Source organism: Streptomyces sp. NPDC017943, from assembly GCF_044328425.1.
Taxonomy (GTDB): domain Bacteria; phylum Actinomycetota; class Actinomycetes; order Streptomycetales; family Streptomycetaceae; genus Streptomyces; species Streptomyces djakartensis_A.
The window spans coordinates 230,687-286,876 of sequence record NZ_JBIRHH010000002.1; the positions used below are offsets into that span (position 1 = coordinate 230,687).

At 72.2% G+C, this 56,190-nt stretch carries 53 protein-coding genes (2 of these 53 only partly in view); 26 read left to right on the forward strand and 27 right to left on the reverse strand.

Annotated features, from left to right (window positions below):
- The 7 genes from ACH4C6_RS05880 to ACH4C6_RS05910 all read right to left on the reverse strand — a co-directional run.
- Positions 1–393, reverse strand: partial view of an SRPBCC family protein gene (locus ACH4C6_RS05880; protein WP_398107273.1) — the 5' portion only. It extends 78 nt beyond the left edge of the window; 393 of the gene's 471 nt are visible here — the first part of the coding sequence; its start codon is at positions 391–393; its stop codon lies off the left edge, out of view.
- Position 394: 1 nt separating this feature from the next.
- Positions 395–649 (reverse strand): acyl carrier protein, encoded by a 255-nt coding sequence (locus tag ACH4C6_RS05885; protein ID WP_398107274.1) that lies wholly within the window; start codon positions 647–649, stop codon positions 395–397.
- Positions 650–682: 33 nt separating this feature from the next.
- A complete protein-coding gene (locus ACH4C6_RS05890) occupies positions 683–1,936 on the reverse strand; it encodes a ketosynthase chain-length factor (protein ID WP_398107275.1) in 1,254 nt (417 codons plus the stop codon).
- Entirely contained in the window at positions 1,933–3,198 is a 1,266-nt protein-coding gene (locus tag ACH4C6_RS05895) for a beta-ketoacyl-[acyl-carrier-protein] synthase family protein (RefSeq protein WP_398107276.1), read from the reverse strand. Before ACH4C6_RS05895 ends, ACH4C6_RS05890 begins: the two co-directional genes overlap by 4 nt.
- Positions 3,195–3,638 (reverse strand): cupin domain-containing protein, encoded by a 444-nt coding sequence (locus tag ACH4C6_RS05900; RefSeq protein WP_398107277.1) that lies wholly within the window; start codon positions 3,636–3,638, stop codon positions 3,195–3,197. The genes ACH4C6_RS05895 and ACH4C6_RS05900 overlap by 4 nt, the downstream gene beginning before the upstream one ends.
- Positions 3,639–3,707: 69 nt before the next feature.
- Positions 3,708–4,853 (reverse strand): SchA/CurD-like domain-containing protein, encoded by a 1,146-nt coding sequence (locus ACH4C6_RS05905; RefSeq protein WP_398107278.1) that lies wholly within the window; start codon positions 4,851–4,853, stop codon positions 3,708–3,710.
- A 336-nt stretch (positions 4,854–5,189) separates the two neighbouring features.
- A complete protein-coding gene (locus ACH4C6_RS05910) occupies positions 5,190–6,848 on the reverse strand; it encodes an FAD-dependent oxidoreductase (RefSeq protein WP_398107279.1) in 1,659 nt (552 codons plus the stop codon).
- A gap of 200 nt (positions 6,849–7,048) precedes the next feature.
- Here ACH4C6_RS05910 and ACH4C6_RS05915 point away from each other — a divergent pair, with 200 nt between their 5' ends.
- The 4 genes from ACH4C6_RS05915 (at position 7,049) to ACH4C6_RS05930 (ending at position 11,830) form a co-directional block, all read left to right on the forward strand.
- Positions 7,049–7,993 carry an RNA polymerase sigma-70 factor gene (locus tag ACH4C6_RS05915; RefSeq protein ID WP_398107280.1) on the forward strand — a complete coding sequence of 315 codons (945 nt, stop codon included), beginning with the start codon at positions 7,049–7,051 and terminating at the stop codon, positions 7,991–7,993.
- A gap of 99 nt (positions 7,994–8,092) precedes the next feature.
- The gene (locus ACH4C6_RS05920) at positions 8,093–9,301 is read left to right on the forward strand and encodes an NAD(P)/FAD-dependent oxidoreductase (protein WP_398107281.1); all 1,209 of its coding nucleotides are present in this window, start codon (positions 8,093–8,095) and stop codon (positions 9,299–9,301) included.
- A gap of 331 nt (positions 9,302–9,632) precedes the next feature.
- The gene (gene uppS / locus ACH4C6_RS05925; RefSeq protein WP_398107921.1) at positions 9,633–10,322 is read left to right on the forward strand and encodes a polyprenyl diphosphate synthase; all 690 of its coding nucleotides are present in this window, start codon (positions 9,633–9,635) and stop codon (positions 10,320–10,322) included.
- A gap of 86 nt (positions 10,323–10,408) precedes the next feature.
- Positions 10,409–11,830 carry an oxygenase MpaB family protein gene (locus ACH4C6_RS05930; RefSeq protein WP_398107922.1) on the forward strand — a complete coding sequence of 474 codons (1,422 nt, stop codon included), beginning with the start codon at positions 10,409–10,411 and terminating at the stop codon, positions 11,828–11,830.
- Positions 11,831–11,839: 9 nt separating this feature from the next.
- On the opposite strand, the gene ACH4C6_RS05935 is transcribed toward ACH4C6_RS05930, so the two are convergent.
- A complete protein-coding gene (locus ACH4C6_RS05935) occupies positions 11,840–11,992 on the reverse strand; it encodes a hypothetical protein (protein ID WP_398107282.1) in 153 nt (50 codons plus the stop codon).
- 387 nt (positions 11,993–12,379) lie between these two features.
- Between ACH4C6_RS05935 and ACH4C6_RS05940 the strand changes: the two genes are divergently transcribed.
- On the forward strand, positions 12,380–12,754 hold the full coding sequence (locus ACH4C6_RS05940) for a response regulator (RefSeq protein ID WP_398107283.1): 375 nt from the start codon (positions 12,380–12,382) through the stop codon (positions 12,752–12,754).
- Between the two features lie 18 nt (positions 12,755–12,772).
- On the opposite strand, the gene ACH4C6_RS05945 is transcribed toward ACH4C6_RS05940, so the two are convergent.
- Positions 12,773–14,002, reverse strand: a complete 1,230-nt coding sequence (locus tag ACH4C6_RS05945) for an ATP-binding protein (RefSeq protein ID WP_398107284.1) — start codon at positions 14,000–14,002, stop codon at positions 12,773–12,775.
- Positions 14,003–14,264: 262 nt separating this feature from the next.
- Between ACH4C6_RS05945 and ACH4C6_RS05950 the strand changes: the two genes are divergently transcribed.
- The 3 genes from ACH4C6_RS05950 (at position 14,265) to ACH4C6_RS05960 (ending at position 17,368) form a co-directional block, all read left to right on the forward strand.
- On the forward strand, positions 14,265–15,338 hold the full coding sequence (locus ACH4C6_RS05950) for a HEAT repeat domain-containing protein (protein ID WP_398107285.1): 1,074 nt from the start codon (positions 14,265–14,267) through the stop codon (positions 15,336–15,338).
- On the forward strand, positions 15,335–16,864 hold the full coding sequence (locus ACH4C6_RS05955; protein ID WP_398107286.1) for a glycosyltransferase family 2 protein: 1,530 nt from the start codon (positions 15,335–15,337) through the stop codon (positions 16,862–16,864). The genes ACH4C6_RS05950 and ACH4C6_RS05955 overlap by 4 nt, the downstream gene beginning before the upstream one ends.
- A 69-nt stretch (positions 16,865–16,933) precedes the next feature.
- Positions 16,934–17,368, forward strand: coding sequence for a VOC family protein (locus tag ACH4C6_RS05960; protein WP_398107287.1), 435 nt, complete (start codon positions 16,934–16,936; stop codon positions 17,366–17,368).
- Positions 17,369–17,442: 74 nt separating this feature from the next.
- Here ACH4C6_RS05960 and ACH4C6_RS05965 read toward each other — a convergent pair whose 3' ends face one another.
- From ACH4C6_RS05965 to ACH4C6_RS05985, 5 genes are all read right to left on the reverse strand, one after another.
- Positions 17,443–18,867: a cellulose binding domain-containing protein gene (locus ACH4C6_RS05965; RefSeq protein ID WP_398107288.1), complete on the reverse strand. Its 1,425-nt coding sequence runs from the start codon at positions 18,865–18,867 to the stop codon at positions 17,443–17,445.
- A 94-nt stretch (positions 18,868–18,961) separates the two neighbouring features.
- The gene (locus ACH4C6_RS05970) at positions 18,962–20,536 is read right to left on the reverse strand and encodes a beta-N-acetylhexosaminidase (protein ID WP_398107289.1); all 1,575 of its coding nucleotides are present in this window, start codon (positions 20,534–20,536) and stop codon (positions 18,962–18,964) included.
- Positions 20,533–21,420, reverse strand: a complete 888-nt coding sequence (locus ACH4C6_RS05975; RefSeq protein ID WP_398107290.1) for a carbohydrate ABC transporter permease — start codon at positions 21,418–21,420, stop codon at positions 20,533–20,535. Before ACH4C6_RS05975 ends, ACH4C6_RS05970 begins: the two co-directional genes overlap by 4 nt.
- On the reverse strand, positions 21,417–22,403 hold the full coding sequence (locus tag ACH4C6_RS05980; protein ID WP_398107291.1) for a carbohydrate ABC transporter permease: 987 nt from the start codon (positions 22,401–22,403) through the stop codon (positions 21,417–21,419). The genes ACH4C6_RS05975 and ACH4C6_RS05980 overlap by 4 nt, the downstream gene beginning before the upstream one ends.
- Positions 22,404–22,494: 91 nt before the next feature.
- The gene (locus ACH4C6_RS05985) at positions 22,495–23,760 is read right to left on the reverse strand and encodes an extracellular solute-binding protein (protein WP_398107292.1); all 1,266 of its coding nucleotides are present in this window, start codon (positions 23,758–23,760) and stop codon (positions 22,495–22,497) included.
- A 258-nt stretch (positions 23,761–24,018) separates the two neighbouring features.
- On the opposite strand from ACH4C6_RS05985, the gene ACH4C6_RS05990 reads away from it, so the two are divergent.
- On the forward strand, positions 24,019–24,861 hold the full coding sequence (locus tag ACH4C6_RS05990) for a GntR family transcriptional regulator (RefSeq protein WP_398107293.1): 843 nt from the start codon (positions 24,019–24,021) through the stop codon (positions 24,859–24,861).
- 211 nt (positions 24,862–25,072) lie between these two features.
- Complete coding sequence (locus tag ACH4C6_RS05995; protein WP_398107923.1) at positions 25,073–25,846, forward strand: polysaccharide deacetylase family protein; 774 nt, start codon at positions 25,073–25,075, stop codon at positions 25,844–25,846.
- A 13-nt stretch (positions 25,847–25,859) separates the two neighbouring features.
- On the opposite strand, the gene ACH4C6_RS06000 is transcribed toward ACH4C6_RS05995, so the two are convergent.
- A complete protein-coding gene (locus tag ACH4C6_RS06000; RefSeq protein WP_398107294.1) occupies positions 25,860–26,456 on the reverse strand; it encodes a hypothetical protein in 597 nt (198 codons plus the stop codon).
- A 416-nt stretch (positions 26,457–26,872) separates the two neighbouring features.
- On the opposite strand from ACH4C6_RS06000, the gene ACH4C6_RS06005 reads away from it, so the two are divergent.
- On the forward strand, positions 26,873–27,871 hold the full coding sequence (locus ACH4C6_RS06005; protein WP_398107295.1) for a glycosyl hydrolase: 999 nt from the start codon (positions 26,873–26,875) through the stop codon (positions 27,869–27,871).
- A gap of 37 nt (positions 27,872–27,908) precedes the next feature.
- Here ACH4C6_RS06005 and ACH4C6_RS06010 read toward each other — a convergent pair whose 3' ends face one another.
- From ACH4C6_RS06010 to ACH4C6_RS06050, 9 genes are all read right to left on the reverse strand, one after another.
- Entirely contained in the window at positions 27,909–28,586 is a 678-nt protein-coding gene (locus ACH4C6_RS06010; protein WP_398107296.1) for an alpha/beta fold hydrolase, read from the reverse strand.
- 133 nt (positions 28,587–28,719) lie between these two features.
- Entirely contained in the window at positions 28,720–29,778 is a 1,059-nt protein-coding gene (locus ACH4C6_RS06015) for a LacI family DNA-binding transcriptional regulator (RefSeq protein WP_398107297.1), read from the reverse strand.
- A complete protein-coding gene (locus ACH4C6_RS06020) occupies positions 29,771–32,272 on the reverse strand; it encodes a glycoside hydrolase family 2 protein (RefSeq protein WP_398107298.1) in 2,502 nt (833 codons plus the stop codon). The genes ACH4C6_RS06015 and ACH4C6_RS06020 overlap by 8 nt, the downstream gene beginning before the upstream one ends.
- 47 nt (positions 32,273–32,319) lie before the next feature.
- Positions 32,320–33,186: a carbohydrate ABC transporter permease gene (locus ACH4C6_RS06025; RefSeq protein WP_398107299.1), complete on the reverse strand. Its 867-nt coding sequence runs from the start codon at positions 33,184–33,186 to the stop codon at positions 32,320–32,322.
- The gene (locus tag ACH4C6_RS06030) at positions 33,183–34,148 is read right to left on the reverse strand and encodes a carbohydrate ABC transporter permease (RefSeq protein ID WP_398107300.1); all 966 of its coding nucleotides are present in this window, start codon (positions 34,146–34,148) and stop codon (positions 33,183–33,185) included. Before ACH4C6_RS06030 ends, ACH4C6_RS06025 begins: the two co-directional genes overlap by 4 nt.
- Before the next feature lie 192 nt (positions 34,149–34,340).
- Positions 34,341–35,654, reverse strand: a complete 1,314-nt coding sequence (locus ACH4C6_RS06035; RefSeq protein WP_398107301.1) for an extracellular solute-binding protein — start codon at positions 35,652–35,654, stop codon at positions 34,341–34,343.
- Positions 35,655–36,068: 414 nt separating this feature from the next.
- A complete protein-coding gene (locus ACH4C6_RS06040; protein WP_398107302.1) occupies positions 36,069–36,422 on the reverse strand; it encodes a hypothetical protein in 354 nt (117 codons plus the stop codon).
- Between the two features lie 98 nt (positions 36,423–36,520).
- Positions 36,521–37,039, reverse strand: coding sequence for a GNAT family N-acetyltransferase (locus ACH4C6_RS06045; protein WP_398107303.1), 519 nt, complete (start codon positions 37,037–37,039; stop codon positions 36,521–36,523).
- 100 nt (positions 37,040–37,139) lie between these two features.
- Positions 37,140–37,790: a winged helix-turn-helix transcriptional regulator gene (locus ACH4C6_RS06050; RefSeq protein ID WP_398107304.1), complete on the reverse strand. Its 651-nt coding sequence runs from the start codon at positions 37,788–37,790 to the stop codon at positions 37,140–37,142.
- Between the two features lie 71 nt (positions 37,791–37,861).
- Here ACH4C6_RS06050 and ACH4C6_RS06055 point away from each other — a divergent pair, with 71 nt between their 5' ends.
- Positions 37,862–38,344, forward strand: coding sequence for a PaaI family thioesterase (locus ACH4C6_RS06055; RefSeq protein ID WP_398107305.1), 483 nt, complete (start codon positions 37,862–37,864; stop codon positions 38,342–38,344).
- A 76-nt stretch (positions 38,345–38,420) separates the two neighbouring features.
- On the opposite strand, the gene ACH4C6_RS06060 is transcribed toward ACH4C6_RS06055, so the two are convergent.
- Entirely contained in the window at positions 38,421–39,191 is a 771-nt protein-coding gene (locus ACH4C6_RS06060) for an FAD binding domain-containing protein (RefSeq protein WP_398107306.1), read from the reverse strand.
- A 429-nt stretch (positions 39,192–39,620) separates the two neighbouring features.
- On the opposite strand from ACH4C6_RS06060, the gene ACH4C6_RS06065 reads away from it, so the two are divergent.
- The 13 genes from ACH4C6_RS06065 (at position 39,621) to ACH4C6_RS06125 (ending at position 53,464) form a co-directional block, all read left to right on the forward strand.
- Positions 39,621–40,331, forward strand: a complete 711-nt coding sequence (locus tag ACH4C6_RS06065; RefSeq protein ID WP_398107307.1) for a FadR/GntR family transcriptional regulator — start codon at positions 39,621–39,623, stop codon at positions 40,329–40,331.
- Positions 40,332–40,488: 157 nt separating this feature from the next.
- The gene (locus ACH4C6_RS06070) at positions 40,489–42,018 is read left to right on the forward strand and encodes a hypothetical protein (RefSeq protein WP_398107308.1); all 1,530 of its coding nucleotides are present in this window, start codon (positions 40,489–40,491) and stop codon (positions 42,016–42,018) included.
- On the forward strand, positions 42,015–43,880 hold the full coding sequence (locus tag ACH4C6_RS06075; RefSeq protein ID WP_398107309.1) for a GMC family oxidoreductase N-terminal domain-containing protein: 1,866 nt from the start codon (positions 42,015–42,017) through the stop codon (positions 43,878–43,880). Before ACH4C6_RS06070 ends, ACH4C6_RS06075 begins: the two co-directional genes overlap by 4 nt.
- A 150-nt stretch (positions 43,881–44,030) precedes the next feature.
- The gene (locus tag ACH4C6_RS06080) at positions 44,031–44,303 is read left to right on the forward strand and encodes an SHOCT domain-containing protein (protein ID WP_398107310.1); all 273 of its coding nucleotides are present in this window, start codon (positions 44,031–44,033) and stop codon (positions 44,301–44,303) included.
- Positions 44,304–44,380: 77 nt separating this feature from the next.
- On the forward strand, positions 44,381–45,211 hold the full coding sequence (locus tag ACH4C6_RS06085; RefSeq protein ID WP_398107311.1) for a hypothetical protein: 831 nt from the start codon (positions 44,381–44,383) through the stop codon (positions 45,209–45,211).
- 370 nt (positions 45,212–45,581) lie between these two features.
- The gene (locus ACH4C6_RS06090) at positions 45,582–46,682 is read left to right on the forward strand and encodes an ATP-binding protein (protein WP_398107312.1); all 1,101 of its coding nucleotides are present in this window, start codon (positions 45,582–45,584) and stop codon (positions 46,680–46,682) included.
- 20 nt (positions 46,683–46,702) lie between these two features.
- Entirely contained in the window at positions 46,703–47,530 is an 828-nt protein-coding gene (locus ACH4C6_RS06095) for a roadblock/LC7 domain-containing protein (protein WP_398107924.1), read from the forward strand.
- Positions 47,523–47,909, forward strand: a complete 387-nt coding sequence (locus tag ACH4C6_RS06100) for a DUF742 domain-containing protein (protein WP_333933033.1) — start codon at positions 47,523–47,525, stop codon at positions 47,907–47,909. Before ACH4C6_RS06095 ends, ACH4C6_RS06100 begins: the two co-directional genes overlap by 8 nt.
- A 5-nt stretch (positions 47,910–47,914) precedes the next feature.
- On the forward strand, positions 47,915–48,475 hold the full coding sequence (locus ACH4C6_RS06105) for a GTP-binding protein (RefSeq protein WP_398107313.1): 561 nt from the start codon (positions 47,915–47,917) through the stop codon (positions 48,473–48,475).
- Between the two features lie 10 nt (positions 48,476–48,485).
- Entirely contained in the window at positions 48,486–49,859 is a 1,374-nt protein-coding gene (locus ACH4C6_RS06110; RefSeq protein ID WP_398107314.1) for a cytochrome P450, read from the forward strand.
- A gap of 89 nt (positions 49,860–49,948) precedes the next feature.
- Positions 49,949–51,196 (forward strand): cytochrome P450, encoded by a 1,248-nt coding sequence (locus ACH4C6_RS06115; RefSeq protein ID WP_398107315.1) that lies wholly within the window; start codon positions 49,949–49,951, stop codon positions 51,194–51,196.
- Positions 51,193–52,008, forward strand: coding sequence for an enoyl-CoA hydratase/isomerase family protein (locus tag ACH4C6_RS06120; RefSeq protein WP_398107316.1), 816 nt, complete (start codon positions 51,193–51,195; stop codon positions 52,006–52,008). The genes ACH4C6_RS06115 and ACH4C6_RS06120 overlap by 4 nt, the downstream gene beginning before the upstream one ends.
- Positions 52,009–52,228: 220 nt before the next feature.
- Positions 52,229–53,464, forward strand: a complete 1,236-nt coding sequence (locus ACH4C6_RS06125) for a serine hydrolase domain-containing protein (protein WP_398107317.1) — start codon at positions 52,229–52,231, stop codon at positions 53,462–53,464.
- 36 nt (positions 53,465–53,500) lie between these two features.
- Here ACH4C6_RS06125 and ACH4C6_RS06130 read toward each other — a convergent pair whose 3' ends face one another.
- Entirely contained in the window at positions 53,501–53,713 is a 213-nt protein-coding gene (locus tag ACH4C6_RS06130) for a hypothetical protein (protein ID WP_398107318.1), read from the reverse strand.
- A gap of 292 nt (positions 53,714–54,005) precedes the next feature.
- On the opposite strand from ACH4C6_RS06130, the gene ACH4C6_RS06135 reads away from it, so the two are divergent.
- The gene (locus ACH4C6_RS06135) at positions 54,006–54,233 is read left to right on the forward strand and encodes a hypothetical protein (protein ID WP_398107319.1); all 228 of its coding nucleotides are present in this window, start codon (positions 54,006–54,008) and stop codon (positions 54,231–54,233) included.
- Between the two features lie 228 nt (positions 54,234–54,461).
- Here the strand turns inward: ACH4C6_RS06135 and ACH4C6_RS06140 are convergent, their stop codons facing one another.
- Positions 54,462–56,190, reverse strand: partial view of an RICIN domain-containing protein gene (locus ACH4C6_RS06140; RefSeq protein WP_398107320.1) — the 3' portion only. 188 nt of this gene lie beyond the right edge of the window; 1,729 of the gene's 1,917 nt are visible here — the last part of the coding sequence; the start codon falls outside the window, past its right edge; its stop codon occupies positions 54,462–54,464.

Consider the following 56,190-nt stretch of genomic DNA (forward strand, 5'->3'; position numbering starts at 1 on the left):
GCGGTTGATGTTGTCCGTCATCCAGGCGTCGTCGACCGGTGCGTCCGGCTTCATCGCGAAGTCCTGCGTCCACACCATCCGCGTGCCGCCCGGGACCTCCTCGTACCGCCAGTGGATGTCCATGTGGGCGAAGGGGCCGGTCTCGACCCGGCGGGCGTCGACCGTGAGGGTGTCGCGGTCCGGCTCGCGTTCGGAGACCCAGCTCCACACGGTGCCGTTCTCGTCGGGGTGCATCGTGAGGCGGAAGGTCGTCCTGCGGCCCTCCCGGGACAGGATCTCGACGGAGGCGTACTCACTGAACAACTGCGGCCAGTTCTCCAGGTCGTTGGTCACCTCCCACACCAGGTCCACGGGCGCGGCGATGGTGATCTCGTTCTGCGTGTGTCCGGCCATGTCACGCTCCTGCCAGAAGGGCGCCGTTGACGAGGTCGAGGAACTGCCGGGGCGACTTGGAGCGCTCGGCGTCGGTCGGCATCGGCGTGCCGTACCGGTTCTCCAGCTCGCCCACGATGCCCAGCAGGCCCAGCGAGTCGACGCCCATGGACTCGAACAGCGCGCCCTCCTGGCGCAGTTCGGCCGGGCTGACGGTGGCACCGGCGCACTTCTTCATGAGTTCGGACAGCTCTTCCACGGTGATGCGGTCACTCATGGCGTTTTCCTTCCTCTCCTGTTCCGAGGCGCCTCACGACGAGGCGCCGGTGGCGCCGTGCCGCAGCACCAGCGCCGAGTTGGACCCCATGAGTCCCCGGCTGAGGACCAGGGCCGTGCGCACCTCGGCGGTGCGGGCCTGCCCCGTCACGAGGTCGAGGTCGTGGCAGACGTCGAAGACGTTCGGCGTTGGCGGGATCACGCCGTGCTCCATGGCGAGCACCGCCGCCGCGACGTCCATCAGCGGTCCCGCGCAGTAGCCGCGGCCGATGCCGGTCTTCGGCGCGGTGACGGGCACCCGGGTGCCGTGGGCTCCCAGGGCGTCGGCGAGGGCGAGGGCCTCGGCACGGTCGGCCAGCGGCACGCCGAGCGCGTCGGCGAAGACCACGTCGATCTCCTCGGGGGCGCACTCGGCCTCGGCCAGGGCGCCGCGCACGGCCTGCGCGAGCCCTTCGGCGGACTCCTCCCACCGGGAGGCGCCGGTGAAGGTCGCCGCGTGCCCGGCCAGGTGCGCCCGCACCCGCGCGTCCCGCGCCCGGGCCGTCTCCTCCGCCTCGACGACGAGCATGGCGCCGCCCTCCGCGGGCACGAACCCGCAGGCCGAGGAGGTGAACGGGCGGTAGGCCCGGGCCGGGTCGTCGACCGTGCTGAGCTCTTCGTAGCCGAGTTGGCAGACCACCGAGTAGGGCGCGATCGGTGCCTCGGTCGACCCGGCCACGATCACGTCGGTGCCGCGGCGCACGGCCCGGGCGGCGTGCGCGAGGGCGTCCAGGCCACCCGCCTCGTCGGCGGCGACCACCGAGCAGGGGCCCTTGAAGCCGCGGCGGATGGAGATCTGGCCGGTGCTGGCGGCGTAGAACCAGGCGATGGACTGGTACGGGCCGACGTAGCGGCTGCCCTTGCCCCACAGTTGCTGCAGTTCGCGCTGGCCGAACTCGCCGCCGCCGGAGCCGGCCGCGGTGACCACGCCGACGGAGAACGGCGCGTTGTCGGTCTCCGACCGGGGCAACCGGGCGTCGTCCAGGGCGAGATCGGCAGCGCCCATCGCGAAGTGGGTGAACCGGTCGGTCTGGACGAGGAAGCGCTCCTCGATCGCCGCCGACGGGTCGAAGTCGCGCACCTGGCCCGCCACGCGCAGCGGCAGGTGCTCGCAGCCCTCGCGGGTCACCCGGTCCAGGACGCTGATGCCCTCCCGGGTGGACTTCCAGAAGGTGTCGGTGCTGGATCCGTTGGGCGCGATCACACCGACTCCCGTGACGGCCGCGCGCCGTGGGCGGGATGCGTTCATCGTGTCTCCCTCGGCCGGCTCATGACCACCGCGGACTGGAAGCCGCCGAAGCCGCTGCCCACCGAGAGCACGCTGTCGAGCCTGCGCTCACGGGCCACACGCGGCACGTAGTCCAGGTCGCACTCGGGGTCGGGCGTCTCGTAGTTGGCGGTCGGCGGCACCACCTGGTTCGCCAGGGCCAGGACGCATGCGACGAGTTCGATCGCCCCGATGGCGCCCAGGGAGTGGCCCACCATCGACTTGATGGAGCTCATGGGGGTCTCGTAGGCGTGCGGGCCCAGCACCCGCTTCACCGCCGCGGTCTCGTGGCGGTCGTTCTGCTTGGTGCCCGAGCCGTGCGCGTTGACGTAGTCGACGGCGGTGGGGTCGAGCCGGGCGTGTTCGAGGGCCTCCTCGATGGCACGGGCCATCTCCACGCCCTCACTGGTCAGGCCGGTCATGTGGTAGGCGTTGCCGAAGGTGGCGTAGCCGCCGAGCTCGCAGTACACGTGGGCGCCGCGGGCCCGGGCGTGCTCCAGCTCCTCCAGGACGAGGACGGCGCCGCCCTCGCCCATGACGAACCCGTCCCGGTCGGCGTCGAAGGGCCGTGAGGCGTGGGCCGGGTCGTCGTTGTTGGGCGAGGTGGCCTTGATGGCGTCGAAGCAGGCCATGGTGATCGGGGAGATCGGCGAGTCCGAGGCGCCGGCGATGCAGACGTCGGCCCGGCCCTCCTCGACGGTGTGGAAGGCGTAGCCCACCGCGTCCAGTCCGGAGGTGCAGCCCGTGGAGACGGTCTGCACCGGGCCGCGCGCCCCGAACCGCTCCGCGACCGTCGAGGCCAGGGTGCTGGGCGAGAACGCGCGGTGCAGGTCCGGGCGCGCCCGGCGGTGGTCCACGTCCCAGCGCTCACCGCCGTGGCTGACCAGGACGTAGTCGTTCTCCAGCCGGGTGGTGCCGCCGACCGCCGTGCCCAGCGAGACGCCGACCCGCCACGGGTTCTCGGCGTCCACGTCGAGACCGGCGTCCCGGACCGCCTCGTCCGCCGCCACCATGGCGAACTGGATGTAGCGGTCCGAGCGTTCCGCCTCGCTCGCCGCCAGTCCGTGCGCGGCGGGGTCGAAGTCGCACTCGGCGGCGATCCGCGACCGCAGGCCCGCCGGGTCGAAGAACGTGATGCCGCGGGTCGCCGTGCGCCCGGCCGACAGCAGATCCCAGAAGGCGGGGACGCCGATGCCGCCGGGCGCGACGATGCCTATACCGGTGACCGCCACACGTCGGGTCATGACGGGACCTGGTCTCGTCCGGCCGCCTCCGCCCCCACCACCGCGGACTCGGCGTCGGTCTCCTCGGTGTCCACGTGGCCCAGCGGCGGGCTCGGGGCGAGGGGGCCGAGGTGGAACACCAGGCGCGCCTCCACGTTGCCGACGTTGCGGAAGCGGTGGCGCACGTTGAGCGGGATCAGCAGGCCCTGCTCGGGCAGGAGCGGGTGCGGCTCCCCGTCGAGGTCGACCTCCAGCTGCCCGCACACCACGTACACGAACTCCTCGGAGTAGGGGTGGTAGTGCTCGCCGATGCGGTCGCCGGGCTCGATGAGCGCCACGCCCATGAAGCCGCTGGTGGCGCCCACCGCCGCCGGGGTGAGCATGGCGCGCAGGTCACCGCCTCGCCGGCGGTTGGGCTCGACGTCGTTCAGGCTCACGATCTTGGGACGGGATGTGATCACGCGTTCCTCCGTTGATGTGCTGCACCGGCGTGGGAGAGGCGGGCTCCGCCTCTCCCCGGGGGTGGACGGTCAGGCGTCGGGCGCCCGGCGGTCGGTGACGAAGTCCATGCGCGCCAGTTCCAGCAGGCGCGCCGGGCCGGCGTCCCCGGACGCGTCCGCGGCGTCGTCGAGGAGCGTCGTCAGTTCGGCCGTCCGCGCCGGGTCGGACAGTCCGAGGATGTGGGCCGGGTCGCCGTCCTCCAGCGCGCCGCGCACGTCGACCAGCCGGACGACGACGTCGTCGCGCTGGAAGATCGTGCTGCGCAGGACCGGGCTGCGCGGGTCGTCCGCGGCCGCCTCGTCCTGGTGCGCCAGGAGCTCGGCCAGCCGCATCCCGCACTCCGGCCGGGCCGGGTAGTACAGGGCGTGCCGCTCGGCCCGCTCGTCCTGGTCCCGGGCCGTCACGTGGTGGACGGCCGGCAGCGCGGCACGGGTGAAGAAGACCCGGGCGGACTCGGGGTCGTTGAGGTCCCGGTCCTGCTCCAGGTACGGGTTGATGGCCTCCTCGACGGCCCGTACCTCGGGCTGGCGGGCGACGTGGCGCAGGGCCGCCAGCAGGTCGCCGCGCACCTCCACGGCCCGCACGACGCGGTTGCCGTGCATGAACAGCGAGGTGCGGCACAGCCGGGTGGAGTCGTCGACCTTCGGCTCGGGCGAGGCGTACTCGGCGAGGATCTTGGCGACGACGTCCTCGCTGCCCGGCTTGACGGTGAAGGTCAGCGCGTGCCGGATGACGCCGTCACCGATCCGGGGCGCGGCCTGGAGGCGGCGCTGTGCCGCGTCGGGGCCGTCCGCCGGGCCGCCGGTCTCGCGCACGACGTGGAAGCGCAGCGAACGGGTGTCGCGCACGCAGTTGTGCAGCGGCCGCACCATCTGCACGTGTTCCTCGCTGTTGACCCACGCGAGGAACGGCGGGGCGCTCTCCCACTCGCTGGTGATGAGCCACTGGGAGGGGTTCTCGATCGACTGGCACAACTGGTCGCTGACGTGCCCGGGGACGGACGCGACCTGGTTGCACAGCTGCTCGTAGGCTTCGAGGAACTCCTGCTGCGCACCGTCGTTCACGTCGACCAGGAGGACGACGCGCAGCCGGGAGCCGTCGAAGACGGACTGGGAGACATGGTGCGACGCCTGCCGCACCCGCGAACCTGCGGCCCGTTCGGACGTGGTGGTCATCCTGCGCACAGCTCCTTCGCGGAGGGGAAAGTGGGCGCCGGTCGCAGAGGGGCGACGTCAGCGTTCCTCGATCCTGTGGCCGATTCCACGCATCGCGCGACTCGGATGTAGTGCAGGAGTGATGCGGCGGGTGCGGCCGGGGGGCATATGCCGGGGCGGACCTGCCGAAGCGCGATGCCGCTGCTCCGCCGCCCGTACTCCCCCGCACAGGTGACGGCCCGTGCCGGGCGCGGGTGGTTTCCGTCTACACACGTCGGGAGGGGGCCCGTGGGCGGCTTCCCGCCGCACGGCCGCGGCCCGGCGCTCGACGTGCCGGGCCGCGAGGGGGTGCGGACGTCAGCCCACGGCCAGCGCGGTCCGCAGGACGTCGCGGAGCGTCGCCTCGGCGTCCGCCTCCGCCCCGCGGGAACGCCAGGCCACGAACCCGTCCGGCCGGACGAGCACGGCGCCGCCGGGACCGGTGCCGTGGCGCTCCGCCCAGTCGGCGGAGTCCTCCGGGACCAGATCCGCCCGGTCCCCGCTGCCCACCCGGTACGACTCCAGCGGCGCGGACAGCTCTCCGGCGAGGCGGAGGGCCGCCTCGTGCCACCCGTTCGGCTCGGCGGCGTCGCTGAGCAGCACCAGGGAGCGCTCGTAGAGGTCGAGTGTGGACATCCGGTCGTCCCCGCGGCGCACCCACAGGTGGGGAGCCCTGGTGCCGGGCGCGCCGGTCAGGTCGAGGCCCTCGGGCACCACGGGGGCCTCGGGGTCGGCGCCCGCGACGGCACCCTGGGTGTAGCGGTAGCCGAGGGCGACGTTCAGGATGCCCCGCTGCGGGCCGCCGCCGCCCGCGGCCGGCGGCGGTGCGAAACCGGGGTGGCTGTGCTCGGCCGACCGGGCGGCGGCCCGGGCGCTGGTGGCCTCGGCGACGGGGCGGCGCTCCGCGTCGTAGGTGTCCAGCAGTGCCTCGCCGGCCCAGCCGCCCAGTACCGCGGCCAGTTTCCAGGCCAGGTTGTGCGCGTCCTGGATGCCGGTGTTGGAGCCGAAGGCGCCGGTCGGGGACATCTCGTGGGCGGAGTCGCCCGCGAGGAACACCCGGCCGGACCGGTAGCTGCGGGCGACCCGCTGGGCGGCGTGCCAGGGTGCCTTGCCGGTGATCTCCACGTCGAGGTCGTCGACCCCGACCGCGCGGCGGATGTGGTCGGTGCACATCTCGTCCGTGAACTCGTCCAGGCTCTGTCCCCGCTCGGGGTGCCAGGGGGCGTGGAAGACCCAGTTCTCGCGGTTGTCCACCGGCAGCAGGGCGCCGTCGGCCTCCGGGTCGGTCAGGTAGCAGACGATGAAGTGGCGGTCGCCCACGACGTCGGCGAGCCGGCGGGAGCGGAAGGTCAGGCTGACGTTGTGGAACAGGTCGCCCGGTCCGCTGTGGGTGATCCCGAGCTGTTCGCGCACGGGGCTGCGCGGGCCGTCCGCGGCGACGAGGTAGTCGGCCCGGATGGTGGTGTGCTCTCCCGTCTCGCGGTTCTTGACCAGGGCGGTCACCCCGTCGGCGTCGCTCTCGAACGACATCAGCTCTGTGGAGAAGCGCAGGTCGCCGCCGTGCGCGCGGGCGTGGTCGAGCAGGACCGGCTCCAGGTCGTTCTGGCTGCACAGGCACCAGCCGCTGGGGCTGAAGCGGGCCAGACCGCCGCCCGGGTCGATGTCCCGGAACAGCCACTCGCCCGCGTCGCCGACCAGCGTGGGCGTCTGGAGGATGCCGTGGTTGACGGCCAGGGTGGCGGCGGCGTCCTGGATCGCCCTCTCCACGCCCGCCACCCGGAACAGTTCCATCGTGCGGACGTTGTTGCCGCGGCCCCGCGGATGGATCGAGGTGCCCGCGTGACGCTCCACCAGCACGTGCGGCACGCCCAGCCGTCCCAGGAACAGGGACGTCGACAGGCCGACCAGGGAGCCGCCTACGATGAGGACCGGGACGCTGATGGTGTCGGGGCCCGTCCGTCCGGCTCGTTCGTTCATCACTCTCGCCTCCAGCGCGTCGATGCCGCCGCCCAGGCCGGGATACGGCGGCGATCCTCATGCATGCCCCGGGGAGCTGACGGTGGCTCAGGCTTCACCCGCCTGCTCGCGGGTCGGAGCCGTACGACCACCCGGCGCCCCCGCACCCGCAGCCGCACCGGCCGCCGCGTCCGGTGGGCGGGCCGGTTAGGATCCGGGCCATGGTGCTGACCGTGCACGACGTGGACCGCTTCGAGGCGGCCAGGCCCCGCCTGGGGGCCATCGCCTACCGTCTCCTCGGCTCGGCGAGCGAGGCCGAGGACGCGGTGCAGGAGACCTTCCTGCGCTGGCAGGCGGCCGACGTCGACCGCATCGAGGTGCCCGAGGCCTGGCTGACCAAGGTGCTCACGAACCTGTGCCTGAACCAGCTCTCCTCGGCCCGCGCCCGCCGCGAGACCTACGTCGGCCAGTGGCTGCCGGAGCCGCTGCTCGCCGGTGACCCGATGCTCGGCCCGGCGGACACGGCCGAGCAGCGCGAATCGGTGTCGTACGCCGTCCTGGTCCTGCTGGAGCGGCTGTCACCCAACGAGCGGGCGGTGTACGTGCTGCGTGAGGCCTTCGCCTACTCGCACCGGGAGATCGCCGAGATCCTGGACGTCAGCGAGGCCGCCAGCCAGCAGATCCACCACCGGGCGAAGAAGCACGTCGCGGCCGGCAAGGCCCGGGCCGAGGTGGACGAGGCGGCCGCCCGGAAGATCATCGACGAGTTCCTGGCGGCCGCCACCAGCGGTCGCACCGAGCCGCTCGTCCGGCTCCTCACGCAGGACGCCGTGGCGGTCGGCGACGGCGGCGGCAAGGTCCCGGCCCGCGCCCGCGCGTTCGAGGGTGCCGCCGCGGTCGCGACGTTCATGCGGGGGCTGTTCAAGCCGAGCAAGGCCAAGCGCGACCTGGTCGGCGGCTCCCCGGACATCTACGCCTCGACCGCGAACGGGGGCCCGGCCCTGGTGGTGGTGGTCGACGGCCGGGTCGTCGGCGTCATGTGCCTGGAGATCGGCGCCGATGGCATCGCCGCGTTCCGCAGCCAGGTCAACCCCGACAAGCTGGAGCGCGCGACGGAGCGGTGGGCCGCCACCGAGCACGGGGAGCCCTTGTTGCAAGCGTTCTGACCCCTCAGGAAAGTGTGACGTACGTCACAAGCCCTGGCTGTCAGGAAACGGGACGCCGCCCGGTTCAGGAGGCGAACCCGCTGACGACAGGAGCAGGCCATGCAGCACCGCATCATCGTTCTCGGAGCCGGATACACCGGAGCGTCCGCTGCCGGGCGCATCGCCAGGCGGCTGCACCGCGACGATGTCGCCATCACGCTGGTCAACGCCGAGCCCGACTTCGTCGAACGCGTCCGGATGCACCAGCTCGCCGTCGGCCAGGAGCTCACGCCCCGGCCCCTCGGCGAGATGTTCGCGGACACCGGCGTGACCCTGAAGGTCGCGCACGTGACCGGCATCGACGTCGACGCCCGGACGGTCACGGTGACGACCGGCGGCGGCACCGAGGAGCTGGAGTACGACACCCTCGTCTACGCCCTGGGCAGCGGCTGGAACGACCAGGGCGTTCCCGGCACCGCCGAGCACGCCCACCAGATCGCGAGCCGGCCCGGCGCGCTGCGGCTGCGCGACCGCCTGGCCCGGCTGGACGCCGGCCGGCCCGTGGTGGTGGTCGGCGGCGGCCTGACGGGCGTGGAGGCCGCCACCGAGATCGCCGAGGCCCGCCCGGACCTCGACGTCTCCCTCGCCGCCCGCGGCGGCCTCGGCGACTGGCTGTCCGACAAGGGCAGCCGGCACCTGCGCAGGGTGTTCGACGGGCTCGGCATCACCGTCCACGAGAACGTCGAGGTCACCGCGGTCGAGGCCGACCGGATCCTCACCTCCGACGGCACGGCCGTGCCCGCCGAGGTCACCGTCTGGACCGCCGGATTCGCGGTCCACCCGATCGCGCGGGCCTCCGCCCTGGAGGTCGACGGCACCGGCCGGATCGTCGTCGACGCCACGATGCGCTCGGTCTCCCACCCGGACGTCTACGCCGTCGGCGACGCCGCCCTGGTGGCCGGCCCGGGCGGGAAGCCGCTGCGGATGTCCTGCGCCTCGGGCGTCCCCACCTCCTGGCAGGCCGCCGACGCCATCGCCGCCCGCCTGACGGGCCGGAAGCTCCCCGAGATCTCGATCCGCTACTTCAACCAGTGCATCTCGCTGGGCCGCAGGCAGGGCCTGATCCAGTACGTCACCGCCGACGACCGCGCGGTGCGCCACGCCCTCACCGGACGGCTCGCGGCGACCTACAAGGAGCTCATCTGCAAGGGAGCTGCCTGGGGGGTCGCACACCCGACGATCGGCCTTCCGACGCGCCGCCGCCGGGTGGTCGCCGAACCGTCCCGCACCGCCCCGGTGACGGAGGCCGAGGCCGAGGCCGCCGCCTGACCGGGGGCAGCCGGCCGGGCGGGCACCCTGCGGGGCGTCCGCCCGGCCGTCGTGCGTCCCGGCCCCGGACACGCGTACGGGGGGTGATTCCCCCGCAACTGCCGTCCCCGCCCGCCTGATCGCTGTCAACCTGCCGTTGGTGATCGAGTAACGGCGGGGGCCCGTCGGGCGCCGTCGCTCCCCGGGGGGCGCGCCGGCCGGGGCGCTGAGGGGGGCGTACGTGACAGCGGAGCGGTCGACGAGCGAGGTGCTCACTTCTCCTCCCGCTGCGTCGCACGGCGGCGTGAGCGTGCCCGGGCCCCGTCCGGTGCCCCGCCACGTCGCGTGCGTGATGGACGGGAACGGCCGCTGGGCGGCCCGCCGTTCACTGCCCCGGACCTCGGGGCACCGTGCCGCCGAGACGACGGTGATCGACGTCATCGAAGCCGCGCGGGCGGCCGGTGTGGGCTGGCTGAGCCTGTACGCCTTCTCCACGGAGAACTGGCGACGGCCCGACGCCGAGGTCGACTTCCTCATGCACCTGGTGCGCCGCGTGGTGCGCAAACACGCCCCGCTGCTGCACGCGCGCGGCATCCGCTGCCGCTTCCTGGGCATGACCGATCCCCGCATCCCCCCGGAACTGGCCCGGGACATCCGCGACTTGACGACGCTGACCGCGCAGAACCGGCAGATGACCCTGACCGTCGCCTTCGACCACGGCGGCCGCAGGGACATCGTCGAGGCGGCACGGTCGCTGATCCGCAGTGGTGTGCCGGCCGAGGCCGTGACCGAGCGGAGCTTCGCCGACCACCTGCCCTTCCCCGACACCCCGGATGTCGACCTGGTCATCCGCACCTCCGGCGAGCAGCGCATCTCCAACTTCATGCTCTGGCAGGTCGCCTACGCCGAGTGGGTCTTCCCGCCGGCGCTGTGGCCCGACTTCCGCGCCCCCGACTTCCTCGACTGCCTGCACGCCTACCGGCAGCGCGACCGCCGCTTCGGCGGCGTACTGCCGACCCAGAACGGAGAGACCCGATCGTGACGACCGCAGACAGCCCTCGCTCCGCGCCCGCCGGTGCCGGTACGGAACAGCAAGGAACCGAGGACCACGACACCGCGCCGGGGCCCCTGTTCGGTCCCGGCTCGCAGTTCCACGCCCTCTTCAACGACCCGCGCTGGGCGCTGGCCATGATCCGGGCCACCGTGCTCGAGGCGGCACACCCGCAGATCGGCGCCGCCCTCATCGAGAACTCCACGTTCGTCGTCCACCCCTGGCGGCGGCTGAGCAACACGTTCATGAGCCTGCGCCGGATGTTCGGGGCCGACGAGCAGGTGCGGCAGCGGGAGGCGGCCCGGCTCAACCGCATGCACGCACGGCTGCGCGGGACCGACGCACGGGAGCGGCCCTACGACGCGATGGACCCGGCCGTGCGGGCCTGGGTGGTGGCGACCATGTTCGAGAGCGCCGTCACCATGTGCCGTCTCAGCGGCGAGCCGCTGGACCAGGCGAGGATGGAGCAGCTGTACGCCGAGTTCCAGGCGTTCCTCGCCACGATGGAGGGTGACGCCTCCCATCTGCCGCCCACCCTCGACGAGTTCTGGCCCTACTACGACCGGGTGGTCGCCGAGGAGCTGGAGAACACCGAGGCGATGCGGATCATCCTGTACAAGCTGTTCGACCACCTGCCCGCCCCTCCGCTGCTGAACGGCCTCCCCGCGCTGTGGGCGACCGGCCGGGCCGTCGCCGGCCCCGTCATCGGAGCGATCACCGTGGCGTCCCTCCCGGAGCCGTTCCGGCGGCGGGCCGGTCTGCCGGAGATCGCGGGCGTCCCGACCCTGATGCAGGGCGCGTACCTGGCGGCCGGTCTGGCCCGGTTCCTGCCCGAGGGCTGGATCCAGGCCGACACCATCGCGGAGATGGTCACGCTCTCCCCCGACAGCGACGATCCGCGTGCGCGGACGATCAGCGCCCTGCGGGACCAGATGAAGCGGGCCGGCGCCCTCATCCGCCTCATCACCCCGCTCCCCGCGGAGCCGGAACCGGAACCGCAACCGGCCGCGGGCGGCACGGCCCGGCGCAGCGCGGAGGAGTTCTTCGCGGACGTCCTCGACCAGACCGGCGACGGGTACCTGGACTGGCCCGACCTGGCCGCCATGGCCCGGGAACTGTCCGGCCGCCTCGACCTCGACGAGCCCGAGGAGACCCGGCTCTACGACGCGTACGCCGACTGGTGGCGCGAACTGCAGACGGCCCTCGACGCCGACGGCGACGGGCGCGTCAGCGCCCACGAGTACGCCGCCGCCGTCCCGTCCCTGGCCGGACCGGCCCTGATCCGGGTCGCCGAGGTCCTCTTCGACGTCACGGACAAGGACGGCAACCAGCGCATCGACGCCGACGAGTACCGGGCGCTGTTCCGCACCGGCTTCCACCGGGACGCCCCCGGCGCCGACGCGACCTACAGCCGCAGCGCCTTCGTCGGCGACTTCCTGTCCTTCATGGCCGGGCGCCGGCGCACGACCGCCTACGACCCCCTGCTGGCCCAGGCGTGACGGCCCGGGTCACTCCTCTGTGAACAGGTGGGCGGGCGTGGTCTCCTCCGGCGCGTCGGCGGGGCCGGCGGGCGGTGGCGGGAACAGGAACCCCTCGAAGGCGTCCAGTGCGAACACCACGCCCAGCAGCACCAGGGGCGTGAGCAGTGCCAAGGCCATCATGACGCCTCCTGACCAGCGGTGCCGTGCGCGGCGTGACGCAGAGGGTCCAGGACCACCATGGGCCGAGCGGATGAAGATCGCACCCGCGGCAGCGGTCGCGGCGGCCAGGGGGCCCGGGCGGGTTTCACCGGCGGGGGTGGTTTGGCGACTGCGGTGACGCCCGGTGGGCACCTACACCTCAGGCCGGCTGTGGCGGCACCACTTTCCGCTCCCCCGCGGCGCCGCCGCAGCCGTCCGCGGTGGGACCTCCGCGGCCGGGCGGCCCCGGCCCCCCTGGGTGATACTGGGAGTCGTCCCGGCGCGCGGCGGGGCGACGGGCGGCCGAGCGGCGACGGAAGGCCGCATGCCTGCCGATTCGCGCGAGTGTTCGCTGACAGGGAGTGTGCCGTGGCGACCATTCTGGTGGCGGATGACGACGAGGACGTCCGGGACGTCGTGTCCTTCAAGCTCGGCAGCGCCCACCACACCGTACTGGCCGCGCAGGACGGCCCGGAGGCCCTGCGGATCGCGAGCAGCCTGAGCCTGGACCTGGCCGTGCTGGACGTCCGAATGCCGGGGCTGACGGGTGTCGAGGTGTGCCGGCGGTTGCGGCAGAACCCGGCGACGGCCACGCTTCCGGTCATCCTGCTGACCGCCCAGTCGGAGGAGGGCGATGTGGAGGCCGGGTTCGCCGCCGGCGCGGACGACTACATCGCCAAGCCGTTCAGTCCGCGCGAGGTCGGCAGCCGGGTCCAGGCCGTCCTGGCCCGCTCGGGTGCCTGACCGGCGCCGCCGGAGCGCTCAGTCCTGCGTCGCCGGCGGGTAGGGCAGATGGCACGTCACCGTCGTGCCCCCGCCGGCCGCCGCGTCGACGGCGAGGGTGCCGCGGTGCGCCACCGCGATGCGCTGGCAGGTGGCGAGGCCGATCCCGGAGCCGGGCGCGCCGGTGTCCAGCCGCACGAAGGGTTCCAGCACGTGACGGCGCTGTTCGGCGGGGATCCCCACGCCGTTGTCGGTGACGCGGAGGTTCCAGCCGTCCGCGTCGTTGTCGCAGCTCACCTCGATGCGCGGGGGCCGGCCGGGGTGGCGGTACTTGACGGCGTTGGCCACGAGGTTCTGCAGGAGCCTGCGGATCTGCGTGCCGTCGCAGGGGACCACCGGCAGCATGCCGAGACACACGTGTGCCCGCGCCCGTGTCAGCTCCTCGTGCAGGTCCGCGATCGCCTCCTGGGCCACGACGCGCAGGTCGGTCTGGACGAGCTGCAGCCGTCCGCCGGTGCGGGCCAGGGACAGAGCGGCCTCGATGGTGCGGTTCATGCGGGACGTGGCCGCCTCGATACGGCTGACGAACGCCGACGCCTGCGCGTCCACGGTCACGCCCGGCAGCTCCGCGAGGAGGCCCGCGTGACCGGTGATGCCGGTCAGCGGGTTCTTCAGGTCGTGGCTGACCTGCCCGGCGAACTGCTCCAGGGCCGTGTTGGAGCGCTCCAGCTCGGCCCGGCCCTGGTCGGCGGCGAGCAGCGCGTGGTGCAGCAACTGCCGGTGCCGGTGCAGGTCCAGAACGTCCACGACCAGGGACGCCAGGTCGTCCAGCGCCTGCCGCTGCCGCCCGGTCAGGGACCGCACCTCCTGGGCGAACACGCACAGGGTGCCCAGCGTCTCGCCCTCGGGTGAGTGCAGTTGGGAGGCGGCGTAGAACCGTACGGCGCCCGCGGGGGCGGTCACCCAGGGGTTGGCGGCGAACCGCGGGTCCCGCCGTGCGTCCGGTACCAGGACCTGGCCGGGGGCGCGGATGCTCACCGCGCACATGGAGTCCGAACGCGAACACACCGAGGGGGCGATGCCCACCGCGGCGATCTGGTGCTGGCGGTCGGCGGAGATGATGTTCACGGCGGCCTGCGGAGCGTCGCACACCCGAGCGGTCAGCCGGACGATCACGTCCAGGTCCGGCGGTGCGGGCGCCCCGACGATGCCGTAGCGCTCCAGCACCGCGAGTCGGCGGTGCTCGGCGGGGTCGTCGCCGGCGTCCACGAGTCGGGCCTCCCTGCCGCGGAGTCACACGTGTGCGGTCCTCGGCAGCTTCACCCGGCCTGCCGGTGCCCGCAACACCGGACCACCGCGCCCGCCTCCAGCCCCGGTGGCGCGGCGCCGTCACCGCCCGCCCTCCGCGCGGTGTCCGGTCACCCCTCCGAGGGACGCGCCGTGGCAAACGCACGCGGCTCCTTGGCCCGCGCCCGGGCACCGCCGGAGGCTGGTCGCGTGAGCGACGAAGGGGCGGACAGCGGTGCGTACGGTGGCGCAGGCGGTTCTGTCGGTGTCCGCGGCCTGGGCGGCGCTCTGCCTGCTCGCGCTCTGCGTCATCCGGGCGGTGCGCAACCGCCGGGAACGGGCCGTCGGGGGTGCGGCGGCGGCCGCGAGACGCCTCGTCGTGGAGACGGCGGGCGGTGAGAACCCGTCGGCCGGCGCGGCGCTGGCCGCGCTGGACCGGCGTACCTGGCAGGCGGTGGAGCCGGCCGTCACCCGCCTGCTGAGCCGCGTCAAGGGAGGCGCGCACCGGGCGCTCACCGACGTCCTGGTGCAGCGCGGTGTCGTCGACACGGCCCTGGCCCACGCCGCCGGGCCCCGTTCGCTGCAGCGGGCCCGAGCCGCGACGTGGCTCGCCCTGACCGGGCCCAGCCTGCGGACGGACCCCGTGCACGGAGCCGAGGCACGGCGCGTCCTGCACGGCCTGCTGGAAGACCGCAGCGTCACGGTGCGCGAGACGGCGGTACGCGCTCTGGGGCGGCTCGGAGACGGGGTCAGTGCCGGTCTGCTGCTGGCCACCCTGGACGCGCCAAGGTCCGTCGCCCCCGGCCTGCTCGGTGACGCGCTCGTCCGCATCGGACCGGCCTCCGTCCAGGCGCTCACAGCAGCGGCCGGAGGCGGCGACGAACAGCACCGGGCCCTGGCCGTGGAACTGCTCGGCCTGATCAAGGACCGCCGGGCGCTTCCGGCCCTGTCGGTGGCGCTGCACGATCCCGCCGCGATGGTCCGGGCGGCGGCCGCGGCGGCTCTGGGCCGGGTCGGCGAACCCGCGGCCGTCACCGCGCTGACCACGATCGTCCGCACCGACCCCTCCGGCCGGGTCGCGGCGGCCGCCGCCGAAGCGCTCGGTCTGATCGGCGACGAGAGCGCGGTGCCCGCGCTGGAGCAGGCACTCCGGCACGGCAGCTACCGCCCGGCCCATACCGCGGCCCGCGCCCTGTTGCGCCTGGACCGGCCGGGACGGCGGGCCCTGACCGACGCGGCACGTGGGGGCGATCCCGCCGGGGCGCACGCCCGTGAAGCCCTCTCCTGCGCCGTCGACCGGGGAGGCACCGACCGGTGAAGGACATCGTCGTCACCCTCGTCCACCTCAGCCAGTACCTGGTCATCGGCTACTTCCTCGTGCTGAACACCGTGTACCTGGTGCTGCTGGTGGTGGCCGGACGCACCATCCCGCGTCTGGCCCGGCGCCGTCGGTTCACCGGCCTCGACGACCTCGCCACCAGCCCCCTCACCCCGCCGGTCTCGATCGTGACCGCCGCGTACAACGAGGAGCCGACCATCGTCGAGAGCGTGCGGGCCATGCTCGCTCTGCGCTACCCGCGCCACGAGGTCGTCCTGGTCGACGACGGTTCACGCGACGGCACCTTCGCCCGGCTCCGCGAGGCCTTCGGGCTCGTACCGGTGGAACGCGTGCGCCCCCGGGAGATCACGTCGCGGGAACCGGCCCGTGCCGTGTTCGTCAGTACCCACTCCGTGCCCCTCACCGTCGTGCGCACCGAGAACTCGGGCAAGGCCGACTCCCTCAACGTCGGCATCGATCTGGCCTCCCACCCCCTGGTGTGCATGGTGGACGCCGACTCCCTGCTCGACGAGGACGCCCTGCTGACGCTCGCCCAGCCGTTCGTGGCCGATCCGCTGCACGTCGTCGCCGCCGGAGGCGTCATCCGTCCCGTCAACGACAGCGTCGTACGTCACGGGCGGGTCGCCGAACCCCGGATCCCGAAGGGCTGGCTCCCGCGCATCCAGGTCGTCGAGTACCTGAGGGCGTTCCTCATGGGCCGCACCGGGTGGGCCCGTCTGCACGGCCTGCTCATCATCTCCGGGGCGTTCGGTCTGTACCGCCGTGACGTTCTCGTCGAGGTCGGCGGGATGAACGCCGACTCCCTCGGAGAGGACTTCGAGCTCGTGGTGCGCCTGCACCGGCACCTGCGCGACCGGCGCCGCCCCTACCGCATCGAGTTCATCCCCGAGCCGGTCTGCTGGACGGAGGTCCCCGACAGCGGCCGCGTCCTGGCCCGGCAGCGCAGACGCTGGCACCGGGGCCTGTACGAGACGCTGCTGCGGCACCGGCAGATGCTGCTGCGTCCCCGCTACGGCGTCATCGGCATGGTCGCCTATCCCTACTTCGTCCTGTTCGAGCTGCTGGCCCCGCTGCTCGAGGTGTGGGGTCTCGTCACGGTCTGCGTCGGGTTCGGGTTCGGTGTGGTCTCCGCGTCGCTGGCCCTGCTGTTCCTGATGGCGGCCTTCGGCTACGCCGTGCTGCTGTCGCTGCTCGCCCTGCTGCTGGACGAGCTGGGGTTGCACCGCTACCGCCGGCTCGGGGACCTGGCTGCGGTGGCCGCGGCCACCGTCGTCGAGAACCTCGGCTACCGGCAGCTCACGGCCCTGTGGCGACTGCAGGGGTGGTGGGCGTCGCTGCGCAACGGGACGCCCGTGTGGGGCGAGATGACCCGCAGCGGCTTCGCCGGGACCACACCCCTCGACCACGGCAGCCACGCCGCGGTTCCGGAGACGGCGGCCGGGCAGGCCCCACCCGGTGCACGACGGCCTGCGGCGGCACCTCGGGACCGCGGCACATCCCCCTGATCCGCGCGTCGGCAGGGGCGGGCGGAAAAAGAGCGGAAGCGCGGCGAAGTCCGCTGCTATGGTGCGCCGATGCCGACGATCAGGACGTTCCAGGTCACCTTCGACTGCGCGGATCCGGAGCGGGTCGCCCGCTTCTGGTGCGAGGTGCTGGGGTACGTGGCACCGCCACCGCCGGAGGGTTTCGCGAGCTGGGCCGCCTACGAGGACGCTCAGCCGGCGGAGCGGCGGGGGGCCTGGTTCGCGTGCAGTGATCCCTCGGGCCAGGGGCCGCGGCTGTACTTCCAGCGGGTGCCCGAGGGCAAGGTGGTCAAGAACCGCGTGCACCTCGACGTGCGGGTCGGCACGGGCCTCGTGGGCGAGGAGCGGCTGGCCACGCTGACCGCGGAGGCCGAGCGGCTGATCGCGCTCGGGGCGGCGCAGGTGCAGGTGCTGCTCGCCGACGAGGAGAACGAGTCGTGCATCGTGATGCAGGACGTCGAGGGCAACGAGTTCTGCCTCGACTGAGTCCCGGCCGCACGTGAGCGGGGCCGCCCGTCGGTGCGGCGGGCAGCCCCGGCCCGTGGAGATCACCTCCCCGGTCAGGCGTTGGGGACGGTGTCCTCGAAGGTCGTGCCGGACGTGCGGTAGGCGTTGATCTTCGCCGTGACCTGCGCCGGTGTGAGGACCTGGTCCTTGACGTGCAGGACGTAGTCGACCTGCTGGTCGTAGGCGCGCGGGGTGGTGCTCGTCTGGCCCGCGAGGTCGATCAGCCACTGGTTGAAGTTGATCGACATGGGGCGTTCCGGCAGGTAGGCGGCGTCATGGGTGCCGAACGGCTGCCCGTCCACGTAGTACGTGATGCTGTTGTTGTCGATCGTGAGCACCAGGTCGTGCCAGCCGGCGTAGCTCTGCCGCGACTCGGTGTGCTGGTTGACGGCCTGCCACGGATCCGGGTTGTAGGTCTCCCAGGACGTGGTGTACAGGATGTTGGCGGGCTCGCCCCAGCCGCCGTTGGGCAGGTACTCGAAGTCGTACTCGGCGTAGTCGTCGGCCATCGGCGCCTTGAGGTCGTTGATGGTGAAGAACGTCTGGACGAGGTGGTCGCCGTCGGGGCCGGAGACCGGCGCGTCGGAGAACTTGACGCGGGCGGCGTACGTGCCGTTCCTGAACTTCGTCGCCTTGGTGAGGACTTCGGTCTGCCGGGTGCTCGCGGCCGTTCCCGCGGTCGACGTGCGCAGGTTCATGACGGAGTTGCCGCCGGACGCCGCGAAGGTCACGTTCTCGGGCGCCCAGGTGGCGCCCGGCACGCCGGGCCCGCCCGAGTTGGCCCGGACGTTCCAGCCGTTCGCGGAGATTCTCGGGTCGCTGTGGCCGCTGTAGTTGAAGTCGTCGAACAGCGTCTGTCCGCCGGCCGGCGGGTCGGTGGGCGGATCGGTCGGCGGATCGGTCGGGTCGTTGCCCTCGGGGGCCGTGCCCCACACCGTGCTGCCGGAGACCTGTGCGGTGACCTTGGGCCAGTCGGCGTACGTGGTGCGGGCGGCGCCGAAGGAGTAGTCGTCGCTCTGCTTGAGCGGCTGCCAGTCCGTGCGGTGGAAGCGCAGTTGCATGTCCCCGGTGTCGGCACCCGGCGCGAGGCTGCCGGCCCCGGCGGTGAAGCCGATGTCGAGGTAGCGGTCGGCGGTGGCGGTGGGGTGCGCGAGGGTGCCGAAGGTGCCGGTGATGTGGGCGCAGCCCTTGACCGCCCAGGAGCAGGCGAAGCGGTAGGCGGCCCCGGCCGAGTCGGCCTTGAAGTAGTAGCGCACCTTGACGGTGGAGAGCTGGACCGGGACGGCCCCGGTGTTCCGGACCTTGAGCCAGGGTTCGGACTGGTCGGCGGTGGCGGAGCCGGCGCCGGTGCGGTACTGGACGGCGACGGTCTCGCCGGCGGCGTCGGCCGTACCGGTGAGGGCGGCGAGGGAGGTGACTGCGGTGGCCACGGCCACGGCGGCGATGCGCCACCGCTGGGGAGTGGTGCGCCGTTGCATGCGGTTTCCTTCCGGGTGGGGGTGGGCCGTCCCGCCGCTCGGGGCGGCCGGACGGACACGGACGGTGCGGTGCTGCGGTGCGGGGTGGTGCGGTTCAGGGGTGGCGGGCGACCCGCAGCGCGTCGAGGCGGGCCGTGTGGCCGGCCAGACGGGAGCTGAAGTCGGCCCAGGGGGTGGGACCCGTCCAGCCGGCGTCGGCCAGGGCGCACAGACGGGGGTAGGTCAGATACTCGATGCGGGCCGGTGTCGCGGCGTACTCGGTCCACAGGTGGGCCTGGGTGCCGAGGATGCGGGCGGCTGTCTGCGGGGAAGCCGCTGCGGGCACGGGGTCGTGGCCGTGGACGTCCCGGAGTCCGACGACGCCGCCGGGCTGGCCGGGCGGCTCGTCGGGGCCGGGGCTCTGCGGGTAGTCCAGATAGGTGGCGCGGTGATAGGAGTTGATCACGTCGTGGCCGTGCCGGGCGGCGTGCAGGGCGTGTTCGGGGTCGCGCCAGGCCATCGCGGTGAAGCCCGGGGGCAGTTCCGTGCCGGTCTCCGCCCAGGCCACCGGGCGCCGTCCCTGCCGGCTGAGGAAGGCGCCGACGCGGGTGAGGAACCAGCCGTGCAGGGCGGCCGGCCCGGCCAGACCCTCGCTCCGGACGCGGCCGGCGGCCGCCGGGCTCCGCTCCCATTCGGTCGTGGGGCACTCGTCGCCGCCGATGTGCAGGTGCTGCGAGGGGAAGACGTCCATGACCTCCTCCAGCACGGTCCGGCAGAAGTCGAGGACCTCCTCGTGGACCCCGAGGATCGTGTCGCACACCCCCCACCGCGTCCACACGTCCAGGGCGCGTTCGGGCCGGTTGCCCAGGTGCGGGTAGGCGGCCAGGGCGGCCCGGGAGTGGCCCGGCATCTCGATCTCGGGCATCACCGTGACCCCGCGTGCCGCCGCGTGCGCCACGAGCCGGCCGAGCTCGGCCCGGGTGTAGGCGCCGCCGTGGGGTGTGCCGTCGTGGTGGTCGCCGCTCGGCCCGCGTATGGTCCGGCGCCGGTGGCCGCCGATCTCGGTGAGCTTCGGGTAGGCGGAGACGGGCATGCGCCAGCCCTGGTCGTCGGTCAGGTGCAGATGGAAGACGTTGATCTTGTGCAGGGCGAGCAGGTCGACGTAGCGCAGCAGGTACGGCAGGGGCTGGAAGTGGCGGGCCACGTCGAGCATGGCTCCCCGCCAGGGCAGCCGGGGGACGTCGGTGATGTCGGCGCAGGGCAGGGTCCAGGGCACGCCCGGTCGGGGGGTCGCGGCCAGGGCCTGCGCGGGCAGCAGTTGGCGGAGGGTCTGCACACCGCGCAGCAGGCCGGTGACGGTGCGGGCGCGCAGGAGCACGGAGCGGGGTCCGATGGTCAGCCCGTAGCCCTCGCTGCCCAGTCCGGTCAGGGCGGTGTCGAGGGCGAGGACGACGGGGCCGTCGGCGGCCGGGGGCAGCCGCAGCCCGGTGGCGGGTGCGAGGAGGGTGCGCAGGAGTTCCGCGGCGGGCTCGGCGCCCGCGGTGACGCGCAGGCGGGTGTCGGTGCCGAAGGTGAAGTGCCCTGCTTTGAAGCGGGCCTTGGCGGGTCGGGGCACGAGCGCGGTCCGCGGTGGGGACGGGGTCACGGCTGTCTCCGGAAGGGTCGTGGCTGAGCGGGGGGGCGGGCTCATCCCTTGACGGCGCCGGCGGCGAACCCGGCGGTCACGTGGCGTTGCAGGAGGAGGAAGACGACGAGGGCGGGGAGGGCGAAGAGGGTGGAGGCGGCCATGGTGGCGCCCCAGTCGGTGCCGAAGACGTTCTGGAACGAGGAGAGCCAGACCGGAAGGGTGCGGCTGTCCTGCTGTTTGATGATGAGGAAGTTGGCGTAGGCGAACTCGTTCCAGGCGGTGATGTAGCCGAACAGGGAGGTGGCCATCAGTCCGGGTGCGAGGAGGGGGAAGGTGATGTGGCGGAAGGCGTGGCGGCGTGTGCAGCCGTCGACCTGTGCCGCCTCCTCGAGTTCCGGCGGGATGGCGGTGATGAAGCCGCGCAGCACCACGACGGTGAACGGCAGGGTCATCATGAAGTACACCAGGGTGAGGGTGGGCAGCCGGTCGAGCATGCCGGTGTCCCGCGAGATGATGTACACGGGAATGATCAGCGCCTCCCAGGGTGCCATCTGGGCGACGAACACCAGCAGCATGAACTGCCGTCGGCCGCGCCACCGCATGCGGGCCACCGCGAACGACGCGCCGAGCGCGACGACGAGGGCGAGCAGGACGGCGCCGGCGGTCACCATGAGGCTGTTGCGCCAGAACAGTGCGAAGCCGTCCGCCGCCACCGCGGCACGGAAGTGTTCCGTCGTCCAGGTGTGCGGCAGGAGGTGCGGTGTGTCCGACTGGATGTCCCGGTTGGGTGTGAACGCGGTGGTGACCATCCAGTAGACGGGGAAGAGGCACACCCCGATCGTCAGGCAGGCCGCGGAGTCGAGCAGCAGGCGCCGGCGGGCCCGAGGACGCGCGGCGGTGCGGGCACCTCGGCGTGTGGATCCGGAGGTCGGGGGACCGGCGCTCATACGGCTTCGCCCTCCTGGCGGAACAGCTGGCGGAAGTAGAGGACGAGTACGCCTGCCATCAGCGCGACGGTGACCATGGAGGCCGCCGAGCCGAGGTCGTAGCGCTGGCTCGACAGGGCGGTCTGCACGGCGTAGACGGGCAGGATGGTGGTGGCGTCGCCCGGCCCGCCGTTGGTCATGACCCAGATCTGCACGAACGCCTTGAAGGTCCAGATGACCTCCAGGGAGAGGACCAGCATGAAGATCGGCCGGATCAGCGGGAGCGTGACCGCGCGGAAGACGCGCCCGGCCGAAGCGCCGTCGAGGCGGGCCGATTCGTACAGTTCCGCGGGGACGGTCGTCAGGGCGGAGTAGAGGGTGATGGCCGCGAAGGGCACCGACTGCCAGACGATCAGCAGCACGAGGATGGTGAACGCGGCCGGACCGTGGGCGAACCACGGGTAGCGGTCGAACGAGGAGAAGCCGAGTTGCTGGAGCGCCCAGTTGACGACGCCGTACTCGGAGTGGAACAGCCACTGGAAGACGGTGGTGGCGGCGATGACCGGCATCGCCCAGGCCAGGACGAGCGCGCTGAGCACGGCCGTTCGCCACAGGCGGCCCAGCCGCTCGACGAGCAGGGCGACCAGGGTGGCCAGCAGCATGATCAGGACGACGTTCACCGCCATGAAGACGAAGGTGCGGCGTACGACCTGCCAGAAGCGCTCGTCCGCCAGCAGCGTCCGGTAGTTGCGCAGGCCGACGAACCGGGCGTCGCCCTGGATCAGTTGGCGGAGCCGGAAGTCCTGGAGCGAGATCAGCACGGCGCGGGCGAGGGGGTACAGCAGGAGATACAGCATGCCCAGGACCGTGGGGGCCACGAGCAGGTAGGGCCACGGGCCCGCCCGGCCGGCCCGTGGTGCACTGCCGCGTCGCGGCTTGGCCGGGGGCCGCGCCGGCGGGCGGGGCCGGACGGGTGGCGCACTGGAGTCGCGGACGACCGACACGGTGTCGCCTCCTCGGGTGTCGTCAGGGGCGTGTACGGCGGGACGGGGCCGGAAGGCCCCCAAGGCGGGTGGTGCGGCGGCCGTGGCGGAGTCAGGAACCGTTCATGGCGGCGGTGATCGCCGCGGAGGCACGGGTCGCCTCCGCCCGGGCGTCGGCACCCGTGAGCACCGCGGTCATGTAGTCCTTGATGGGGTTCTTCGCCTCGACGGCGGCCCAGCCGGGGGTGTTGGGTGTCGCCCTGCCGACGGCGGCCCCCGTCGCCATGGCCGAGGCGCCCGGATCGGAGGCGACCGCGTCGGCGAGGGTGGTCTTGTTCGGGACGTAGCTCATGGCGGCGGCGAGTTTGCGCTGCCAGGTGTCACCGGTGAGTTCCTTGACGAAGGTGAAGGCGGCCTCCGGCTTGGCGGACGCCGCCGGGACGACGAGGTCGGAGCCGCCGATGAACACCGAGCCGGGGCGTTCGGCCGTCTTGCCCGGGACGGGGAAGAACCCGAGCTTGCCCTTGAGGTCGGGGTTGTTCTCGGTGACCACGTTGGCTCCGCCGGGGGTGGAGATGATCTGGGCCACCTGCCCCTTGGCCATCACCTCGGCCTGGGGCGGCTCGGCCTCGTCGGAGTCCTTGGGGCCCTTGCCGAGGGCCTGGAGCTTCTTGTAGAAGTCCATGCCGCGCAGCGCCTGCGGCGTGTCGAGTGCGCCCCGCCAGTTGTCGCCCGACCGTGTGGCGAGGTCGCCGCCCTCGTCCCAGATGAAGCCGGCCAGTGCGTACCACATCTGGCCCGGCAGGTAGATGCCCTGGGTGCCACCGGAGTCGAGTTTCTCGGTGGCGGCGATCCACTGGTCCCGGGTCTTGATGGAGGCCGCGTCGACGCCGGCCTTCTGGAACAGGTCGGTGCGGTAGATCACGACCCGGTTGGCGGCGTAGTAGGGGATGCCGTACTGCTTGCCCTCGAACGCACCGGGTTCGGCCAGCCCTTTGAGCCAGTCGTCCCCTCCGAGTTCCTCGGTCCGGTCGCTGAGGTCGAGCAGGCCGCCGCTCTGCGCGTACTGCGCGACCTGGGTGTTGCCCGTCTCGATGACGTCCGGGGCGTCGTTGCTGGCGAGGGCGGCCGTGACCTTCTCCCCGATGCCGTCCCACTCCTGGATCTGGACCTTGACGTCGATGTCCGGGTGGGCTTTCTCGAACGCGGCGACGAACTCCTTCTGGAACTGCGCCGAGACGCTGTCGCGCATGAGCCAGACGTCGATCGTCGTGGCGCCGCCGGCGGAGTCACCGGACGATCCGGAGCCGTCACCGCAGGCGCTGACGCCCGAGACCATCACCAGTGCGGTCAGTCCTGCAAGCGTGCGGAGCTTCACAGTTCACCTCTGGAGGTAAGACGCCAAGGAACCTGACCAGTTGAGCCACTGGACAGGTGACCTCTCGTTGGTCGATGAAAATGGCATAGACCAATAGAGGCGTCAATCCCCCGCGTGCACACGGCTTCTGGGCGCGCCGACTCGCGGCGAGTGACCTTCACGGTCTCCCCCGCGCTTGACCAGCGGGCGTCGAGTGGTAAAGAGTCCCCAGGACGGGTCGGAGAACATTCGCGTACGGCGGGGCGGGAGCGGTCGGGCATGGGCGCTGACGGGTCGGGGGCGGTACTCAAACGGGAGCGGGTCCGGGACCACATCCTCCAGCTCATCGAGTCGCTGCACCCGGGGGACGCGATCCCCTCGGAACGGTCCCTGTGCGCCACGCTCAAGGTCTCCCGCCCCACGCTGCGGGCGGCGGTCGACGAACTCGTCGCCGCGGGACTGCTGGTGCGCGAGCACGGGCGGGGCATGTTCGTGGCACCGGAGAAGATCACGCAGGAACTCGTCTCGGACTCCCACGGCATGGTCCTGCCGCAGGCGTCCGGCGCCTGGTCGAGCCGTCTGCTGGAGTTCGCCACCATCACCGCGGGCGCCCGGGTGGGCCGCAAACTGCACCTGTCCCCCGCCGCCGAGATCGTCTACGCGGCGCGCCTGCGGCTGGTCGACGGCGCCCCGATGGCCATCGAGCACCTGCACATCCCGGCGGACCTCGTCCCCGCCCTGACCGCACGGGAGTTGGAGACGGGAGACCTCTACCAGCATCTGCGCGAGCGGCACCGGGTGGAGGTCAGCGAGGCGACGCAGACGATCGAGCCCACCGTGGTCAGCCAGGCGGAGGCCCGGCTGCTGGGCGTGCCCGAACTGTCGCCCGCGCTGCTCTTCGAGCGCCACACCGGGGACACGCGGGGGCGGCCGGTGGAGTACGTCCACTCGATCTACCGCGGAGACCGCTACCGCATCGTCTCCCGGCTGAGCCTCAACGCGTCGGACCGGCGGCCGGCCCCGCCCGGGTCGGGGGTGACACCGGGGGTCGCGCCCCACGGGGCGGGGCGGTGGGAGCCCAGCGTCTCCGGGGCGCCAGGGGAGGCTGCCGGGGGCACCTGACGGAACGGGACAGGGGGGACCGGCTCTGCGCGGCGGCCCCTCGCGCTTGCGCCGACGGCCGGGCGAGGGGGCGCCGCCGGTTGTCCGGGAACCCCGGCGGAATCGTCCGGAAACCGTAACGGGCGGATCCCGCAGCCGTCGGTCCTCGTCCTGTCAGGTGGTCGTGAGACGACCGGGGGCCGGACGGGAACTGCGGGAGAGCGGGGCGGACATGGCGCGGCACGGTGGCGGGCGGGGCTGGTACGGCAAGGTCGTGGGGGCGGCGCTGGGGGTGACGGTGCTCGCCACCGGCGCGTCGGTGTGGACCGCGCAGGCCGGCGCCACCGACTCCCCGGCGCCGAGGGCGACCGCTGCGGCCTCGCCCGGCGGTGACGTCGAGCCGGTCGCCGTCACCATCGCCCATGCCTCGGAGAAGGGGGCGCGGGGCGTGAACATCACCATCGACGACGGCCCCGACCCCGTGTGGACCCCTCAAGTCCTCGACGTGCTGAAGCAGTACGGGGTCAAGGCCACGTTCTGCATGGTGGGCACCCAGGCGCGGGCGCACCCCGGCCTCGTCAAGAAGGTGGTCGCGGCCGGGCACCGGCTGTGCGACCACTCCGTCTCGCACGACACCGCCATGGACAAGAACTCCACGACCTACCAGTCCCGGCAGATCCTCGACGCCGAGCGCATGATCACGGAGGCGTCGGGGGGCGTCCGGCCGCTGTACTACCGGGCGCCCGGCGGGGCGTTCACCCCGTACAGCCGAAAACTCGCCGCGTCGCGGGGGATGCGGCCGCTGGGCTGGAACGTCGACACCAAGGACTTCGAACGCCCCGGCACGGACGCCATCGTGGCCACGGTCCAGCGGGAGCTGGCCAACGGACCGACGCTCCTCTTCCACGACGCGGGCGGCGACCGCTCCCAGACCGTCGAGGCCCTGCGCCGCATCCTCCCCTGGCTCGAGCAGCAGGGCTACTCGTGCGGGTTCCCGGTGCGTTGAGGACCGGAGCCGGTCAGCCGTTCACCGGCCACTCCAGGGGCTCCTTGTAGAAGCCCTGGAACAGTTCGACGGCGCTCGCCTTCTGGCCGGCGGGGATGAGGAACGCCTTGCAGATCTTCTGCGACTGCCCGGGGCTCAGGGTCTTGTCCTGGGGCGCCGGGCAGTCGGGCCACTTCGCCTCGCCCAGCAGCACGATGAGCGCGCGGGTGCGCTTGTCCTTGTCCGTCCGGACGATCAGGTCGTCGTCCATGTCGCCGGACGCCATGGGCTTGCCGCTGACGTGCTTCAGGGTGGTCCACACGTAGACCGGTACCTGGGGCTTGTCGTCCTTGTCCTTCTTGAGACCGGAGGCAGCCATGTCGGCCTCCGTGCCGGTCTCCACCTTCGTCGGGGTCAGCGTGTACTTCGTCCCCTTGTACTTCTCGGCCGTGCTCTCCTGGACCGGGCTCGACTCGCCGAGGCGGAAGGTCGTCCGGGCCTTCGCCGACTCGGACTTCCCCGCGCTCGGCCGGGCCTTGCCGTCGGCGGAGTCGCCGCCGCTGCCGCAGGCGGTGAGGGTCAGCGCCAGCGCGGCGACGGATGCGGCCAGAGCGGTGCGGGTGGTGCGCATGTGCATGGGAGTGGGGTGGCGCCTTTCAGTGCGTCGGGACGGGCGCGGCGGTCCGCCGGCCCGAGCCGGGGGCCGGGGCGACGTGAGTCGCGTCTGGTCCCGTGATCAGCACGAGGCTATCAGCGGCGCACCGGGCGGACTTCACGTGCCGCCGGGCGGTGACCGGATCGCCGTCGCGCCTCCGGCGGGAGGCGTCACAGGACATCGCGGACCGGCCGACGTGACGCCGCCCTGAAACAGGCATGGTGGACAAGCGCACAGGTATTCCACCGCGTTGAGGAATCGTTCAGTAAAAACGGCAGCGCGCCTGCTTCCTCTTGCGGCCGGGGCTATTGACGCCCGCCGGACCGGGCCGCCACCTTCATTGCGTCGACCGAATTCCCGAGACCACGAGGGCTGGGACGCTGATGAAAAGAATGCGACAGAAACTCACTTCAGCCGCGGCCGTCACCGCGGTGGCGGCGGCCGTCTTCGTCTGGCCCGCCACTGAATCCGCGCAGGCCTTCCCTCCGACCCCCAAGCAGAAGGTGCTCGACCATCTGCGTTCCATCAGCGGACATCACATCGTCTCCGGCCAGCACAACAAGGAGCCCGCCTCCGCGCCGGGACAGTACACCCAACAGGTGAAGGACGTGACCGGTCAGTATCCCGGGCTGTGGGGAGGCGACCTCATGTTCGGTGCCGCTGACGTGGCCAACCGTCAGCGCGTGATCGACCAGGCGAAGATCGAGTGGGCCAACGGTTCGCTCGTCTCCCTGACCTGGCACGTCTGCCCGCCGACCGGTGGCAGCACCTGCGCCTTCGAGGGCGGGGTGAAGTCGAACATCTCGAACGCGCAGTTCTCCCAGATCCTCACCGAAGGCAGTGCGCTGAACACCGCCTGGAAGCGGCGCCTCGACGAGGCCGTCCCCTATCTGCGGCAGTTGAAGGACGCCGGGGTTCCGGTGCTGTTCCGGCCGTTGCACGAGATGAACGAGTCGTGGAACTGGTGGGGCAACCGCCCCGGATCCCAAGGCAGCGCGCGGCTGTTCCAGATCACGCGCGACTACCTCGCGGGAACGAAGGGCCTGGACAATCTCATCTGGGTCTGGAACGTGCAGGACAATCCGGCGGGCGGCTGGAGCAATTACTATCCGGGAAATCAGTACGTGGATGTCGTCTCGCTGGACGTCTGGTACAAGAACCATCCGAGTTCTGCCGATTACCAGCAGATGCGCGGCATCGCCGGAACGAAACCCATGGCCATCGCGGAGATCGGCAAGATGCCGACCGCGGCCTTGCTCGACAGCCAGACGCAGTGGGCGTGGTTCATGATGTGGTCCGAGCATCTGCGCGGGAACAACACCAACGCGGAGATCCAGGCCGCGTACTTCCACCCGCGCGTGCTCAACCAGGGTGAGCTGACTCTGCCCTGACACCTGCCCGCCTGCACGGCTGAGCGCGGCGGTGTCGTCACAGCCAGCCGTGCAGCGCGTGCAGGAAGCCGGCCGGGTCGTCCCGGTGGACGGCGTGACCGGCGCCGTCCACGGTGCGTACCCGCCAGCCCCGGCGGCTGAGCGTCGCGGCGTGCGCCGGCGGTATCCGCTCGCTCGGACCGGCGAGCACGACCAGTGAGGGAACGGCGGGGGCGCCGGGCAGGCCGGGCAGGTGCTGGAGGGCGGTGACCGAGGCGGGATCCCAGGCGGCGAGGGCCCGGTGCTCCGCGGTGATGTCGTCCGCGTGCCAGCGGGGATGCGCCGCGCGCAGCTCGTGCCACGTGGCGTGCCGGGTGGCGCGCAGGGCGTCCAGGTTCCGGTGCCGGGGCAGCCAGGCGGGGTCGCAGTGGACCGCGCGGGTGCAGCGCAGCCGGGAGGCGGCGAGCAGCAGCGCGGCCGAGCCCAGTGAGTGGCCGACGGCGAGGTCGGGCGCTTCCGGCAGGGTGGCGAGGAGCGCGGCGGCGAGGGAGGCCGGGGTGTAGCCGGGGGCGGGGCCGCTGCCCCCGTGGCCGGGCAGGTCGACGGCGACGACCCGGTAGCCGTGCCGGGCGATGGCCGGTGCGACGCCGCTCCAGCTGCGTGAGTCCGTCATGATGCCGTGCACCAGGACGGCCGTGCGGGGACCTTCGCCCCAGCTGCGGGTCGTGAGTCTCAAGGGTCGTCCTCCGTGGTCACGGGGCGTGCCCGATGCCGCTCCCGCCTCTCCACCGCCGTGGCGACAGGGCACGGCGGGCACCGGGGCCCGGGGCCCGGGGCAGGATGTCCGTCCTGTCCCGGGCCGCCGTCCGTCAGGCGGGGTCGCGCGGTGGTGGTGCGCTGCTCCCCCGCGGCAGCAGGACGGGGGTCGCGGCCGGGCCGGACTCCGGGTTGCGGCGGTGGACGACGTCGAACAGGCGGCGGGTCACGTCCGCGCCGAAACCGAAGACGTCGTGGCTCATGGCCGACAGGTTCGGATGGGTGAGCTGGCACAGTTGCGAGTCGTCCCACGCGATCAGGCTGATGTCCTTCGGCACGCTCAGCCCCATCTCGGCGGCCACGGACAGCCCCGCGACCGCCATGACGTCGTTGTCGTAGATGATCGCCGTCGGCCGCTCGTGGGCGCTGAGGAGCGATCTGGTGGCCCGTGCGCCCTGTTCGCCCGAGTAGTCGGTGGTGATGCTGCGGGCCGGCTCCAGGCCGAGTCGCTCCACGATCGCGTTCAGCGCGGCGGTGCGGATCGCGGTGTGCCCGAGAGCGGGGTGACCGCCCACCCGTGCGATCCGCCGGTGCCCGAGGACCGCGAGGTAGCGCACGGCCTCGTGCACGGCCGTCTCGTCGTCGGTCCACACCGACGTGAACCCGCCGGTGAGGGACGGATGCCCGACGGCGACGGCCGGCAGTCCGATCGCGGCCAGCTCGGTGATCCTCGGGTCGTCCCGCTGGATGTCGACCAGCAGGGAACCGGCGATCCGGCGGGACTTCCACCACTGGCGATGGACGGCGATCTCCTGCGCCGTGTCCCGCACGAGGTGCAGCAGCAGCGAGCACCCCTGCTCCTCGAGGACGGACTCGACCCCGGAGATGAACTCCATGTAGAAGGGTTCCAGGCCCAATTGACGCGCGGGCCGGGCGATGACCAGACCGACGGTGTCCCCCGCCCCGGTCGCCGACCCGGACAGCTTGATGGCGACCTGACTGGGGACCCAGCCCAGTTCCGCGACCGCCGCCATGATCCGTTCCCGGGTGGCCTCCGAGACCCCGGGACGATTGTTGAACGCCAGGGACACCGCTCCCCTGGACACGCCGGCCAGGGCCGCCACGTCGGAGATCGTGACGCGCCCCGGCCGGTGCTCCCTGCCCTCACTCACGGACGGCTCCGCCCTCGTTGACGCAGAACAGGGCCGCACGGGCACTCCGGGTGTCCGTGCCGGTCCAGCCGGTCACCCGCCAGGTCGCGCTCTCCCCGGGCAGGAGGGTCACCCGCCCCCGGTCGGTGCGGGCCCCCGGGTCCAGCCGGTCGGCCTGGAGCAGCAGATCCCGGACGAGCGTCCCGGCCGTGACCGTGATCAGGGTTCCCGTCTCGCCGTCCTCGTGCACCCGTACGTCGTAGGAGGCCGGGGTGTGGGCGAACTCGCGGTCCGGGCAGGGGAAGTGGACCGCGCGCTCACCTTCCTCGCCCGGGTGTGGGAAGCCCGGCACGTCCGCGACGAGGAACTCGCGGGTGATGTCCGTGAACCGGGCGACCGTCTCCGGCAGCCGCTCCAGCGCCACCTCCCGGGCGGCGGCCTTGAGGGGGATCTCGGCCTGCGCCAGGACCGTCCCGTCCGCCCCGACCCTGCGCACGGTGACGGTGGTGTCCCAGACCGTCCCGGCCTGGTTGCAGCCCGCGAGTGTCAGCGACCCGTCGCGCTCCTGGATGGTCAGCAACCGGTCGGCGTACAGACGGCGCAGTTCAAAGTAGAGGGGTTTGAAGCGGCCGTCGCCGTCGATGGCGGCCCAGGAGGTGACCGGCCAGCAGTCGTTGAGCTGCCACAGGACCGCGCCGGCGCAGCGCGGCCAGTGGGAGCGCCAGTGCTCGACCCCCGCGGCCACGGCGCGCGCCTGGTTCAGCTGGGTCAGGTAGTGCCAGGTGTCGAAGCCGGTGGGCGGAGCGAAGTGCGGGGCGAGGCCACGGTTCAGCTTGCCGTTGCCGTCCTCGGCCTTCTGGTGGTGCAGCATGGCGGGCGAGTCGGCCGTCAACGGGCGCTCCGACAGCGCCCGTTCGAGCGTGGCGTGCGTCGCCGGGGCCTGCCAGCCGAACTCCGCCACGAAACGCGGCACCGAGGTGAGGTAGTCACCGTAGTCGCGGCGGTTCCACACCTCCCAGGAGTGTGCGGTGCCGTGGCCGGGGTCGTTCGGGGCGTGGTCCCAGGATCCCGACCAGGGGCTGCCCGCCCAGTACGGCCGGGTCGGGTCGGTCTGCGCCACGACGCGCGGGAGCAGGCCCAGGTAGTAGCCCTCGCCCCAGGAGTCACCGGCCAGGGCCGGTTCCCAGTCCCAGTCGGCGAAGCCCCACAGGTTCTCGTTGTTGCCGTTCCACAGGACCAGCGACGGGTGGGGCATCAGCCGGGTCACGTTCTCCCGGGCCTCCGCCTCGACCTCGGAGCGCAGCGGCTGCTCCTCCGGGTAGGCGGCGCAGGCGAAGAGGAAGTCCTGCCAGACCATGAGGCCCAGTTCGTCACAGGTGTCGTAGAAGGCGTGGTCCTCGTAGATGCCGCCGCCCCACACGCGCACCAGGTCCACACCCGCGTCGGCGGCCTGGCCGAGGCGGGTGCGGTAGCGGTCGGGGGTGACGCGGGTGGGGAAGGCGTCGTCGGGGATCCAGTTGACTCCGCGCGCGAAGACGGGCACGCCGTTGACGACCAGGGTGAAGGCGCTGCCGTGACGGTCGGCGGAGGTGTCGAGCCGGATCGTGCGGAAGCCGATGCGACGCTCCCACGTGTCGAGCGGATGGCCTGCGTCGAGGTCGCCGAGGGTGACCGTGCAGGCGTGCAGGACCTGCGGGCCGTAGCCGCGCGGCCACCACCGATCGACGTCCGGCACCCGGACGGTCACGGTGGCGCTGTTCTCCCCCGGTGCGACGGTGACCTCGGCCGACGCCTCCCCGACGGCGGCCAGCAGGCGCAGCGGGCGGTCGCGCCCGGTCGTCGTGCGGTCCAGGTCGACGGTGATCTCGGCGATTCCCGTCCCGTCCTCGGCGACCGTGACGTGCGGCCGCACCGCGGCCAGCCGGGCGGTGGACCACCGCTCGATCCGTGCCTGACGCCAGACGCCGGCCGTCACGAGGGTCGGCCCCCAGTCCCAGCCGAAGGAACAGGCCATCTTGCGGAGGTAGTGGAAGGGCTCCGGGTAGGAGTTGGGCCGCTCGCCGAGGACGGCCCGCACGGCCTCTGCTTCGGCGTAGGCGGAGGTGAAGGTGACGTCGAGCGGGGCGGGGCCGCCGGACAGCAGGTCGGTGACGTCGAACCGGTAGGAGCGGTGCATGTTGCGGGTGCGTCCCAGCCGCCGGCCGCCCACCCGTACGGCGGCGACGGTGTCGAGGCCGTCGAAGACGAGGTCGGTGCGCTCGAACGTCCCGTCGCTGCCGGGCAGTTCGGTGGCGTACGTCCAGTCCGCCCGGCCCACCCACGCCACCTCGTCCTCGTTGAGGTCGAGGTACGGGTCCGCCAGCCACCCGGCCGCCATCAGGTCGGTGTGGACACAGCCGGGAACCTGCGCCGGCAGAGTGGAACCGACCAGGCCGGGCGGTGCCTGGTCCGGGGTGTGGCGCTCGGTGTTCAGGCGCAGCGTCCAGCCCTCGGACAGGGGGGTGCGGACCTTCATGCGGTACTCCTCGTGGGACGTGGTGCGGGGCGCGGCGGTCGGGCGCATCACTTGCCGGAACCGGCCGCGAAGCCGCTGTAGATGAAGCGCTGCAGCGCCAGGAAGACGATCAGGGTCGGCACGATCACCAGGACGGCGCCGGCGGAGATGGTCTCCCAGTGCGCGCCGAAGGGCCCTTTGAACCGGAACAAGGCGGTGGAGATGGTGCCGAGTTCGGGGTCGGGCATGTAGAGGAAGGGCACGTAGAAGTCGTTGTAGATCGCGATGCCCTTCACGATCACGACGGTCGCGACGGCCGGACGCAGCATGGGAACGATGATCTTCCAGTAGATGGTCCAGGAGTTGGCGCCGTCCAGGCGGGCGGCCTCGTCGAGGGACGTGGGGATGGACCGGATGAACTGCAGGAAGATGTAGATGGACACGATGTCGGTCCCCGTGTAGAGCAGAATGGGCGCCCAGCGGGTGTTGAAGGCACCGAGTTCGTCGATGACCTGGAAGGTGGCGACCTGGGTGGTGACACTCGGGACGAGCGCCGCCAGCAGGAACAGCCCCATGACCAGGCGCTTCAGGCGGAACTGGAAGCGGTCGATGGCGTAGGCGGTCATCGAGCCGATGAGGACGGTACCGGCGGTGGAGACCACGAGGATCAGCGCCGTGTTGCCGAACGCCCGCAGCATGGCGCCCTGTTCGAAGGCGGTCGCGTAGTTGGCGAAGTTGAACCAGTCGCCCGGCAGCGACAGGGGCCCGTCGTTCGCCACCTCGGACTGCGTCTTGAGCGAGGTCAGCAGCACCACGGCGAGCGGGACCACCACCACGGCCGAGGCGATCAGCAGCGAGAGGTACGTGAGGGCGGCGGCGGCCCGGGACGGCGTGCCGCGGTGGGCGCGCCGGGTCGCAACGGAGTCGTCGGTCACGAGAGTTCCACCCTCTCCTCGGGGATCAGCCGGCTCTGGACCCAGGTGACCAGCAGGATCAGGAGCAGCAGGACCACGGCCGACGCCGAGGCCAGACCGACCTTGTCGAACTGGAAGGCGAGCTTGACCGTCTGGATGACGAACGTCTCGGTGCCGTTGGCGCCGCCGGTCATGATGTACGGGATCTCGAAGACCGCCAGGGAGCCGGACACCGCCAGGACGAAGCTCAGGCTGATGACGGGCTTGATGCCGGGGGCGATGATGTGCCGGAACTGCTGCCAGCGGTTGGCTCCGTCCAGCTGCGCAGCCTCGTACAGGTGCGGGGGGATCGACTGGATGGCGCCCAGGAAGAGCACCATGTTCAGCCCCATGAAGCGCCACACCGACACTCCGGCCAGCGAAGGGTTGGCCAGGTCCGGGTCGCCCAGCCAGAGATGCCTGCCCTCCACACCTGCCAGGCGCAGCAGCGTGTCGAGGGTCCCGTCGGGCTGGAAGAAGTAGAGGAACACGAATCCGACGGCCACGCCGTTGATCAGGTAGGGGAAGAACAGCAGCCCTTTGAACAGGTTGCGGAACCGGGTGCTGAAGCCGAGGACCGTCGCGAAGTACAGCGCGACCGCGATCTGCACGATCGAGGCGGCCAGGTAGAAACCGCTGACGAGGAACACCTCGAAGCGGGCCGGCCGGGTGACCAGGTCGGCGTAGTTGTCGGCGCCCACGAAGGAGCGTGCCGGGCTGACGCCGTCCCAGTCGGTGAAGCTGTAGCCGATCATGTCGGCCACCGGGACGTAGGTGAACATCACCAGCAGCGTCAGCGGGGCGGCCAGGAAGAGCCAAGGGGTCAGGGCGGCGGCTCGGCGGCGCCCGCCCGCGCGGGACCGGCCGGCGGTGCCCCCGGGAGGCGGAGCGCCCCGCCGGCCGGCGGCACGTGTCGCGGCGCGGGTCTTGTGGACAACGGTCATCTCATGGTTCCTCGTGGTGGGTTCCCGGTCAAAGGTGCCGTCGTTGTGACAGGGTGCCGTCGTTGTGACGGGGTGCCGTCGCTGTGACGGGGTGCCGTCGCTGTGACGCGGTGAGCGGCTGGGGCCGCGTGGAGCGAGTGGCGGCCGGGGACGGGCTCCCCCGGCCGTGGTGCCCGCCGCACCGTGTCCGGTTCAGCCGCCGAGGGTCTGCCGGGCCTCGGACCACTTGTCGTTCAGCTCGTCGAAGTAGCTGTCCATGTCCCCTTCGGAGGCCCCGCGGGCGACGTCCACGAGCTTCTGCCGGTAGTCCTGCGCGGTGATGCCCACCTCGGACGCCTTGTCGACGGCGTTGACCCGCGAGACGTTCTTCTGGCTCTGCGGAATCATGGTGACATCGTTGTCAGCGAACGCCTCGAGCGTATCGGGCAGGGGTGCGCCCTTCACCGAGGAGATGGAGCCCTCCGCGGCGGCCTGGCCGGACTTGGTGATGTACCAGTCGATCCACGCGCGAGCGGCCGCCTTGTTGTCCGAGTGCTTGTTCACCGCGTACTGGTAGTCCGGGCGCAGCACGGAGCAGAACGCGCCGTCCTTCCGCGCGGGGAACGGCATGAAGGCGATGTCGTCCGGGTTCCTGCCCGCCGCCTCGGCCGCCGCCCGCATCTGGGAGACGGCCCAGGAGCCGAGCCACATCGAGGCGACCTTGCCGGTTCCGATCTGCGCCTTGGAGTCCTCCCAGTTGGTGGTCGTGGGGTCGGGCTCGGCGAGCTTCTCGTCCACGATCGTGTAGAGGAGCTTGTCGATGGCGTACAGGTCCGAACCCCGGCTCCAGGGCCTGTCCGTGGTGGCCAGGGCGTCGTAGGCCCCGGTGTCGCAGGTCGGGGAGCCGATCGCGTTCGTCCAGTTGGTGAGCGGCCAGCCGTCCTTGTAGTTGGTGTAGTACGGGATCGCCGCCGTCCTCGCTTTGATCGCCTTGAGGTCCGCGATGAACTCCTCGGGTGTGGACGGCCATTCGTCGATGCCGGCCTTCGCCCAGACCTTCTTGTTGTAGACGAACCCGTTGGCGACCCCGATGTTGGCCAGACCGTACACCTGGCCGTCGACGGTGGCGTGGTCGGTGTAGTCGAACTTCGCGGACAGCTCACCCGCCCTGCCCAGCGGGGCGAAGAAGTCCGGGTACTGCTTGACGGAGAGGGAGTTCGGTATGAGCAGGACGTCACCGTAGTGCTCGGTGTTCATCCGGATCTTGGTCTCACCCTCGTAGTCGGTGAGCCCTTCGAATTCGACCTTCACCCCCGGATACACCTTGCGGAACTCGGTGGCGTACTTCTCCAGGGTGCCGTCGGTCATCTGGTCGGTCCTGTTGGTCAGGACGGTGATGCTCCCCGTCACCTTCGCGGGGTCGCTCGGGGGTGCCGCGATCTCACCGGGTTCGCCGCCTCCCTGTCCGCTACAGGCTGTTGCCGCCACCATGGTCGCAGCCGTCAGCGCGAGCCAGTTTCTTCGCATTCCCGCCACCTCTCGTTGGGAGAACAGGCCGTACGGAGCGAAGGGGCGCCATGTCGGCGCTCGGTGCCCTCGGCCCGATGAGCGCTCAACGTAGACGCAGCGTCGCGGCCGTGTCCATAGACCGGTCTAGACGCTTTCCCACGAGATTCAACACGCTGACCTGCGCTTTTACTAAACCTTGGGTAAACGGGACGACGGCGCGCGAGGCCGTCGACGCAGTGGGTGGCGGGAGGCTGGACGGCGTTGTCCGAAGCGTGGTCCGATCGGCCGGGGGCGCGACCGGACCCGCTGACGACCTCGCGGCCGGAGTGTCACGCTGCGTGATGGACGAGGGGGTCGAGAGCAGTGGACGACGACCGGTGCAACCGGCGATCCTTCGGGCCCCGGTGGCCTCGGTGGCCCCGGTGGCCTCGGTCAGGAGAACTCGTGAACCACCCGGATGTCACCGACGACATGGGCGTTGAACTCGTCGAGTTCCCCGGCCGGCACCCAGAGTTCGAGAATCGTCCGTCCACCTGCCTGGCGCACGGGATAGCGACTGACGAACTGCGCGTCCACCTCGAAGCGGGTGACGTATCCCGCGCCGTCGTGCTTCACGTTCCAGTCCCGCGCGATCCGGATCGCGTAGTCCTCGTTCAGGACGGGATAGAAGATCGGCTGCTCGGGCAGGCGCGGAGGCCAGGCACGCCACTCGGACCGCCGGACCAGTTCCAGCTCCTCGGGACCGGTGGGGCGCCACAGGGTCGTCGTCGGTCGCCGGCTGGTCATCGGGGCAGTCCCTTCGGTGGACGCGGGTGGGTTTCGGTAGCCGGACGGTACCGGTGGCGGTGCGGCAACTGCCAGGCGATTCTCGTCTCGTGGGGCGGTCAGCGGCCCAGCGTCCGCTGCCAGCGCCGCTCGCCTTCGTGCCAGGCGTCCGTCGGCACGAGGCCGGCGGCGGTGGCCACGGCCTCGGAGGCCCGATGGTCCGGGTGGATGTGGGCGACGACCGTGCGCACGGACCGGTCGCGGAGCCACCGGAGCAGTCCGCAGGCCGCTTCGCGGGCGATGCCCCGTGCCTGCCACGGCGTGCCCACCACCCAGGCGATCTCGGCGGTGAGACCGTCGTCCGACGGACCCACCGTCGCCTGGACCGTGCCCGTCAGGCAGGACTCGGCGCGCAGGTGCAGCACCCAGTTCAGCCAGGAGACCGCCGGATCCGGGGAACCCGCGGCCATCCGCTCGTAGCGCGAGCGCAGGGCCGGCGGGGTGTCCGGGGTGCCTCCGATGTACGTGTGCAGGTCCGGGTCGGACAGGACGAGGGCCATCTCCTCGGCGTGCTCCACCCGCAGCGGCAGCAGGTCGAGTCGCTCGGTTCGGAGCGGCCGGGCGATGAGTGTGCTCACCCGCCACCTCCCTGCCGTGCCGGAGGGCAGGAGGGTGCAGCACCGCGCGCCCTTGCAGCCGGTCGGGGGTGATGGCCGCCCGGACGCCGGTGAGGGCCCGTCACCCCCGGGGCCTGAGCAGGTAGCCGGAGAACCACGCCGGGAAGTCCCGCCTCAGCTCCGCCGGGCCGGTGAGCGTCACGGCCCCGGCGCGCAGCAGGTCGTCCCAGGAGGCCTCGCCGAGCCAGAACCTGGTGAGCGCCTCCAGGTCGGCGTCCACGTGCAGCGCGATGTCGAAGCCGCCGTCCTCCGCGCAGAGTTGCACCTGGGGACGCCGGGCCAGCAGGAAGTAGGGGTCGGACCGCCGCCCGCGGAAGCGCAGTTCGACCAGGGTCGGGTGGACGGGGAGGTGCTCGGGCACGACACGGCGGCTCATGTCGTGCGTCAGCACCTCCGGGCTGAGGTCCTCCTTCCGCAGACCGCGGGGGTCGGATTCCAGGGCCCAGTGGCCGAGTTCCCGCAGCACGGGGGCGAGGTTCTCGCCGGGTTCCGTCAGACGATATTCGCCCTCCGCCCGTTCCACGAGCCCTGCGGATTCGAGCCTCTTCAGCCGCGCCGACAACATCGTCCGGGAGATACGGGGGATGCCGCGCTGAATTCCATTGAAATGCCGCTCGCCCATCATCAGCTCCCGCACGACGAGCAGCGTCCAGCGCTCCCCGAGGACGTCGAGAGCACGGGCGATCGGGCAGAACTGCTGGTAACCGGCCATGGGGCGAGCGTACCGGGAGAGGTACGGAATCTGTACTGGCCCTCTCGCGCAGCCGCCCTAGGGTGAGAAACATGAGCAACGACACGAACACGGACACCCCGCGAACCGCCCCCGACGACGAGGGCGCGACCGGACTCGACCACCTTCTTTCGATCATCGACGGACGCAGCCCGAGGGCACCCATTTCTGCGACTCTCGGATTCGATCTGGTCGCGGTGGAATCCGGTACGGCCGTTTTCGAGGGAAAGACCGGCGAGCATCTGTGCAATCCGATGGGCACGGTGCACGGCGGATTCGCCGCCACGCTCCTGGACTCGGCACTCGGCTCCGCCGTCCTGACCCGGCTCCCGGCCGGCCTCGCCTACAGCACGGCGCAGCTCAACGTGAACATGGTCAGGCCGATCACGCCGGTCACCGGCACGCTGCGCGCCACCGCCCAGGTGATCCACCTCGGCCGCACCCTGGCGACGGCGGAAGCCCAGCTGAGCGGCGTCGAGGACGGCCGGACGTACGCCCACGCCACGGCCACCTGCGCGGTGTTCGCAATGAGGTGACGCCGGCGGCCTGCCACGACCGAAGCGCCGGTCGTGGCAGGCCGCCGGGGCGACGCGACTCCGCCTCCGCCTCCGCTCAGTCGCGCGGACGCGGTGTGTCGTCCGCCTGCCCCGCGGCCGACGCGGCCGCCATCAGCGTCGCGACCTGTTCCCTGATCAGGTCCCAGGCGCCGGGTACGTCTGCGAGTGGGGTTTCGCGGAGCTGGTCCATGGGGTGGGCCGTGTCCGGGCCGATGGCCGCGGTCGCGGTCACGACGTCGTAGCCGTCGCGCACGGCCGCGTGGAGGCGGTGGCCTGCGCGGCCGACGGCGCCGGTCGCGGGCTCCGCGTGCAGGGCTGTGGCGACCACGAGGGGCGGAGCGCTGCTCGCCCCTGCGGGCACCTTGCGGTAGGCGCTGGCGACCGGCGTGCGCCAGCGCAGGCCGAGCAGCACCGGGCGCTTGGCCGTCACCTCGGCGAGGTCGGTCTCGTAGACGCCGTGCGGGGCCAGTACGGTCGCGCGGGCCTCCAGGACCAGGGCCGCCGGCAGGAGGCAGCGCAACGTGCTGCCCGCTATGTTGCCGCCGACCGTCGCCGTGCGCCTTACCGCGCCCGTGCCCACCGCGGCGGCGGCGGCACGCAGGACATGGGGGACGTGCCCGTCCACGCGGCTCAGGACCACCGCGCCGCCCAGTTCTTCCGCGCCGATGACGTTGGCCTCGGGCAACCGGCTGAGCGACATCGCCTGTTCGGGGAATCCGTCACGTTGCCATGTGGCCCAGACGAGGGTCGCTCCGCCGATCGGCACCGCTCCCTCGCTCAAGTGCTTCCGTGCCTCGGCCACCGTCTTCGGCAGATGTACCCACATCGTCAGTCACGTGTCCCTTCGAGCCCGGGCGGACGCCCCCGGGGCGGTCCTCGGCCACCCGTCCGTCGTCACGGCGCATCGTGACCGCAGTGGAGGGGGCGCATCCAGGGCTCACACGGGCGCGACACCGGCGACGCGGGGATCGATCCACCCGTGGTCCCGCCTCTCGGCGGGCTTTGCCGCACCGCGGCCCCGGGAGCGACTTCCCGTGACGGCGGCCGCGCACAAGCCCCCCGGCCCGACGGCCGCGCACAAGCCTCTCCGGCCCGGCGGCCGCGCCCAAGCCCTCCCGGCCCGGCGGCCGCACGGCGGTCAGGGCGGTCCCCGCTTGACGGTCGGAAGTCCACGCTGGTCCACTGCCTGCGAAGATCCGACATCCGGTCCCCGGCCCACCGGCGGCAGCGCGGACCGAACCGAAGGAGTGCGGCCATGCCAGGCGAAGCGATCGTGCGCCAGTCCGTCGTCGACGTGCTGGAGGAACGCCTGCGCACGAGCATCCTGGACGGCACGCTCGCGCCCGGCTCCCTGCTCCCGCCGGAGCGGGAACTCGCCGCCTCCTACGGCGTCACCCGGACCACGCTGAAGCACGCGCTGTCCCGGCTGGAGCAGGCGGGCCTGCTCCGCACCCGCCACGGCGTGGGCACGCGCGTGCTGGACTTCCTGAGGTCCGGGGGCGTCGACCTCCTGCCCCTGCTGGTAGGACAGGACGGGCGGTGGCTGTCGGACGTCTTCGAGGCGCGGCGGGCCATCGGGGGGATCATCGCGCGCAAGGCGGCCTCCCAGTGCAGGACTTCCCAGGCGGTCCGCCTTCGTGCCGCCGTCGACGCGGTGGCCGGCGCCTCGGACCCGGCCGGGGCCCAGCTCGCCGAGGCGGAGGTGCACCGCGAACTGGCCCGCGCCACCGGCAACCGCGTCTACCTGCTGCTGACGAACACCCTGCTCAACGCCTACCTGCCGGTACGTCACGTCATGAGCACCCCCTTCGCCGACCCGGCGGTCGCGGCGGAGCGCATCGGGCAGGTGGTGGAAGCGGTCGCCCACCGCGAGGTGGAGGACGCCGGGCGCGCCGCCGAGGAGTACTTCCGGCTGACCGCGCAGGAGATGACCGCGGACCTGAAGAAGCACGCCCGACGACGGTAGGGGCGGGCCCGCGGCAGCCCTCGAACCGAAGAGGCGCTCCCGGCTGAGGGGTTGACCTGTGCGCAGCGGACTGATTCTCTGCCCTCAGTGGATGAGCCACTCATCCACTGGTCCACCGGACTGCTGGACCAGTCATGACGCAGGAAAGGTGCCGGAGATGGCAGCACGCCGGGGAGCGCGCTTTGCGGAGACCATGGAGGGCACCCTGCGGCCGGCCGCAGCGGACGGCGGGTCGCGGCCTGTGCGACTGGACCTGCGGGTCACCACGCGCGGCGCGATCCGCCCACGCGGCTCCACGACGGCCCTCGTCGAAGGGCGCGTCCGCATCGCCGGCTGGGCCGACGACCACCGCGCCTCCGGCACCATGGTCATCGCCCCGCTGTCCGAGGGGCGCATCGCCTACGAGGTGCGCTTCACGGCCCTAGACGGCCGCCGGTACGTCCTGGAGGGGCACAAGTCCCCGGTGTGGCGCAGCCCTTTGCGCTCGATGACCACCCTGCCGGTGCGGCTGCGACCGGCCGGCGTGGCCGACGCTACCGGCGAAGGCGGCGCGACCGGCGCGGGCCTGCTGCGCTTCCGGTTGCGCACCCTGCCCTCGTTCGCCGCGAGTTGGCGCTTCCCCGCACCCGCCGCCACCGGCGGCACGCCCACCGACCGCACCGCCGCAACCACTGCCACCGCCGGTACAACTGCCACCACCACAGCCACAACCACCGCCACCGCCGAGGCACTCGTCGCGGTGCGCCCGGACCGCCTCAACGTCTGGTACAGCACCTTCACCGACCCGGACACCAGCACCGGCTTCTGGCTCCACCACGAACTGGTCCGACCCGTCGAGGGTGCTCCCTACACGCACGGCTGGGCCGCGGTCTACCCGCCGGACGCGCCGCCCGTCGTCGACCGCTTCGGCCCGCAACCGCTTCCGGAGGAACGCCCCGGACCGGCCCGCGGCACCACCCCCGCGCGACCCGCCGGCTTCCACTCCCCGTCCGCCGTCGCCACTGCGCGTGAACTGCGCGGCAGGACCGCCCGGTTGGCCTGGGACCTCGAGGTGACGGCGGACTCCGCGCCTCTGCACACCTTCCCCCGCCTGGCGTGGAGGCGCCGCGTGCTGCCCGCCGTGCACGCCGTCCACCAGGCGCAGGCCCGCTACACCGGATCCGTCCGCCTCGACGGGGAGCCGCTCCCCCTGGCGGCGGCACCCGGCGCCGACGCCCGCATCGCCGGTCGCGGCAACGCCCACCGCTGGGCCTGGCTGCACGCCGACCTGGACGGCGACACCGTCCTGGAAGTGGTGACGGCCGTCTCGGGGCTGCCCCTGCTGCGGCTCCTGCCGCCCCTGGTGTTCCTGCGGCTGCGCAGCGGAGGACGGGACTGGCCGCGGGGCGACTGGCGCAGTTCGCTGGGCGTTCTGGGCGTCGGGCGGTTCCGGGGCCGGCCGCAGCTGCCGACCTGGAGCGTCCGGGGCCGCGCGGGCGGACGCCGTATCGCGGTGCGGGTGGACCTGCCGGAGGAGAGGCGCACCGCGGTGCGGTACACCGACCCGGACGGCGCCGAGGCCACCTGCCACAACAGCGAGCGGGCCGACGTCCACGTCCGCCTGGAGCGGTGGTGCGACGGCCGGTGGCACACCGAGCGGGTCTGGGACCTGCGCGGCACGGCGCACGCGGAAGTGGGGCTGCGATGAGGGCGGCCGGAGGCCGGGCCCTGTCGGCCGTACTGCTGGACGCCGACGGTGACGCCGACGGTCCGGAGTGGGAACGCCAGGTGCCGGAACGGCTGCTGCGCTTCATGTCGTCCCTGCCCCCGTCCGTCCGCACGGGCCTGCACGCGGCCGACGTCGCACTCGACGGCTTCTCCGTGCTGACCACCGGACGGCGGGCCCACCGGCTGCCGGCCGACGCCAGGGCCCGGCTCCTGCGGCGGCTGGTCCGCCTGCCCGGCTGCGAGGCGCTGCTCGACACCGTGAAGATCCCGTTGCTGCTGGCCGCGGGGGCGAGCCGGCACGGCGCCCGAGCCGTCCGGCCCCTCGTCCGGGCCGATCCCCCGCTGGACCTGTGCCCGTCGTCGGAGTGGCCGGACACGGCCCGCGTCGACGCCGTGGTGATCGGGTCCGGAGCGGGCGGAGCCGTGGCGGCGCTGACCCTGGCCGCCTCCGGGCGTTCGGTCGTGGTCCTGGAGGAGGGGCGGCACTTCCCGACCGGCGAACTCGCCTCGCGCCCGCCGCTGGACCGGTTCGCCGACGCCTACCGTGACGGCGGCGCCACCCTGGCCTGGGGCCTGCCGCCCGTGCTGCTCCCGCTCGGCCGGGCCGTGGGCGGCACCACCCTGGTCAACTCGGGCACCTGCTTCCGCACCCCCGAGAACGTGCTGCGGCGCTGGCACCGAACCCACGGTGTCGAGGTGGCGGACCCCGCCGCCTTCACGCGTCATCTGGACCACGTGGAGCGCCTCCTCGGCGTGGGCGTCCCCGATCCGTCGGTCCTCGGCCGCAACGGCGGACTGGCGCTCGCCGGCTCCGGACGGCTGGGCTGGTCGGCGGCTCCTCTGCGCCGCAACGCCACCGGGTGCGGGGGCTGTTGCGAGTGTGTCGCCGGCTGCCCGAGCGGCGCCAAGCAGGCGGTGCACCTGTCCGTGCTGCCCGCGGCCTGCGCGGCGGGGGCCCGGATCGTCACGCGCGCCCGGGCCACCCGCATCCTCACCGAGCACCGGTCCGGGTCCCGCCGTGCCGTCGGGGTGGAGGCACAGCGTCCGGACGGCACGGCGTTCACCCTCGGCGCGGATCTCGTCGTCGCGGCGGCGGGGGCCCTGCACACCCCTGCCCTCCTGCGCCGCTCGGGGCTCGCCGGGCATCCCCGGCTGGGCCGCAACCTCGCGGTCCATCCGGCCGTCAGCGTCGCCGGACGGTTCGCGGAACCGGTCACCGGCCCGGGCGCCGGCCCGAACGTCCTGCAGAGCGTCGGGGTCGACGAGTGGCATCACGACGGGATCCTCATCGAGGCGACCGCGGCACCGCCCGGCATGACCTCGTTCGTCCTCCCGCATCTCGGAGCGGACCTGAAGCGGGAGCTGGCGGACGCGGGACGGCTCGGCCTGCTCGGCGCGATGGTCTCGGACCGGCCCTCCGGGCGGGTCCGCGGGGCGCGCCGGCCGGTGGCCTCCTACGCCCTGCACGCCGAGGACGGCGACCGTCTGCTGCGGTCCATGGTCCACATGGGCCGCATCCTGTTCGCCGCGGGTGCCCGCGAGGTCCTCACCGGCATCGCGTCGGACCCGTCGGTCACGTCTCCCGGTGCCCTGGAGGAGGTGCTGCGGCGCACCGGCCGGCGTCGCCTGCACCTGTCGGCGTTCCACCCCACGGGGACGGCTGCCCTGGGGGCGGACGGCGGGCGCTCCCCCGTCCGTCCCGACGGGAGGCTGCGCGGGGCGGAGGGGGTGCTGGTCGCCGACGCCTGCCTGCTGCCGTCGTCGCCCGGGGTGAATCCGCAGGTCACCATCATGGCGCTGGCCCACGCGGTGACGGAGCGGGCCGTCGCCCGCGACGGGTAGGCCCACCCCGGGGAGCGCTGCGCGCTCTCGCGTACTCCCCGCGCGGTAGGCGGGGTGCCGCCGGCCGTACGACGACCCGGCACCCCGTCCCGGACCACTCTCGACAGCGAGGGCACCGACCGTGTGCCGAGCGAACGAGGAGTGATCGACATGCAGACCCTGGCGCACTTCGCGGACGGCGGCCCCGGACCGTGGATCCTGCTCTTCCCGTTGATGTGGGCCCTGGTGATCGGCGGTGGTGTGGCACTGCTGCGGCGCACCGCGTGGCGCGGTGGCCCCCGGCGGCAGGACACCGTCGGCGGGGACTCGCCCCTCGCCGTGCTGGGCCACCGCTTCGCCTCCGGCGAGATCGACGAGGACGAGTACTGGCGCCGCCTGTCCGTGCTGGACGAGGAGTTCGGCCGCAGGGGCGGCCGGGCGTGAGTCGGCACCCCCGGGTCCGGGGCGGGGGCGGGATCCGCACGGCATAGGGTGCACGGCATCAGCGAAGGAGAAGCCCGATGCCCGACGGCCACCGCATCCTGTACGTCACCGACCTCGCCTACCGGGCCCAGGGGCGCGGGCGCTACTGCGACGAGGACATCTTCCTGACATCGCGGCTGCGCGACGAGTTCGACCTGGCCCTGTGCCACCCGCTGGACGCGGCCGCACTGATGGACGCCTTCGACGCCGTCGTCGTGCGCAACAGCGGTCCCGTGCTGGCGTACCGGGAGCAGTACGCCGCCTTCCGGGAACGGGCCTCGGCGCGCGGCGTGCGCGTGTACAACCCGCTGTCGGGCCGGGGGGACATGGCCGGCAAGCAGTACCTGCTCGACCTGACCCGCTCGGGACACCCCGTCATCCCCACCGTCGACGACCCCCGGCACGTGCACCTGCTGCCCGAGTCGGAGCGGTACGCGGTCAAGCCGAAACTGGGCGCGGACTCCATCGGGCTCGCCTTCGTCCCGCGAGCGGAGCTGGACGGTCTCACCGGCGGCGACGTCCTCATCCAGCCCCGGGTCGACTTCCGGTACGAGGTGTCCTTCTACTTCGTGGACGACACCTTCCAGTACGCCCTCCACGCACCCGACCCGGGCCGGCGCTGGGCCCTGGAACCCTACGAGCCCACGGCGGCGGACCTCGCCTTCGCCCGCCGCTTCATCGACTGGAACACCCTCGACCACGGCATCCAGCGCGTGGACGCCTGCCGCGCTCCGGACGGCGGGCTGCTGCTCGTGGAGCTGGAGGACCTCAACCCGTACCTCTCTCTGGATCTGGTCCCCGACGACACCCGCGAGAGATTCGTGACGAGCCTGTCCGAGTCACTGCACCGGTTCCTGATCGCCGCCTGAGGGTGTCTCAGATCAACCGTGCCGGTCGCAGCCCCGCCTCGTCACCTGTGAGCCGCTTCGCGTTCAACGCCCCTTGTTACGTACTGGCGTTGATCGTGTGAAGTCCGGAGGAGCGGCTTCCAGACACCCCGGTCGACGGTGATAGCATTCCGCCGTCTGCGACCTTGATCCACTTTTGCTCAGGGCCCCGAACCCGAACGCGCGCTGAGCTCCCCTGGTGCACTGCCCCGGACGGGTTGCGGATCCTTGCGAGGCGTACCTGTCGACGCCTGCATGCCACGCGCCGTGAAAGGTTTCCATGACTCGAGACGTGCTTCTTTGGTGCCTGGTTGCGATAGCGGTGATATCCCTGGCCGCGGTCGTAGCGCTCGTGCTCCGCAGCAGAGGCGTACTGAGGAGGAAGAAGGAGTCCGAGGACGAACTGCAGGCGCAGCTGCAGTACAGCCAGATCGAACTGGCGCGGGTGCGCGGCGAGTTGTCCCAGCTCAAGAACGAGCAGGACGGCGTCATCCGCGAGGCGGAGACGAACGCCGAGGAGAACACCAAGGCGGTCCTCAAGGGCGCCGCGCGCTTCCTGCAGAGCCTCGCGGCCGAGCAGACGACGCTGCTGGACCGGGTCCAGCGCGAGTACGGCGGTCACCCGGTCCTCAGCGACCTGATGGACATCACCCACGCCAACGCCCAGATGGCCCGCAAGGCGCAGGGCATCGCGGTCATGTGCGGCGCGCCCCTGGGCCGCCGCAACCAGCCGGCCAGTGTCTACGACGTCGTCCGCAGCGCCCAGAGCCAGATCCGCAACTTCCAGCGGGTCGAGATCATGCAGCCCAGCGGCATCGCGCTGAAGGCCTCCGCCGTCGCACCGGTCGCCCTCGCGGTGGCCGAACTGCTTGACAACGCTGCCAGCTTCTCGCAGGCGGACGCCCCGATCGAGGTCACGTTCCGCCAGGTTCAGCAGAACCTCTGCATCATCATCGACGACGCCGGCGTCGGCATGGGGGACGAGGAGCGGCAGCGGGCGACCGCGCTGCTCTCCGGTGACGACGTGCCCCGGCTGTCGCAGCTGGGCACGCAGCCGAAGTTCGGTTTCCCGGTGATCGGCCTGATCGCCCGCCAGTACGGCTTCAAGGTCGACGTCACCGGTGTGTCCCGTTACGGCGGCGTACGGGCCGTCGTCCTGCTGCCCGAGGAGCTGTGGACCATGGAGGAGACCCCGTCGGCCCCCGACACAGCGCCCGTGAGCAGCATCCGGCCGATGGAGTCCCGCAGTCCGTCGCGTACGGCCAACGGCCTGCCCAAGCGCGGACCGCGAGTGGCGTCCATCGGTGACTCGCCGTCGGCGGACCAGCCGGCGCGGCGCAGTGTCCGGCGCCGCGGCACCGGAAGCCTGGGCGCGCTGCAGCGCGGCGCGCAGACCGGACGCGATGCGGCTTCCCTCGACACCCCCATGCCCGAAGGGTCCGACAACGCATGAGTACGACCGACCTGTCGTGGATGGTCCAGGACATCGTGTCCAACGTGCCCAAGGCCCGGCACGCCGTGGTGCTCTCGGCGGACGGCATCCCGCGCGGCTCCACGGACGGTCTGACCGCCGGGGACGTGGGCACCGTCTCGGCGGCCATGGCCGGGATGCAGTCGCTCAGCCGGGCGACCGCGCACTTCGCCGGCCTGGCGCCGACCCGCGAGTGGATCCAGACCGTCATCGAGTTCCAGCACGGCTGGGTGTTCCTGATCGGTGCCGGCCAGGGGGCCTACCTGGCCGCCGCCGCCGAGCCCGACGTCGACATGGAGCAGCTGTCGTTCCGGATGAACCGGCTGGTGGCCCGGCTCGGCAGCAACCTCACCGCCCCGCCGCGGGTGACCGCCGCCGACCCGGCCGAGGCGGGCGACGGCCTGAGCGCCTCGCAGCGGCGGCCGGACAGGTCCGTGGCGGTGCTCGACCGGCTGGACAGGGTGGTGGCCTCGGTGCCGGGCGCCCTGCACGCGCTGCTGCTCGGCGCGGACGGTCTGCCCCGCGGGGCGAGCGCGGGGATCGACAGGGACCTCGCGGACACGATCTCGGCGGCCATGACCGGCATCCACGCCTACAGCCGGGCGACGGCGCCCTTCGCGGGCGGCGCACGGGACGACGAGTGGAGCCAGACGGTCATCGAGTTCCAGCACGGCTGGGTCTTCCTGATCGCGGCGGGCGAGGGCGCCTTCCTCGCGGCCGCCGCCGAACACGACTGTGACATCGAGGAGTTCACCGCCCGGCTGAGTGACGCGATGCCCCCGCAGGCCGCGTCCCGCGCCGGGTGGGGAGAAGGGGTCGGCGATGCATGAGGACCCGTCCGAGGAACTGGAGCTGACGGCCCCGTTAGTCCCCTTCTTCGTCATGGCGAAGGGGCGGGTGCTGCCCCGGGAGAGCGAGTACGAGCACACCACGATGATCTCCGTGCGGGACGCGGCCGCCGCCACGGTGCGCACCCTCGCCCCGGAGGCGCGCGTGGTGATGGACCTGCTCGCCAACGGGTACCTGTCGGTCGCCGAGGTCGCCGCCCACACGCAACTGCCCCTGGGCATCGTGCGCATCCTGCTGGCCCAGATGGCCGAGGACGGGCTGATCCATGTGCGCAATCCGGTGCCACATGCCGAGCGCCATGACCCCGCCCTGCTCACCGCCGTGCTCCATGGCCTGGAGCGAATACGAACCGGAGCGTAAGTCGCGTGTATCTGGATCCCAAGGTCTCCCGCTCCGTGAAGGTCCTGGTCGTGGGCCACTTCGCGGTGGGGAAGACCACCTACATCGGCAGCGTCTCCGAGATCGAGCCGCTGCAGACCGAGGAGGAGATCACCGAGGCCAGCGAGGGCTTCGACGATCTCTCCGAGACGCCGGACAAGACGACCACCACCGTCGCGATGGACTTCGGCCGTCTGACGCTCAGCGACGACCTGGTGCTGTACATCTTCGGCACGCCGGGGCAGGAGCGGTTCAAGCAGATGTGGGAGGGCCTGTCCCGGGGAGCGCTGGGAGCGCTCGTCCTGGTCGACCCGGAGCGGCTGGAGGAGACCTTCCCCATCCTCGACCTGGTCGAGGACTTCGGCCTGCCCTACGTCGTCGGGGTCAACACCTTCGACGGCCGGTCCCGCTTCCCGCTGTCCGAGGTGTGCGAGGCACTCGACCTCTCCGCGGACACACCGGTCATCGACTGCGACGTCCGCGACCAGGACTCCTCGATGGAGGCCCTCATCACCCTCGTGAAGCACCTGTTGTCCTCACTCGGCTAGGAGCCACACCATGCAACAGCCCCTCGAGACGACCGGGCCGCACGCCGGCCACCCGGCACCCGGCAACGTGCCGCTGTACGGCCCGGACTTCGGCTCCGACCCCGAGCAGACCTACGACCGGCTGCGCGCGTCGGGGCACAGCGCCCCGGTCGACATCGCCCCCGGTGTCGAGGTCGAGCTGGTGACGAGCTACGACGCGAGCCTGTACATCCTGCAGAACCCGAACCTCTTCGTCCGCGACTCCCGGCGCTGGAACGCCCTCAACGAGGGGCGGGTCCCGGAGGACAGCCCGGCCCTGCCCATGATGGGCTACCGCCCCAACGCGCTGTTCAGCGACGGCGCCGCGCACGCACGGCTGCGCCAGGCGGTCACGGACAGCCTCGCCACCGTCGACCAGGGCCGGCTGATCCGGCTGACCCAGCAGTCGGCGGACTACCTGATCAGCCGGTTCAGCTCGGAGCCGCTCGGGCAGGCCGAGTTGATGGCCGCGTACGCCCAGCCGCTGCCGCTGCTGATCTTCGGCGACCTGTTCGGCTGCCCGCCGGAGCTCGGTGACCGGGTCATCGCCGGGATCACCGGCATCTTCCAGGGCACGCCCGGCGCCGACGAGATCCTGGGCGGAGCCCTCGCGGAGCTGATCGCCCTGAAGCGCCGGCAGCCCGGCGAGGACCTCACCACCAAGCTGATGGTGCACTCCGCCCGGCTCAGCGACGAGGAGGTGCTGCACCAGCTCGTGACCCTGCTGTCGGGCGGCACCGCGCCCCTGGCTGCGGCGATCGGCACGAGCGTCGCGCTGTACCTGAGCGACGACTGGCCGACGGGCCTCCCGGCGGAGGACGCGGTCGTCAAGACCCTGTGGAACTACGCCCCGATCGCCAACTACGCGGGCCACTACCCCACGCAGGACGTCGAGTTGGGCGACCGCACCCTGCGGGCGGGCGACCCGGTGCTGATCTCCTTCGCGGCGGCCAACAACGACCCGAAGCTGACCGCCCACCGCGAGCAGCTCAGCCCCAAGGCACACCTGGCCTTCGGCGCCGGCCCGCACGCCTGCCCGGCCAAGGACCCGGCGTTCATGATCACCGCGACGGCGGTGGAGTCCCTGCTCAACCGGTTGCCGGACGTCGAGATGCGGGTGCCCTTCGACGAACTCGCCTGGGTTCCGGCCCCGTGGAGCCGCACGCTGGTCACCGTCCCCATCCGGTACAGCCCCCGCACCGTGCCCCAGGCGGCCAACTCCCGTTACGCGCAGCCCTCCACGGCTCACACCGCTCCCTCGTCGGTGGGCGTCCCCCAGCCGCACGCGACGCACCGGCCGACGCATGCCGCGCGCCCGAAGGGCGGGCTGTTCAGCCGTTTCCGGGCCTGGATGAATGGCGAGTGACGCAAGTAACCGTATGAGAATACGGTGTTGTTGTATGGCTCAAGTGACGGTCGGGTACGGATAGCGGCTGGCAGAAAGGAGCCGCAATCGTGGGAAGTGTCACGACCCCGTCCACGGACCGTCGGGCCACCATCTCTCTGTTCTCCCGTCTCAGGACGGCCGACGGACAGGCCGACCCCTTCCCCTTCTACGAGGAACTCAGGGCGCGCGGTGCGGTCAGCCCCGCGCCCTGGGGCGGTTCACTCGTCACCGGTTACGCCACCTGTGAGCGCATCCTGCGCGGCGGCAACTGGCTCGAACCGGACACCCGGTGGCGGGAGCAGCAAGGGGCGCGCACCCGTTGGAGCGCTCCCTCGGCGCGGGAGATCAGCCGGACCCTCCCGGCGCTCAACCCACCGGAACACACCCGGGTGCGCCGGTCGGCGGGCACCTTCGACCGTGGCACGATCGACCGCATCGGCAGCCGGGTCACGGGCATCGTCGACCGGCTCCTGGACGACCTGGACGATCGAATACGGTCGGGAGAGGCGGATTTCGCGGCGCTCGTCAGCGAGGAGCTGCCCGTCGCCACGATAGGCGACTGGCTCGGTCTGCCCAGCGCGGACTGGCCACGCCTGCGGGAACTGACCCACGAGCAGGTCTTCACCCAGGAACTGCTCCCCAACGCGAGCCAGTTGGCCCGCTCCGACGCCGCCATGGCCGAACTGCGCACCTACTTCCTCGACCTGGTGCGCGAGCGGCGAAGACGCCCCGGCGACGACCCGGTCTCCCGCTGGACGGACACCTGGGACCAGCTCGAACCCGACCGGGACAAGGCCGACGAAGCGGTGTACTTCCTCGCCCTGTTCGTCCTGCTGGCGGCGCTGGAGACCACCTCGACGCTGCTGTCGACGATGACACTGCGGCTGGTGGAGGACCCCGACCGCTGGACGCGGCTCACCCACCGGCCGGACCTCGTGCCCTCTTTCGTCGAGGAGTCCCTGCGCCACGACCCTCCTACCCACGTCATCAGCCGCGTCGCCGCCGAGGACACCTTCCTCGCGGGGACGGAGGTGGCGGCCGGGGAGATGGTCCACCTCATGGTCGGTGCGGCACACCGCGACCCCGAGCGGTTCTCCGGTCCCGACACGTTCGACGTGCAGCGCAACCCCTCGCACCTGGCCTTCAGCTGGGGCATCCACTACTGCCTCGGAGCCCCTCTGGCCCGCCTTGAGGCGCAGACACTGCTCCGCCACACCATCGCCCGCCTGCCGAGACTCACCCTGGTGCGCCGCCCCGCGTACGCACCTCGGGTGGCGTTCAGGCGCCTGCTGAATCTGGATGTAGCACTGGCATGAACGCACCGCACACCCCCACCGCCGGCTCCGCCACCGCCCACGAGCCGGCGCCGCCGCTCCCCGCTCCCCTCGCCCCCGCTCCCCTGGCTCTCACCCGGGCCGGCGCCGTCCTCCACGTCCGGCTCAACCCCGACGCACAGGACGACGTCCTGAGCACGTCGGTCCTGGACGCCCTCCTCGCCGTCCTCGACGGGCTGCACGACCAGCCCGACGTCCGCGTCCTCGTGCTGTCCTCCCAGGGCAGCGACTTCTGCCTCGGGGCCGACCGGCGGGAGTACCAGGTCAGCCTGGCCGCCGACCCCGGCGGGACCGCGCTGCGGCGCATCGCGGACAAGGCCCAGCGCCTGTGCCAGGCCCTGGAGAACACCCATGCCGTCACCATCGCCCGGCTCCACGGCAAGGTCGTGGGCGCCGGCCTCGCCCTCGCCGCCTACTGCGACCTCCGCGCGGGTGCTGACACCTGTCAGTTCCGGATGCCCGAACTCGGCCTCGGGCTCGCCCCCGCCTGGGGCGGCGCCATGGGCCGCCTGATCACGGAGGCGGGGGCGGCCCGCATCCGCGAACTCATGCTCACCTGCGAGACGTTCGACGCCCTCACGGCCCACCGTCTGGGGCTCCTGCACAAGGTCGCTCCCCTCGACTCCCTGGACGACACGATCACCGCCTGGACCAGGCCCCTGACCCGGCGGTCACCGCAGGCCCTCGTCCTGACCAAGCGCATGCTGGCCGGCTACTCGAAGGCCGCCCGCACCGCCGACCCCGCCCTGCTGGACTCCCACCTGCTGGCGGCCCAGCTGACCCAGCCGCGCTGACCCGCACCCGGCGCAACGGCCCTTCTCGTACACGGCGGCACACGCCCGCCGTACGAGGGGGCCCTCGCTGTCCCCGGCGGACACCGTCATCCCCCACCGGGCCGACCGCCCCCGTCCCGGGCGTGCCGTGCGCCCGGATGGAGCACGTCCGCCGAGCACGGCGACACGGTCGCGGCCGATGCTGAGGATGCCCCTGACCGCCGAGTCACCCAGGACCCTCATGCCACTCATGCCCGTCCCCCGACCGGGGACACCTGCCCGCTCCGGTGCCGGACTCCCCTCCCGCCGCCACCGTCTGTTCCTCGTCACCCTGCTCGGCGCCTCCTTCCTCGGCGGTCTGCTGCTCGCCCCCACGGCGGGCGCCGCCGCCGGCGGCGGCTCCGGCGGCCGGGGCGAAGGCGCCCTGCAACGACAGCTCGAGGAACTGGTGACCACGCCCGGAGGACCGCCGGGTGTGATCGTCGTCCTGAAACGGGACGGCGCCCCGCGCATCCTGCGCGCCGGTGTCGCCGACCTGGAGACCGGCCGCCCGATCGAGCCGACCGACCACATGCGGATCGCCAGCACCGCGAAGGCGTTCAGCGGTGCGGTGGCCCTGCGCCTCGTGGCGGACGGCGCGCTCCGGCTCGACAGCACCATCGGCCGCACCCTCCCCCAGCTGCCGCGTGCCTGGCGGGCGGTCACCCTGCGCCAACTGCTGAACCACACCAGCGGACTGCCCGACTACACCGAGGACCCCGAGTTCGCGGAACTGCTGGTGTCGGACCCACGTCGCACCTTCGACCCCCGCCGGCTCCTGGACTTCGTGGCCGACGAGCCGCTGCGCTTCCGCCCCGGGACCCAGTACCGGTACTCCAACTCCGACAACATCGCCGTCGCCCTGATGGCGGAGGCCGTGACCCGCACGCCGTACGAGGAGCTGCTGAGGGAGATCGTCTACCGGCCGCTCGGCCTGCGTGACACCAGCCTCCCCGACGGCTACGAGCTGCCCGAGCCGTACATGCACGGGTACGTCGTGGAACCGCCCGAGCCGCCCGAGGACGTCAGCGAGGTGATCAGCGCGTCCGGTGTGTGGGCCTCGGGCGGGATCGTCTCCACCCCGCGGGACATGACGCGCTTCATCCGCGCCTACGCGGCCGGACGTCTGACGTCACCGGCCGTCCTGCGCGAGCAGCGCCGCTGGGTCGAGGGCGCCTCGGAACCGGCGGGCCCCGGTCACAACAAGGCGGGTCTCGCCATCTTCCGCTACGAGACCCGCTGCGGCGTGGTCCTGGGGCACACCGGGAACTTCCCCGGCTACACCCAGCTGATCGCCGCGACCCCGGACGGCCGCAGATCCCTGACGTTCTCGCTCACGACCCAGGTGAACAAGACGCTCGACCCGGACCTCCTGGAGCGGCTGCGCACGGTCCAGGAGAACGCGGTCTGCGCGCTGCTGGGCGGACGCCGCGGCTGACGAGCCCCGGTTGCCCCCCGGGGGGGGGCAACTTCCCTACTGGAGAAGCGTCGGGACGATCACGGCGACGATCAAGGCCCAGGCGGCCAGGGCCACCGCGGTGTGGACGCCACCGGTCCACGAGGTGGGCCCGGCACGCCGGTGTCCCACCTCGTGGCAGACGCAGTGGTCGCGTGGGAGCCCCGACAGGTCCAGCCAGTAGGCGCCGAGCAGCCGGGTGTCGGGGCGGGCGTACGAGTCGTCCTCCATGCAGGGGCAACGACGGGCCGCCCCGGAGGGCACGGCGCCGTCAACGAGGCGCCGGGGCCCCGGGGCCGGTCGCGCGAAATCGTTTCTCCGTACAGCCCCGTCCGGCGTGCCGGAAAGCGAAAAGCTGATAGGCACGGCAAAGGGCTATTGAACCGAACGATAGAAATTCACCGGTGGACCGTGACACGGCCCGGGCCGTGCAGTTGTGCCCATGCATCAGCCCCTCTCGACGATGCATCTGGTCACGAGTCACGGAGAAGCTATGTTGAACGCCACAGTGTGGACGTTTGTCGTGAGTGCGTCTCTCTGCACCATCGGTTCCGTCTTCCTGTCCGACCCCCACCGGCGACTGCACCACACCGACGCCGCGGAACTGCGCCGTCGCCGGCTCCTCGTCGAGGTCCTGCGGAACAACATGCGTGCTCAGCGGTGTACAACGCCGCCGCCTCACACCGCGGACGAGGTCGGGGAGCCGGCGACGAGCGTTCCCCGCGCCCGACGCCATGCCGCCACCCCCTGAGCCGGGCGCCGCGTCCTCCCGGCGCAGCGCCCCTTCGGCTCACCGCACGAGGAGCCGGCACCCGGCCCCTTGTTGCTTGAATTCTCGATCAATTCACCAGCGATCCACCGGCGACAAGGACCGCTTGCGATTTTCCCGGCGCGTGAGGAATTGACCGGCTCGCCACCCCGAATTCCCGGCACGCGTCTTTTCTCGAGCGCTGTTCCGGAAATTCCGGTGGGCAGGCGCCTACACGGGCGTGAGCCGGAAAGCCTGCGCGGGACCGTGGGTGCAGGTCCACTGCTGGAGGCGCGCGCCGTCGGCCGTGGAGACGTCCGCGACGTCGAGGCACTTCCCGCTGTGCCGGGCGGTGAACTCCCAGGCCCCGTCACTCCTGGCGACCGGGCGCCATTGCTGGTTCGACGCACCTCCGTACGCCCAGAGCTGGATCCCGACGCCGTCCCCGGTCGCGCCGCTGCCTCCGGTCACGTCCCAGGCCATGGTCCCGGCGTTGCGGCTCACCACGCGGACATGACCGTCCGTGGTGGGCTGGAACTGCCACTGCTGGTTGGTGTTGCCGCTCGCACACGTCCACTGCTGCACGGCCGTGCCGTTGCCGGTGCCACCACCGGCGGCGTCCAGGCACTTGCCGCTGTTGGCGTTGACGACCTGGTACCAGCGGGAGGGGTCGATGCTGCCGCCCGGCGGCGGGGTGCTGCCGTCCGGCTCCCAGACGAACGTGGCGACGGCCCCGGCGGGCAGCGTGTACGAGAGCGACTTCCCGCCGTCCGTGAGGGAGAACGCCTGGGCGGAGGAAGCCGTGTTGACGACGTAGGCGGCGCGTGAGCCGTCCGGGTTCTCGAATGCCACGTTCCGCACTCCGCCGGCGCCCTGGCTGGTGGAGCCGATGCGCACGGCGCCCGGTTCGACGAACTTGGACAGGTGCCCCAGCACGTAGTACTCCGCCATGGGCGTGACGGTGCTGCCGTCGATCTCCACGACGCCGTTGCACCGGTTGGTGCAGTGTCCCTGGTGCGGCCCGCCGTTCCGGTCGAGCGCGAGATTCCAGTTGATCACGGTCTCGCCGCCGTTGCGCATGTTGGTCACCACGAGGTTCTCCGAGTGCCAGCGCAGGGTGTCGGCGAAGGTCTGGGACGGGTTCGCGGAGTCCGTGCCGGAACACTCGGTGAAGAAAACCCGCTTGCCCGCCTGACGTATCTGGGCCTGGTTGGCCGGGTCGCCGCCGTAGCAGTGGAAGGCGGCTCCGATGACCCTGCCGATCCCCGCCGTACCGGCGAACACCGTCAGCGGGTACTGCGGGTGGTCCCAGTTGTGGTCGTAGGCGAGCAGGTTGGTCGGCAGCCCGGCCGCCGTCAGCGTGCGGTCCAGTACGCGGATGAAGTCGGCCTGCTGCGTGGCGGTCATCGACGTGGAGGGGTAACTGGTCGCGAACTCCGGCTCGTTCTGCACCGTGAGGTCGGTGAGGGTGACGCCCTGCTGCGCGTACGCCCGGATCGCGCGGACCAGGTAGTCCGCGTAGTCCTGGTACCGCTCGGGGAGCAGACTGCCACCGTTGAGGGAGCCGCCGCTCTTCATCCAGGCCGGCGGTGACCAGGGACTGCCCATGAACCGGATGCCGGGGTTGACGGCGAGGGCCTGGCGCAGGACGGGGATGATCTCCTGCTGGTCGCGGCCGATGCCGAACTGACCGCGGGTGTCCTCGTAGGTGTAGAAGGGACCGGCGTTGAAGTCGGTGCTCCCCAAGGGCTGGCGCAGGTAGTTCAGGCCGATGCCGTCCCCCTGGGAGGAGAAGAGGGACGTCATCAGCGCGGTGCGCCGGGAGGCGGGAAGCTGCTGGATGAGATGGGCCGACGCCTCGGTGACCGACGCCCCGGCCCCCGTGAAGCGCTGTTCTCGCTGCGCCGTGTCGACGCGGATGTCGATGGCCCGGGGGGTGGCGTCGAATGCGACGTCGCCG

Coding starts and splice junctions, on each gene's coding strand:
- ACH4C6_RS05885 (WP_398107274.1), bottom strand. CDS start 649: ATGAGTGACCGCATCACCGTGGAAGAGCTGTCCGAACTCATGAAGAAG.
- ACH4C6_RS05890 (WP_398107275.1), bottom strand. CDS start 1,936: ATGAACGCATCCCGCCCACGGCGCGCGGCCGTCACGGGAGTCGGTGTG.
- ACH4C6_RS05895 (WP_398107276.1), bottom strand. CDS start 3,198: ATGACCCGACGTGTGGCGGTCACCGGTATAGGCATCGTCGCGCCCGGC.
- ACH4C6_RS05905 (WP_398107278.1), bottom strand. CDS start 4,853: ATGACCACCACGTCCGAACGGGCCGCAGGTTCGCGGGTGCGGCAGGCG.
- ACH4C6_RS05910 (WP_398107279.1), bottom strand. CDS start 6,848: ATGAACGAACGAGCCGGACGGACGGGCCCCGACACCATCAGCGTCCCG.
- ACH4C6_RS05915 (WP_398107280.1), top strand. CDS start 7,049: ATGGTGCTGACCGTGCACGACGTGGACCGCTTCGAGGCGGCCAGGCCC.
- ACH4C6_RS05920 (WP_398107281.1), top strand. CDS start 8,093: ATGCAGCACCGCATCATCGTTCTCGGAGCCGGATACACCGGAGCGTCC.
- uppS (WP_398107921.1), top strand. CDS start 9,633: ATGGACGGGAACGGCCGCTGGGCGGCCCGCCGTTCACTGCCCCGGACC.
- ACH4C6_RS05935 (WP_398107282.1), bottom strand. CDS start 11,992: ATGATGGCCTTGGCACTGCTCACGCCCCTGGTGCTGCTGGGCGTGGTG.
- ACH4C6_RS05960 (WP_398107287.1), top strand. CDS start 16,934: ATGCCGACGATCAGGACGTTCCAGGTCACCTTCGACTGCGCGGATCCG.
- ACH4C6_RS05965 (WP_398107288.1), bottom strand. CDS start 18,867: ATGCAACGGCGCACCACTCCCCAGCGGTGGCGCATCGCCGCCGTGGCC.
- ACH4C6_RS05970 (WP_398107289.1), bottom strand. CDS start 20,536: ATGAGCCCGCCCCCCCGCTCAGCCACGACCCTTCCGGAGACAGCCGTG.
- ACH4C6_RS05975 (WP_398107290.1), bottom strand. CDS start 21,420: ATGAGCGCCGGTCCCCCGACCTCCGGATCCACACGCCGAGGTGCCCGC.
- ACH4C6_RS05990 (WP_398107293.1), top strand. CDS start 24,019: ATGGGCGCTGACGGGTCGGGGGCGGTACTCAAACGGGAGCGGGTCCGG.
- ACH4C6_RS05995 (WP_398107923.1), top strand. CDS start 25,073: ATGGCGCGGCACGGTGGCGGGCGGGGCTGGTACGGCAAGGTCGTGGGG.
- ACH4C6_RS06000 (WP_398107294.1), bottom strand. CDS start 26,456: ATGCGCACCACCCGCACCGCTCTGGCCGCATCCGTCGCCGCGCTGGCG.
- ACH4C6_RS06005 (WP_398107295.1), top strand. CDS start 26,873: ATGCGACAGAAACTCACTTCAGCCGCGGCCGTCACCGCGGTGGCGGCG.
- ACH4C6_RS06020 (WP_398107298.1), bottom strand. CDS start 32,272: ATGAAGGTCCGCACCCCCCTGTCCGAGGGCTGGACGCTGCGCCTGAAC.
- ACH4C6_RS06030 (WP_398107300.1), bottom strand. CDS start 34,148: ATGACCGTTGTCCACAAGACCCGCGCCGCGACACGTGCCGCCGGCCGG.
- ACH4C6_RS06035 (WP_398107301.1), bottom strand. CDS start 35,654: ATGCGAAGAAACTGGCTCGCGCTGACGGCTGCGACCATGGTGGCGGCA.
- ACH4C6_RS06040 (WP_398107302.1), bottom strand. CDS start 36,422: ATGACCAGCCGGCGACCGACGACGACCCTGTGGCGCCCCACCGGTCCC.
- ACH4C6_RS06050 (WP_398107304.1), bottom strand. CDS start 37,790: ATGGCCGGTTACCAGCAGTTCTGCCCGATCGCCCGTGCTCTCGACGTC.
- ACH4C6_RS06055 (WP_398107305.1), top strand. CDS start 37,862: ATGAGCAACGACACGAACACGGACACCCCGCGAACCGCCCCCGACGAC.
- ACH4C6_RS06060 (WP_398107306.1), bottom strand. CDS start 39,191: ATGTGGGTACATCTGCCGAAGACGGTGGCCGAGGCACGGAAGCACTTG.
- ACH4C6_RS06065 (WP_398107307.1), top strand. CDS start 39,621: ATGCCAGGCGAAGCGATCGTGCGCCAGTCCGTCGTCGACGTGCTGGAG.
- ACH4C6_RS06070 (WP_398107308.1), top strand. CDS start 40,489: ATGGCAGCACGCCGGGGAGCGCGCTTTGCGGAGACCATGGAGGGCACC.
- ACH4C6_RS06075 (WP_398107309.1), top strand. CDS start 42,015: ATGAGGGCGGCCGGAGGCCGGGCCCTGTCGGCCGTACTGCTGGACGCC.
- ACH4C6_RS06080 (WP_398107310.1), top strand. CDS start 44,031: ATGCAGACCCTGGCGCACTTCGCGGACGGCGGCCCCGGACCGTGGATC.
- ACH4C6_RS06085 (WP_398107311.1), top strand. CDS start 44,381: ATGCCCGACGGCCACCGCATCCTGTACGTCACCGACCTCGCCTACCGG.
- ACH4C6_RS06095 (WP_398107924.1), top strand. CDS start 46,703: ATGGTCCAGGACATCGTGTCCAACGTGCCCAAGGCCCGGCACGCCGTG.
- ACH4C6_RS06100 (WP_333933033.1), top strand. CDS start 47,523: ATGCATGAGGACCCGTCCGAGGAACTGGAGCTGACGGCCCCGTTAGTC.
- ACH4C6_RS06110 (WP_398107314.1), top strand. CDS start 48,486: ATGCAACAGCCCCTCGAGACGACCGGGCCGCACGCCGGCCACCCGGCA.
- ACH4C6_RS06120 (WP_398107316.1), top strand. CDS start 51,193: ATGAACGCACCGCACACCCCCACCGCCGGCTCCGCCACCGCCCACGAG.
- ACH4C6_RS06125 (WP_398107317.1), top strand. CDS start 52,229: ATGCCACTCATGCCCGTCCCCCGACCGGGGACACCTGCCCGCTCCGGT.
- ACH4C6_RS06130 (WP_398107318.1), bottom strand. CDS start 53,713: ATGGAGGACGACTCGTACGCCCGCCCCGACACCCGGCTGCTCGGCGCC.